40 protein-coding genes and 1 tRNA gene (1 of these 41 only partly in view) are annotated in these 57,671 nt (G+C 47.9%); 16 read left to right on the top strand and 25 right to left on the bottom strand.

Annotation, left to right across the window (positions count from 1 at the left end):
• On the bottom strand, positions 1-391 hold the start of the coding sequence (locus NQ518_RS11800; RefSeq protein WP_374211120.1) for an aminopeptidase P family protein. The gene continues 1,403 nt to the left of window position 1, outside the view; only the first 391 of its 1,794 coding nucleotides appear in the window; the start codon lies at positions 389-391; its stop codon lies beyond the left edge, outside the window.
• 218 nt (positions 392-609) lie between these two features.
• Between NQ518_RS11800 and NQ518_RS11795 the strand changes: the two genes are divergently transcribed.
• From NQ518_RS11795 to NQ518_RS11785, 3 genes are all read left to right on the top strand, one after another.
• The gene (locus NQ518_RS11795; RefSeq protein ID WP_004350074.1) at positions 610-1,602 is read left to right on the top strand and encodes a malate dehydrogenase; all 993 of its coding nucleotides are present in this window, start codon (positions 610-612) and stop codon (positions 1,600-1,602) included.
• A 186-nt stretch (positions 1,603-1,788) separates the two neighbouring features.
• Positions 1,789-2,634, top strand: coding sequence for a DUF3737 family protein (locus tag NQ518_RS11790; protein ID WP_227961737.1), 846 nt, complete (start codon positions 1,789-1,791; stop codon positions 2,632-2,634).
• Positions 2,635-2,654: 20 nt separating this feature from the next.
• Positions 2,655-3,824, top strand: a complete 1,170-nt coding sequence (locus NQ518_RS11785; RefSeq protein WP_227961739.1) for a MalY/PatB family protein — start codon at positions 2,655-2,657, stop codon at positions 3,822-3,824.
• 119 nt (positions 3,825-3,943) lie between these two features.
• On the opposite strand, the gene NQ518_RS11780 is transcribed toward NQ518_RS11785, so the two are convergent.
• From NQ518_RS11780 to NQ518_RS11750, 7 genes are all read right to left on the bottom strand, one after another.
• Positions 3,944-4,573, bottom strand: a complete 630-nt coding sequence (locus NQ518_RS11780) for a porin family protein (RefSeq protein WP_227961741.1) — start codon at positions 4,571-4,573, stop codon at positions 3,944-3,946.
• A gap of 42 nt (positions 4,574-4,615) precedes the next feature.
• The gene (gene porN, locus NQ518_RS11775; protein ID WP_227961743.1) at positions 4,616-5,656 is read right to left on the bottom strand and encodes a type IX secretion system ring subunit PorN/GldN; all 1,041 of its coding nucleotides are present in this window, start codon (positions 5,654-5,656) and stop codon (positions 4,616-4,618) included.
• A gap of 44 nt (positions 5,657-5,700) precedes the next feature.
• Positions 5,701-7,251, bottom strand: coding sequence for a type IX secretion system motor protein PorM/GldM (gene porM, locus NQ518_RS11770; protein WP_227961744.1), 1,551 nt, complete (start codon positions 7,249-7,251; stop codon positions 5,701-5,703).
• Positions 7,252-7,341: 90 nt separating this feature from the next.
• A complete protein-coding gene (gene porL / locus NQ518_RS11765; protein ID WP_227961746.1) occupies positions 7,342-8,145 on the bottom strand; it encodes a type IX secretion system motor protein PorL/GldL in 804 nt (267 codons plus the stop codon).
• On the bottom strand, positions 8,142-9,590 hold the full coding sequence (gene porK, locus NQ518_RS11760; protein ID WP_227206804.1) for a T9SS ring complex lipoprotein PorK/GldK: 1,449 nt from the start codon (positions 9,588-9,590) through the stop codon (positions 8,142-8,144). The genes porL and porK overlap by 4 nt, the downstream gene beginning before the upstream one ends.
• 31 nt (positions 9,591-9,621) lie before the next feature.
• Positions 9,622-10,638: a PorP/SprF family type IX secretion system membrane protein gene (locus NQ518_RS11755; protein WP_227206806.1), complete on the bottom strand. Its 1,017-nt coding sequence runs from the start codon at positions 10,636-10,638 to the stop codon at positions 9,622-9,624.
• A 71-nt stretch (positions 10,639-10,709) separates the two neighbouring features.
• Positions 10,710-10,784, bottom strand: a tRNA-Val gene (locus NQ518_RS11750).
• Positions 10,785-11,284: 500 nt separating this feature from the next.
• Here NQ518_RS11750 and NQ518_RS11745 point away from each other — a divergent pair.
• A complete protein-coding gene (locus NQ518_RS11745) occupies positions 11,285-11,590 on the top strand; it encodes a hypothetical protein (RefSeq protein WP_227206808.1) in 306 nt (101 codons plus the stop codon).
• 7 nt (positions 11,591-11,597) lie between these two features.
• Here the strand turns inward: NQ518_RS11745 and NQ518_RS11740 are convergent, their stop codons facing one another.
• The 5 genes from NQ518_RS11740 to NQ518_RS11720 form a co-directional block, all read right to left on the bottom strand.
• Positions 11,598-12,131 carry an LOG family protein gene (locus NQ518_RS11740; RefSeq protein WP_227206810.1) on the bottom strand — a complete coding sequence of 178 codons (534 nt, stop codon included), beginning with the start codon at positions 12,129-12,131 and terminating at the stop codon, positions 11,598-11,600.
• Between the two features lie 82 nt (positions 12,132-12,213).
• Positions 12,214-12,612: an HIT family protein gene (locus NQ518_RS11735; protein ID WP_227206813.1), complete on the bottom strand. Its 399-nt coding sequence runs from the start codon at positions 12,610-12,612 to the stop codon at positions 12,214-12,216.
• 14 nt (positions 12,613-12,626) lie between these two features.
• On the bottom strand, positions 12,627-13,094 hold the full coding sequence (greA, locus tag NQ518_RS11730) for a transcription elongation factor GreA (protein ID WP_227206815.1): 468 nt from the start codon (positions 13,092-13,094) through the stop codon (positions 12,627-12,629).
• Positions 13,095-13,557: 463 nt separating this feature from the next.
• Complete coding sequence (locus NQ518_RS11725; RefSeq protein WP_227206817.1) at positions 13,558-14,130, bottom strand: porin family protein; 573 nt, start codon at positions 14,128-14,130, stop codon at positions 13,558-13,560.
• A 136-nt stretch (positions 14,131-14,266) separates the two neighbouring features.
• Complete coding sequence (locus NQ518_RS11720; RefSeq protein ID WP_227206819.1) at positions 14,267-17,725, bottom strand: DEAD/DEAH box helicase; 3,459 nt, start codon at positions 17,723-17,725, stop codon at positions 14,267-14,269.
• Between the two features lie 145 nt (positions 17,726-17,870).
• Here NQ518_RS11720 and NQ518_RS11715 point away from each other — a divergent pair, with 145 nt between their 5' ends.
• On the top strand, positions 17,871-18,338 hold the full coding sequence (locus NQ518_RS11715) for a nucleoside deaminase (protein WP_004349617.1): 468 nt from the start codon (positions 17,871-17,873) through the stop codon (positions 18,336-18,338).
• Between the two features lie 76 nt (positions 18,339-18,414).
• Positions 18,415-18,726 (top strand): S8 family serine peptidase, encoded by a 312-nt coding sequence (locus tag NQ518_RS11710; RefSeq protein WP_227206821.1) that lies wholly within the window; start codon positions 18,415-18,417, stop codon positions 18,724-18,726.
• Between the two features lie 9 nt (positions 18,727-18,735).
• Here NQ518_RS11710 and NQ518_RS11705 read toward each other — a convergent pair whose 3' ends face one another.
• A complete protein-coding gene (locus NQ518_RS11705; RefSeq protein WP_227206823.1) occupies positions 18,736-19,731 on the bottom strand; it encodes a YqiA/YcfP family alpha/beta fold hydrolase in 996 nt (331 codons plus the stop codon).
• A gap of 17 nt (positions 19,732-19,748) precedes the next feature.
• Positions 19,749-20,570 (bottom strand): hypothetical protein, encoded by an 822-nt coding sequence (locus tag NQ518_RS11700; RefSeq protein WP_227206826.1) that lies wholly within the window; start codon positions 20,568-20,570, stop codon positions 19,749-19,751.
• Positions 20,571-21,256: 686 nt separating this feature from the next.
• Between NQ518_RS11700 and NQ518_RS11695 the strand changes: the two genes are divergently transcribed.
• Positions 21,257-24,427, top strand: a complete 3,171-nt coding sequence (locus NQ518_RS11695; protein WP_227206828.1) for a glycoside hydrolase family 2 TIM barrel-domain containing protein — start codon at positions 21,257-21,259, stop codon at positions 24,425-24,427.
• A 15-nt stretch (positions 24,428-24,442) separates the two neighbouring features.
• Here NQ518_RS11695 and NQ518_RS11690 read toward each other — a convergent pair whose 3' ends face one another.
• The 4 genes from NQ518_RS11690 to purL all read right to left on the bottom strand — a co-directional run bounded on the left by NQ518_RS11690 (position 24,443) and on the right by purL (position 30,570).
• Positions 24,443-25,360, bottom strand: a complete 918-nt coding sequence (locus NQ518_RS11690) for a DMT family transporter (RefSeq protein WP_227206830.1) — start codon at positions 25,358-25,360, stop codon at positions 24,443-24,445.
• A 246-nt stretch (positions 25,361-25,606) separates the two neighbouring features.
• Positions 25,607-26,182: a chromate transporter gene (locus NQ518_RS11685; RefSeq protein WP_004349625.1), complete on the bottom strand. Its 576-nt coding sequence runs from the start codon at positions 26,180-26,182 to the stop codon at positions 25,607-25,609.
• A gap of 1 nt (position 26,183) precedes the next feature.
• On the bottom strand, positions 26,184-26,747 hold the full coding sequence (locus NQ518_RS11680; protein ID WP_227206838.1) for a chromate transporter: 564 nt from the start codon (positions 26,745-26,747) through the stop codon (positions 26,184-26,186).
• Between the two features lie 118 nt (positions 26,748-26,865).
• Complete coding sequence (gene purL / locus NQ518_RS11675; RefSeq protein ID WP_227206832.1) at positions 26,866-30,570, bottom strand: phosphoribosylformylglycinamidine synthase; 3,705 nt, start codon at positions 30,568-30,570, stop codon at positions 26,866-26,868.
• A 546-nt stretch (positions 30,571-31,116) separates the two neighbouring features.
• Here purL and NQ518_RS11670 point away from each other — a divergent pair.
• A complete protein-coding gene (locus tag NQ518_RS11670) occupies positions 31,117-32,616 on the top strand; it encodes a chitobiase/beta-hexosaminidase C-terminal domain-containing protein (RefSeq protein WP_227206834.1) in 1,500 nt (499 codons plus the stop codon).
• A 604-nt stretch (positions 32,617-33,220) separates the two neighbouring features.
• On the opposite strand, the gene NQ518_RS11665 is transcribed toward NQ518_RS11670, so the two are convergent.
• Complete coding sequence (locus NQ518_RS11665; RefSeq protein ID WP_227206836.1) at positions 33,221-33,556, bottom strand: hypothetical protein; 336 nt, start codon at positions 33,554-33,556, stop codon at positions 33,221-33,223.
• A gap of 91 nt (positions 33,557-33,647) precedes the next feature.
• On the opposite strand from NQ518_RS11665, the gene NQ518_RS11660 reads away from it, so the two are divergent.
• Positions 33,648-35,204: an IS1634 family transposase gene (locus NQ518_RS11660; protein WP_227960864.1), complete on the top strand. Its 1,557-nt coding sequence runs from the start codon at positions 33,648-33,650 to the stop codon at positions 35,202-35,204.
• A 273-nt stretch (positions 35,205-35,477) separates the two neighbouring features.
• Here NQ518_RS11660 and NQ518_RS11655 read toward each other — a convergent pair whose 3' ends face one another.
• The 5 genes from NQ518_RS11655 to NQ518_RS11635 form a co-directional block, all read right to left on the bottom strand.
• Complete coding sequence (locus tag NQ518_RS11655; RefSeq protein ID WP_227206935.1) at positions 35,478-35,741, bottom strand: hypothetical protein; 264 nt, start codon at positions 35,739-35,741, stop codon at positions 35,478-35,480.
• A 368-nt stretch (positions 35,742-36,109) separates the two neighbouring features.
• Complete coding sequence (locus tag NQ518_RS11650) at positions 36,110-37,912, bottom strand: alpha-amylase family glycosyl hydrolase (protein WP_227961748.1); 1,803 nt, start codon at positions 37,910-37,912, stop codon at positions 36,110-36,112.
• A 107-nt stretch (positions 37,913-38,019) separates the two neighbouring features.
• Positions 38,020-39,624: a SusF/SusE family outer membrane protein gene (locus tag NQ518_RS11645; protein WP_227961750.1), complete on the bottom strand. Its 1,605-nt coding sequence runs from the start codon at positions 39,622-39,624 to the stop codon at positions 38,020-38,022.
• A 21-nt stretch (positions 39,625-39,645) separates the two neighbouring features.
• Positions 39,646-41,265, bottom strand: coding sequence for a RagB/SusD family nutrient uptake outer membrane protein (locus NQ518_RS11640; RefSeq protein ID WP_227961752.1), 1,620 nt, complete (start codon positions 41,263-41,265; stop codon positions 39,646-39,648).
• 13 nt (positions 41,266-41,278) lie between these two features.
• Positions 41,279-44,278 carry a SusC/RagA family TonB-linked outer membrane protein gene (locus NQ518_RS11635; RefSeq protein WP_227961754.1) on the bottom strand — a complete coding sequence of 1,000 codons (3,000 nt, stop codon included), beginning with the start codon at positions 44,276-44,278 and terminating at the stop codon, positions 41,279-41,281.
• Positions 44,279-44,641: 363 nt separating this feature from the next.
• On the opposite strand from NQ518_RS11635, the gene NQ518_RS11630 reads away from it, so the two are divergent.
• From NQ518_RS11630 to NQ518_RS11600, 7 genes are all read left to right on the top strand, one after another.
• Positions 44,642-45,643 (top strand): LacI family DNA-binding transcriptional regulator, encoded by a 1,002-nt coding sequence (locus NQ518_RS11630; protein WP_374211119.1) that lies wholly within the window; start codon positions 44,642-44,644, stop codon positions 45,641-45,643.
• Between the two features lie 157 nt (positions 45,644-45,800).
• On the top strand, positions 45,801-46,172 hold the full coding sequence (locus NQ518_RS11625) for a four helix bundle protein (RefSeq protein WP_227961756.1): 372 nt from the start codon (positions 45,801-45,803) through the stop codon (positions 46,170-46,172).
• Between the two features lie 139 nt (positions 46,173-46,311).
• A complete protein-coding gene (locus NQ518_RS11620) occupies positions 46,312-47,631 on the top strand; it encodes an SLC45 family MFS transporter (RefSeq protein ID WP_227961758.1) in 1,320 nt (439 codons plus the stop codon).
• 680 nt (positions 47,632-48,311) lie between these two features.
• Positions 48,312-51,017: a 4-alpha-glucanotransferase gene (locus NQ518_RS11615; RefSeq protein WP_227961759.1), complete on the top strand. Its 2,706-nt coding sequence runs from the start codon at positions 48,312-48,314 to the stop codon at positions 51,015-51,017.
• A 70-nt stretch (positions 51,018-51,087) separates the two neighbouring features.
• Positions 51,088-53,220, top strand: a complete 2,133-nt coding sequence (locus tag NQ518_RS11610) for a glycoside hydrolase family 97 protein (RefSeq protein ID WP_227961761.1) — start codon at positions 51,088-51,090, stop codon at positions 53,218-53,220.
• Positions 53,221-53,252: 32 nt separating this feature from the next.
• Complete coding sequence (gene pulA / locus NQ518_RS11605) at positions 53,253-55,214, top strand: type I pullulanase (RefSeq protein ID WP_374211118.1); 1,962 nt, start codon at positions 53,253-53,255, stop codon at positions 55,212-55,214.
• Positions 55,215-55,226: 12 nt separating this feature from the next.
• Positions 55,227-57,146: a glycoside hydrolase family 13 protein gene (locus tag NQ518_RS11600; RefSeq protein WP_227961763.1), complete on the top strand. Its 1,920-nt coding sequence runs from the start codon at positions 55,227-55,229 to the stop codon at positions 57,144-57,146.
• Positions 57,147-57,671 lie beyond the last annotated feature (525 nt).

Raw genomic sequence — 57,671 nt, 5'->3', positions numbered from 1 at the left:
TCTGCATCACAAATTGGTGAGCGTTCACCTGACCATCCATACCGATTTCGGTACTGTCGCTTTGCTGGAGTTCGGCACCCAGCCAATCGGCTATGGTGGGCGTTTCGGGCAAGCCCTGCTTCATCAATTGGAACTCGGTTCCGGCCAGTTGGTTGGCCGCAGCGATGAAGTAGCGCGAGTCGGTCCACAGCGCAGCATGGTTCATTGTGACGACTGCCACGCCGGCCGAGCCATCAAAACCAGATATCCACTCGCGCCCTTTCCAATGGTCAGGCACATACTCGCTGTTATGGGGGTCGGTACTTGGAAAGATAAATGCGGCCAGTCGCTCACGTTTCATCACCTCTCGCAACGCTGAAAGTCGGTCTGCAATCTCTGTTTTCATAGTCATTCTGTTTTGTTTATTCTATCGCAAAGATAGTTTTTTGCTGGCACAGCGACAAATAAAATTCTTCAAATTGTCAAGCAAGGATGACAAACAAAGCCAGTTTTAGAATAAATAACAATTTAAAAGCAATTAAAGGCCAGTATGTCCCTAATATTTACTAACTTTGTGGTCACAAGCATTAGGATATATACAGTAACATTTATAAATATTCAAATTAAATTATGGCATTTTTGACAAACGAAAAATTGACCATCGTCGGCGCAGCCGGAATGATTGGTTCCAACATGGTTCAGACAGCATTGTCTATGGGTCTTACAAACAATATCTGTCTTTATGACGTATTCTCACCAGAGGGCGTGGCTGAGGAAATGCGCCAGAGCGGCTTCGATTCAGTGAACATCGTTGCGACAACAGACGTTAAAGAGGCTTTCACCGATGCCAAGTACATCATCTCTTCAGGTGGTGCTCCCCGCAAGGCAGGCATGACACGTGAGGATTTGCTCAAAGGTAACTGTGAGATTGCAGAGGGCTTGGGCAAGGACATCAAGAAGTACTGCCCTGATGTGAAGCATGTTGTGATTATCTTCAACCCGGCCGACCTCACCGGTTTGGTAACACTTCTTTATTCAGGTTTGAAACCTTCACAGGTTACAACCTTGGCAGCTCTTGACTCTACCCGCCTGCAGAGCGCACTGGCAAAGAAATTCAACGTGATGCAAACAGAGGTGAAGGGAGCCGCAACCTATGGTGGACACGGCGAGCAGATGGCCGTTTATGGCAGTCATGTTACCATTTCAGGCAAGCCCCTGACAGAGATTATCGGCACACCCGAGTTCACCAACGAGGAGTGGGAGCAGATGAAGAAGGACGTGACCAAAGGTGGTGCCAAGATTATTGAGCTTCGCGGACGCTCTTCTTTCCAGAGCCCAGCCTACCTGTCGGTAGAGATGATTCGCTCGGTGATGGGCGGTGAGCCGTTCCGTTTCCCCGTCGGCACCTATGTAAGCACTGACAAATATGACCATATCATGATGGCCATGAAGACAACGCTCGACAAGACGGGCGCACACTATGAGGTTCCACAGGGCACAGATGAGGAGAATGCCAAGCTGGATGCTAGCTATGAGCACCTGTGCAAGATGCGCGATGAGTTGGTAACACTGAACATCGTTCCGGCAATCTCAGAATGGTCGAGCATCAACCCAAATCTTTAAACGCTGTTGTCTGAACAGACAGACAAACGCTTATCACAGAAGGATGCAGCCCAGAAGATGCTGCATCCTTCTTTCTTTTTGTCCTTCACCAGACGGACACGCACGGGAAGAAAACGAAAGGTGTACTTGGGCTATTCGGCTTATTATTAGTACCTTTGCACTTGAAACTAAACATGATAAATGAAAATGGAATTGATAAAAGGTAAAGAGTTTGGAGGCGAGCGGCCGCTCTTCGGCATTCACGACACGCGACTGGAGGATGTTACGATTACAGAGGGCGAGTCGGGAATCAAGAAATGCCACAATATAGAGGCCGACCACTGTCGCTTCATCGGCAAATATCCATGGTGGCATGTGGACCACTCGGTGATTACCAACTGTTATTTTGAGACCGGATCGCGCTCGGCGATATGGTATTCCAACGATATGGTGATGAGTGACACCATCATTGATGCGCCCAAGCTGTTTCGTGAAATGAACGGACTGAAGCTGGTTAACGTGCAGATCAACGATGCCGACGAAACTTTCTGGAAGGTAGACCACCTTACCCTGCGCAACGTGAAGCTGCACGATGGCACCTATCCGTTCATGTTCTGCAACCATGTGGATGTGGACGGACTGGAAAGCGACAGCAAATACGTGTTTCAATATGTGAAGGACGCCGTGATACGCAACGCCAAAATCACCACCAAGGACTCGTTCTGGGAAACCGAGAACGTCACGGTGTACGATTCGGAGCTGAACGGTGAGTTCCTTGGATGGCATTCTAAAAATCTCAAACTGGTGAATTGTCACATCACGGGCGAGCAGCCTTTATGCTATTGTCAAGACCTCGTCTTGGAAAACTGTACGTTTGGGGCAGATTGCGACCGCATGTTTGAGGAGACGACCCTCGTGGCCGACATCCGCGGAGCGGTGACTAACATCAAGAATCCCACATCGGGACGCATCGTAGCCGATGCCATCGGCTCGGTGACCATCGACGAACATGTGCTGCAACCCAATAACTGCGAGATTATTGTACGCAACTAACCATCAAACAACAAATAAAGATGAAATACGATTTTGACGAGATTGTGAACCGCCGCGGCACCAACTCGGTGAAATGGGACGAGGCGAAAGAGGAAGGTGTCATCCCCATGTGGGTGGCCGACATGGACTTCAAGGCTGCGCCCTGCATCCTTGAGGCACTGAAAAAGCGTGTCGACCATGGCGTGTTTGGGTACACCATCGTGCCTGATAGCTATTATGAGAGCATCGTTTCGTGGTTCGAAAGGCGACACCAATGGCACATCAAGCGCGACTGGATTATTTATACATCTGGCGTGGTGCCAGCCATTTCGGCCATCATCAAGGCACTAACGGAGCCTGGAGACAAGGTACTGGTACAGACACCGGTGTACAATTGCTTCTTCTCGTCTATCCGCAACAATGGCTGCACCACCGCCGAAAATGCGCTGGTGCGTAAAGGAAACTCGTATGAAATCGACTTTGACGACTTTGAGAGACAGGCTGCGGACGAGAAAACAAAAGTGTTCTTGCTCTGCAATCCTCACAATCCAGCCGGACGAGTGTGGACACCAGAGGAGCTGAGCCGCATGAACGACATCTGTCTCAGGCATGGCGTGAAGGTGATTGCCGATGAAATTCATTGCGAACTCGTCATGCCAGGTCATGAATTCACACCCTTTGCCGCCGTTTCCAAAGCGTGTCAGGACAATTGCATCACAACCAATTCACCCACTAAATCGTTCAATATTGCCGGATTACAGATTGCCAACATCATCACCAGCAATGCGGAAGACCGGCAAAAGATTGACCGCGCCATCAACATCAATGAGGTATGCGACGTGAATCCGTTCGGCGTAATCGCCCTACAGGCGGCCTACAACGAGGGTGAGGATTGGATTGATCAACTCAACGTCTATCTCTGGGAGAACTACCAGGCACTGAAAACATTCTTCAAGGACAACCTCCCGCAACTCGAGGTCATCGACTTGGAAGGAACATACCTTGTCTGGGTGAATGTTCGGGCAACCGGCATGACTGGCAATGAACTGACAGACAAACTGCTGAAAGAAGGGAAAGTCTTTGTGAATCGCGGCACCATGTACGGTAAAACCACAGGCGAGGATTACATTCGCATCAACATTGCCATGCCTCGCAGCCTCATGCTTGAAGGATTGAAACGCATGAAGAGTGTGATAGACAAGATTGTTTGAGATGCTGAATCGTTGAGAGAAAACTACAATGAACGAACTCAAAAGGGGAAGTTGCCAAGCAGCAGCTTCCCCTTTTTGATTTAATTGTCATCAGCAATCCATGCTGATGCTTGATTTTCTTAGAAGAAATAGGCCACACCTACACGCCAAGAGTTGGCCTCGGTCTTGTGGTTCTCTACGCTTTCCTTCACACCTTTCCATGTAATGTCACCCGTCTTACCGACACCTACATTGTAGTTGGCTGTAACTTGGAAATGCGTGGCGATGGTCAAGCCAACACCAGCATTGACACTGAAGTTAGATGACTTCAATGTCCACTCAGCTGCTTGATCTTCAAAATCAGAGAGTTTCTTCACCTTATCACCAATATTGAAAGCAATCTGCGGACCTGCAAACACGAAAATATTGGCTGCGCTGCCCATCCCAATACTATATTTTACGTTCACAGGAACGATCAGTTGTTGCTGTTTCAAAACGGTATTGAACTTATTGTTGATGCCTTCAACCTTAGCTTCTTGCCTGTTGTACAATGCAGACAGATCCAAACCAAGGCCAGGAGCAGGCAAACCCATTTTTAAAGTCGGACCAATGAAGTAGCCAGCACGATTGGATGTGTTGAAAACATCTTTGTCTAACGACATCTGACTGAGGTTCATACCTCCCTTGATACCAAACTTTACTTGTGCACTGGCTGGTAATACTGTTACCATGGCCATAACCATGATGAGTGAGATAATACTTTTTTTCATTTCTTTGTGTATTTATTTAAGTAAGAAAAAATAATCAATCATTTAATGACGTTGTCGCCTAACGGTTACACGTGCAGGCGAATTGCTGGACGAAGAGGAAGTACGACGGCTTCTACTACTCTTGACTGTCGTCTTATTGCCGGCTGCTCTTCGGTTACGTTTCGCACGCTTCGACTTCACATCTTTAGGATTGAGCTTGGCTATGCTGTCCAAAGAGTCCTTGCGGGCCTGGTCTCCCCACATGTTTTTCTCAAAGAGTTTTATTTCTGCCTCAATGCGCTTCTGTGCGTTCGCCATAGCCGAATCAGTGGGATATTCTTGAGATAACGTTCGTCCCAACATGTTGTTGGTCTTGTAAATCTTGCCTTTATATAGGTTTTTCGTAAAATAGTCGTCCACACTCATCACGGCTGCATTGTTGAGGTTGCTCGTCATGATGGTTTGCTTGGACAAGAATGGAGCCAAATCTTCATACTTCACCCAGAACAAGGGATAGGATGTAGCACCATCACCGAAGTCGTCTACTCGTTTCATAATGGGACATAAGGCCAAGACTTTGGTGTGGAATGTTGCCGTAGCTTGATCATAATAAGCACTTTCCTTGATGTAATAAGCGGTCACCTCACGCGAAGGAATATCACTATCATCAATTCGAATGCCTCGGTCAGTGCGCTCATAGTAGACATGATAGTTATCTAAAAACGCCAAAGGTTTCACCCTGGCAGAATCTTCGAACGTTTCATTACCATCCAACCGATACTCATACGCACGAATATTGCCTGTCATCATCAACTTGAAAATGTAGCAAAACAGGTTCATCTGCGTACCCATAGGCTCCACAGGATAGTACAAACCCGCATTAGCATCTTGCGTCAAATCGAGCTCACGATAGATGTCGCGCCGCCATACCACATCCTCTGCCATCTTAGCTTCTGTGGGATATGACAGCTGTGCACGCAAGCTAATCGTATTGGCGTTTGACTGTTGTGCGCGTTGTTGCTGCGCTCTTCGAGCCGGTGGCTGTGCGATGGCGAACTGAACGACACACAAGAACAGGGATATGAATAATAGTTTCTTCTTCATTTTATTTCTGATTATACAGCTTGTCGAGGTGATGTCACCCATATTTATTTGACGATAATTTCCATAGACGCAGGCAGTCGACGGGTTAACCCATCCGGACCTACTGCCGTGACATGTGATATATAGAACCGACGATTACGAGAAAGCTTACGGAATTCATTACGTTGCCGCGCCGAGAAGCGCGCTCCATCGGAAGTCATCGGAACGGCATTACCCATGTTGTCAAAGAAAACGGTTTCAAAACTAACTACCTTGAACTGGATATCCAACAAACCATCGTCGATGGCAGCATTGATACCGGTGGCTCCCATCAAGGAGGCTTTGGCTAAACCACCACCCTTAAACCGATCGGTTCCCATGGCAATGTATGCAATCGGATCAGGCAATTTGCGCACATGAAACGTAAATTTGCCCACTTGTCGTGACACACCATTATAATTGGACGACACCTGGATGGTGACATCTTTACCAACAGCTGTCGGACGAGCGAGGTACTTACCTGCTCCTACAGACCTAAATCCTCCACCTGTCATCGATGCTGAAACGGATGTTAACGGCACACCAGGGATGCTGATGCTGATGGGATTCTCGTAACCAGCGTACAACACGTTCATCAAGTCGGCCGACACGGTTGCGCTGGGCGCCACCACAGAATACTTTTGCGTGAAATCACGCCGTATCACGTCGCCGCTTCCATTTCGCATTGTGATGTAACCACTGAACGAATGTTCGCCAACACCACCGGCAGTAAACTGGTATGTGTTGTTTCGTAAGTTTACTTTCCTTCCACCTATATATATTTCGGGTTGGCGAGTGGTATCCACTGCCGCCATGACAATCTGTGCAGAGAACCGATCACCACTGACAACGGTACGTGACTCGGGGATGACAAAGGCGCTCAACTTATTGACACGAATGTCCTTGACGTCGACATTGGCCACAAGTGCATGCAGCACTTCTCCCTCGGCATAGCGCACATCACTTTGCAATTTGGACAACATCGTGACGGCAGCCGACACAGGCATGTCTTCAAACATATATTCCTGCCAATTCTTCCCCATCGCCTTGGCGCGTTTGGACAGTTGCGTTGTGAGGTTGCTCTCTATCGTCTTGCGCTGGTGTTCATCGGTTATCATCTTCAAAATTTGCTCCCGATAATGATTCACGCGTTCATAAAGCAGCTTTCCTTTGCCTGTTCCGGGAGCCAACATGACGTGCGAGGCAGCCTCAAGGTCATCCTTGTGTTTGATGTCGAACACGTTTCCGTCGGGACCGTCAGCCTCTTTGACGATGTTTTCCTTGAGCTGTTGCGCAAAATCATACAGCGAGTCACTCATACGTTTCACCGTCGTAGCCTTCTCAAACCACGCTTGCACCTTCTCTGGATTTGACTTGAACTGCTCTGAGAGCTGACGATAGATAGACACATTCTCCCTTGATGAGTTGTCCGTTGTACGGTTCAGGCTCTCCTCTACCACGGCGAATCCTTCTAAGACTTCGGTGGAAACGTTCAGAGCCAGCATTGCCATCAAGACGACATACATGAGGTTAATCATCTTTTGGCGCGGAGATAACGGTCTTTTCTTTATTGCCATGGTGAGTTGGTGAGTTCTTGAGTTCTTGAGTTTATAAGTTGGTGACTTCTTGAGTTGATAAGTTCATGAGTCTGTGAGTTGATGAGTTGTTTACTCTTGTGACGGCTCTAACCCAGGATTGGCTGCGCGCATGTTCACGGTCATGGCCTCAATCATGCGAGCATATATCTTGTTGAGCTGCTCAATCTGTTGTGCCATCTTCCGGGTCTGGTCATTGATTTGGTCAATGGTGCCTATCTGCTGACTGGCTCCCTTCAACTGCATTTCGTAAACTTTGGATATACCCGTCAACGTACGGTTCAGGTTTTCCATTTCCTCACTATCCCGGGTCAGTCTTACACTCTGCTCTGATACCTTTCCTAACGTCTCCGTCAGTCGTTTCAGCGCATCAACATAGTTGCTTTGTGCATCGGCCAAGGTCTGCAATTGCTGTTCATTCTCAACCTGTTGAACTTGACTTCCCAAGGGAACCTCTGCAGATACTTCCCCTACGGTCTGCTCTGCAGCAGACGAGTGTCCTACAACAGCGTGACGCGGGGCTGATGCAACAGGCCTTGATGTATTAACAGCTTGTGCGGGAGTCGTATCATAGTCATACGTTACCTGACCTGTTTCCAAATACTCTTCCGTCACACGCGTCGGGATATCACGACCGTCTGCCGTCTTGTCAAACGGACGGTCAAAAGCCGAGAGGAAGAACACGAAGACCTCTGTGCCCATGCCTATGAACAACATGAGGTTGCCACCGGACAAGTGAGTAAGTTTGAACAAAGCTCCCAGGATGACCAATGAGGCACCCCAACTGTAAGCATAGTTCAAGAACGTCTGCCCCGGAACACTGTCCATCCACTTTTGCAGACGATAAATGATATTGAATTTGCTGTATCCACTCATTTTCTTTTGCCTTTCTTCTGTTTAGTACTGGTTGTGTTTGCCAAACTGCGTACACATCTGAACCCGATGTACGAGCGAGGTTGGTTTTGGTATTCCCACGTACGCCAAGCGCTTCTGATGTACGATTCTGGGTCTTTCCACGATCCACCGCGTACACTTTTTTTCTTCAATTTGTACGGATCTTCCAACGCCGCCTTATATTCCAACTGCGGATTTAAATCGTTCATCGCATCGACACCGGCCTCGTTATAAATGGTACTTGTCCATTCTGCCACATTACCCGCCATGTCGTACAAACCGTTGGAGTTAGCACCGTAGATGCCAACCTTACTGGTAATGAGGTTACCGTCCTTGGTATAGTTGCCACGGTCGGGCTTGAAATTGGCATAGAAACAACCCTCACCCGTGGCTACTGCCTCATTTTCCCACGGGAACTCCGTGCCGTCTTTACCACGAGCGGCATATTCCCACTCTGCTTCTGTTGGCAGGCGATATCTTTGTATGTAACGAGCCTCGCCACCCAATCCTTTTAACAGATAATCGGTTCGCCACGCGCAGAAGGCATTGGCCTGCTCCCAAGTAACGCCCACGACAGGATAATCGTTGTACGCCGGATTGCTGAAATAGTTACGAAGATAAGTCTCGTTGTCCGAATTTTGGAAATCATTCACCCAACAGGTGGTGTCTGGATACACGTTAACGATATAGGTATTGAGGAAATCCCATGGACCCGAGCGTGGTCGGTTGATGGTTTCGCTCACAATCTGTCCGTTGTCATCAACGTAAGCGGTGTCCTTCGAAATCATCACCACTTCGTCAGGATCAACGGTCAGGTCGGTATTCAGATTACGTTCTTGAGGCAACATTCTGTTTTTTCTCAAGGCAGCGGTTGTGTAGTCGTACACCTCGTAGCGATAGTTCAGCTGACGATAGTCGAGCAACTTCTCGCCCGTCACCGGGTTGGTGACATACATACTCTCCAAGGCACGCTGCTCATCCTCATTCATCTTACGAGGAAGTGCTTTTTTCCAGTTCAGATGAGGCTTAACAGGGTCACCGTTTTTGTCCTCGGTAATGAGATAAGTCTCGTCACCCGCATAGGCCGGATCGGCCAAACGAGTACGCAAGATGCTGTCGCGAACCCAGGAGACAAACTGTTTGTATTCAGAGTTTGTCACCTCTGTTTCATCCATCCAGAACCCGTCCACAGAGATATCTTTCTGCGACAACTGCTTGCCCCAAAGGCTATCCTGCTTTTCAAGCCCCATCTTCAAATAGCCACGGCTTACCCGTGTCATTCCGTATGGCGTGGGTTCGGTGAAGGCCTTTCCGCCAACACCCACTACTTCGCCGCCTTTACCCAAAGAAGCAGACTTGCTGCCGAAGCAACCTGTCAGCATCATCAAGCCTAACACGGCCAAGCCGAATATCATGTTTCTCTTCATATTCCTGAATTTCATTTTTCCACGATGGTCATTATAGAAGTCTTACACTTTTGTGTTTGTTTCTTCCTTTCTTAGCCAGATTTACATCCATCTGGTAACCAACAAACAGTTCGTGACTGCCGTTGCCCGGTTGGATGGCCGAGGTGTACAACTCATAACTATAACCCAGCACGATGCCATGAAAGCTACCGCCTACCAAGAACGTGACAGAGTTGGTGGGACTATAAGCTACACCCCCGTACATCATTTTCTTCTCATGCTGATACACCAGGCGGGTTGTAAGGTCGCCACGGTAGGCTACCCCGTCTGTACGAACCAGCACAGAAGGCTGTATTGTAAGAAACGGATTTCTCAAGTGTATATTGTATCCACCTGTTAAATAATATGTAGGATCGATTTGAAATTGATTTTTCTCATTAAACTCAATGAGTGGTGAAGTTAGATGCTGCGCCGACACGCCCACATACCATGACCGGTGCGAATAATACACGCCCACACCGAGATCGAGGGCATTTCCTTCGGCCTTTGTATTGATAAAGGCAGGGTCGTTGGCATCAGCCAAATTGAGCCTGGTGCCGTCAAACGCCTCACTCAACAAGCCCGCTTGTGCGCCAACCGCAAGTCGACCTCCGAACAATTTGAAGCGAAGGGCATACTGCAAAGCCAAACGTTGATGGGTAAAAAGACCAATCTGATCGTTCATCAGCTGCACACCACCCCCATGATATGCCTTGAGAAAATAAAAAGGCATATCAGCAGCAGCATACATCGTTCGTGGATTGTTCTTAAATCCAACGAAGCTCATGGCGTAAGCCGCATTGATGTTTAGTTTGTTCTGTTTGCCTACTGCAGCAGGGTTGAACGAAGGTTGCATGTCAAAATAATGGCTGAACGCCACATCGTATTGCGCCCTTGCCGTCCCAACCATCCACAACAGCAGACAGAGTAACGTGATTTTCTTGCATTGCACGTCTGCATAACGTACATTTTTACGTTTTATTGTCAAGACAGCGGGATGAAGTTGGAAGAAATGACAAACGTCTGACATACCATAACGTTCTACAGGTGGGTTTATAAAAAAGAGCCTCGTTATTACTCAGAACAACAAGACTCTCGGTGTGGGCGTTGACGGATTCGAACCGCCGACCCTCTGCTTGTAAGGCAGATGCTCTAAACCAGCTGAGCTAAACGCCCATTCTTTATCCAGAATGTGCGTGCAAAGGTAGTTTGTTTTTGTGAAAACGCCAAACTTTTTTCCATATTTTTATCCAATCCTGACGCTGTTCATTCGTTTGAAGGGGCACGTTGAGGAACAACAGATGATACAGAGGATGTAAACAAGACCATGAATGCCTGTGTTCATCGAGCCCTCCTGCGATTCGTTCCCTTCATGGGATTCAATGTAAAAACCATCACTCCACAGAACTTTCTCCAAATGGTTTCGCACCCATAAAATGTGCATTATTTTTATCAAATAATGCTTCAAAAACGGCACTTGAAAACTTTCAAAATAGAAAAAATCAATAGGTCGGCAGGATGCAAACAAGAGTTGTTTTGAGAAGAATTATCGACTTTTAACTGAAAAGCAATGAGATTGACGCATTAAAAACATCATCTTGGCGGACAATCTACATGGTATTATGGTGCAAAAGCATGGAGATTACACCCTTAGAGCTATGCTTTTGATGCGAAAAATGAAGAAACAGAGAGTGAAAAGCTATAAAATTAACGTAACATCTTCAATCACAAAGAATTACAACACTCGCTCATTTTTAGCGTATTTGCAAGCAGAAGTAAGGTTGATGGATTTCAAGCCAAGGATAAGAACGATGATTGTCAAGAAAATTCATCATCAACGTTGTGGCGTAGGGGGTGCGGATGTTGCACACACTACGCTTCTTCAGCGATACTATCAACATCGCCTGTTCACGATTGTGCATTCGGGGTACGGCTCTACCCCATCGGGTTTCAGCCACTATTCACAATTGGGTAGTGGCTGAATGCTATTCATGACTCTACGAATTGCTTGAGTTCTTCCAACGAATGGGCCACCTTGATTTGCCGATGATAATCGCCCCTGATTACACCTTTGGCCGTTAGGTCGTCCAAAAGTGCCACCAGCGAATCCCAAAAGCCATTGATGTTGTAAAGAATTACTTGCTGTTGATGGTAGCCAATGCTGTGTGCGGCTACCACCGAAAATATCTCATCCAAGGTGCCAACACCACCCGGAAGAGCGATGGAAACATCACTTTGCGCCAACATCAGCTCTTTGCGGTCGCTCAGGTTGTCGCAAGGAATCTCCACATCAACATAGTCGGACACTCTTCCACGTTCCTCTATGATAGACGGCACCACGCCAATGGTTTGCCCACCAGCCTCATGTACGGCCTTTGCGACACACTCCATGAGGCCCAGGTTGCAACCGCCGAACACGAGTGAATGGCCCTGCTCGGCCATCCACTTACCCAGTTGTTCGGTCAATGTGAAATATTCGGGGGCGATAGTATCATTTGCTGAGCAAAAAACAGCAATTTTCATGATTGGTTAAATTGAATGGTGATTGGCGAATGGCTCGCCTTACATATTTTCTCTTGTAACTCGATTGCCTTAGAAAAATAAATTAAAGTTTTTGAAACTCGCTGTAGATGCGGTCTGCAATCGACTTGAATTCTTCTTCAGAAAGTTTCAAATGCTCTTTTCTAAAGTTCACATCGGCCTCGCTGTTCATAGGAATGAGGTGGATATGCGCATGCGGAACCTCCAATCCCAGTACCACTTGCGCCACCTTTTTGCACGGGAAGGCGCGCTTCAAGGCCACAGCTACCTTTTTAGCGAACACCTGATATTCGGCCAACTCATCATCTTCCATATCGAAAATGTAATCCACCTCGCGACGTGGAATAACCAACGTGTGTCCTTTTTGCAACGGACTGATGTCTAAAAAAGCATAAAACTTCTCGCTCTCTGCACACTTGTAGCTGGGAATTTCGCCAGCTGCGATTTTAGAAAAGATGTCCATGGTCTTAACGTTTTTTATTCAACTGATATCTTGTCAATGCGTAGTTTGATGGTGCCAGCCGGTATTTTGATATCCACCTCATCACCCTCTTTCTTATTCAGAAGCCCTTGTGCGATAGGCGTTTTGATGGATATCTTCCCTGCCTTGAGGTCAGCCTCGCTCTCACTGACGATGGTATACACCATTTTTGATTTCGTCTTCATGTTGGTCATCTCGACTTTGGACAAGATCTGCACTGTATCGGCACTGAGACGAGACACGTCTACAATCTTCGCCTCGGCGATAGTCAGTTTCATTTTATTGATTTTATCTTCGAGATGCGCCTGCGCTTCTTTGGCAGCGTCATATTCAGAGTTTTCACTCAAATCACCCTTATCACGCGCTTCTGCGATGGCAGCTGATGCCTTCGGGCGCTCAATAGATTCGAGCCGGGTAAGCTCGGCTACAAGATTGTCGTAGCCTTCTTGTGACATGTAAGCCATAACGTTATAAGTATTTTTGTTAATAATTGCTTTTGGTGAAGACGATAAAAGAAAGAATTCCGACATCTACCAAAGTGTCGGAATTCCTTTTCCTAAGTCCTCTTTTGTTGTTTACTCTTCGCAAAGTTAGACATTCTTTTCCAATAAACAAGTTTTTTCACATTATTTATTAAATGATTGGGACGTATTCTGATAACGGGTGATTCGCTTCCCAAATTGATTTACATCAAGAAACGAGCATTAAAACCAAATTGTTTGCGCAAACAGTTGCTAATATGCTTAGACGGCTGTATCTTTGCATCGTGTTTTTCATAGTATTAGATTTAAGGTTAACAAAGATTGGGACTCGGCGGAGCCCCTTTTTTATGTCCATACGTCAAGTGTGCTGGCATGCTGACAGACGAAAAGAGGCAACCATTGCTGGTTGCCTCAGTGTATAATTTAGCAGTTACTGCCGCCTATTTTAGAGGTCGAACTTGTAACCCAGTGTTACCTGGAACACGCTGTTCTTAGCATCGATATTATCGAAAACCTTGGTTACACCCCAATTGTAACGTCCGTCGATAACGACATTGGCGAACTCATAGGAGAGACCAACTGGGATAGCGAGGTCGAAGCTCTTAGCCTTGGTACCGTCTTTGTCCACTGCAAATGCTGGTTGAACACCCAATTTAACTGCCAATCCCGGCACAACGTATACGTTCGCCATGATAGGTACGTTGATGTAGGCCAGATTAGTCTTTGCATCCTTTACCTCAAATTTCATGTTTCCAATCTTGAAGTCAGCGCCAGTATCAAACTTCACACCTTCTTGTGCGTACATAACACCTCCAGAAAGGCTGAAAATGTCAGATACCTGATACTCCAGTTCGGCACCAGCTGTGAAGCCAACCTTCATCTTTGTCTTTTCAAACTCGGTCATGGTAGCACCCACAACACCTACCTGAGGCTTCAAAGAAACTGTTCCTACTGCGCGTTGCGCAAATGTTGCTACGGACGAAAGCAGTACAACTGCCGTTAAAATCATCTTTTTCATAAATCTTCTTGTTTTTGTAAATAAATCCTGATTTGTTAATCTTTTATTGAACTCGGTAGCAAATGTAAGTTGATTTTGGATAACTACCATACATTTGTCTTGTTTTTTTATTTAATTATGACTATATTCTAGTTTGTTAACACAGGCGTACCGGAATGTTATCTATTAATAATTTGAATAGCGGATTAGCCGACAGCACCGCCTCATTGCCCAACACAATTAGCTGTTTTCGGGCTCTTGTCAGGGCTACATTCAGCTTTCGGTCTATCCAAGCCTGCCCTTCCAGGAAGCTATTAGCCGTGAGAAAATCCAACTGGTAGCGGTTCTGCACGGTGAAAGAGTAAATGATGACGTCGCGCTGACTGCCCTGATAACGCTCCACGGTGTCGACATCCACGTGCATGAGTTGTGAGATTCCCGTCTTTTCTATCTCTTTTCTAACCATTGCAATCTGGTTGCGATAAGGCACAATCACGCCCACCGTCTTCTGTACGTCAAACTTTTCGTTCGCCAACCGATGGATGCGACGCAACAAGTCGGCCACCTTTCGGGCCTCGTCGGGATTCACTTTGTCAGAGAGTCGCACGCTCTGCGTGAAGTGAGAGGGATAGTAAAGCAGCCGATGGCTCACCAATAAGACATCCGTCCCATCCTGCGGCACGGCCGTATAACCGATATCTTCGCCCACCTGGTGTGGCAATGGAACGGGTTGCAGCTGCTCCTTGGCATAGAACATTTTGTTGGGAAAGGCGGCAATGGCAGGATGCATGCGACCTTGCTTGCGCAGCGTGTCCACGAAGTCGGTACGTCCCTGCCGCTCTTCCCATCGGATAAGTCGTTCGAAGAGTGAGTTTCGGCAGTCGGTCAGACAGATGTTTTGCAAGTCTGCATCGGTCACTTGCGATTCTGACGCGTCTTGTTGAACCACGGCGGGCAATTGTTTGTAGTCACCAATGAGGATGAACTTGTCGATATTGGGTTGATGATCAAGGGCCAAACCAGAACCTCCCGTCGTCGAAACATGGCTCGACAGAATGCCGACAAGGTTGGGTTCCAATATCTGACTGGCCTCATCAATGAGTGCCAGACTGAAATGTTTGATGGCAAAGATGAAGGGTTTGCTCATCATCATCGACGTAGTGCTCACAATGAGGCGCATGCCTGTGAACCGCTGTCGTAGGTCGTTCAGCTTGGGATGGTCATCAATGGCCTGTCCCAAGAGATGACTCTTGAATCGTGGGTCACAGCTATACTCATTGCCCAGGCGAATAAAATCGAGGCCTTCGTCGCACAACATGCCACAAATCTCATCCACAGCCCGGTTGGTATAGGCCATGAGAAGAATGTTGGCATCAGGGTTTTCCAACTCCTCCAGCACCATATAGCGCAGAGCCATCGACGTCTTGCCCGTGCCGGGAGGCCCTACCAACAGGAAATAGTCTTGTGCCTGTTTGGCTTTCAGCACCACATCGTCATAGTCAGGATGGTAGCTTCGGGACAGTGTGAGGGCGTGATTGGCGCGTGGTTCACGCTGTCCCAATAACAAGTCGCGTCGCTCTTTCGAGGTGGTCATCAACGTATGCAGGGCATGTATGGCTGACGCACCACCCGCATCTGACGCACTATGCTCCACAGCGTACACCAAAGGCGTGTGATGGGCATGCCGCTTTCCTTCTTCCACCGTATATAATAAGTCATCATTCTGCTGTGCATCCGTCAGATGAACGGCTATCTCATCGGTCTTGACGTACATGATGAAGCCCTTGAACAGGATGCTCCGACGTACGTCTGGCTCGCTGTCAGGATGATAGCCGTACAGATATACCATGTCGCCCCGCCTGAAATTGGGCAGGAAGTCTTCACCTTGGTCGGGAACAGCGAGCGTGATTTCATCAAATCCTCGGCTGCGGGTTCGTTTCTTCTGCGTGATGGTGAGGCCCGTATAGATATTTCCCATCTCCTTTTTCTCACTCAACGGCATGTTCCACAGGTCAGCACTGCTGCGCCCACTGCCATCAACAGCACCGGTTTTCGAAATGAGTTGTTCTTTCAGCACGAAGGTCATCATGCGACAGAAATATGCTTTCTCCAGCTTACTCATTTGCGCCAGTGGCACCGTGATGGCCTCTATCTGCGGCAGTAAGAAACGATTGTAGAAGTAAGTATTGGTCTTCTCCGTGTTCAGCGTTTGCGGATTGAGCTGCGGCAGCATGCTTTCAAATCCCTCGAGGGCACTTGTATAATCGGCAGCCACGATGAGATTGCGCAGCTTGAGGGATTCATGGATGAGCATGTCCAACCTACTGACGTCCATCAAGCCTGTCGGCAATGCGTATTTCGAATACAACAGAAAGATGCGGGTGGCCTTGTCGGACAGGCGGAAGTTGTATCTCAGCACGCCATAGTACAGCAGCGCCTGCACATAGTGCGCCTCAACATGCTGGTTGCCGTGTCGGTTGTGGCTGCCATATTCCAGATTCATGTTCTTTCCCGACTTCTGTTCGACCAGCAATCTGAAGTCGGTGGTCATCATGTCCACACGCCCTTGTATGCCCAACTGTTCACACACGAACGAAGGTTCCAGCAAGGCTCGCTCCCGATTGTAGGTCTTAAACAGTTCAGCAACGATTTGTTGCAGGTTCTGCACCTGTTTCATTGCCTCCACTTTAAACGCCACAGGGTCTAAATCGGTGCATGTACAGTATTCCAAAGCCTTCTCCCTGTAGTTGTCTTTCAGCGTTTCTGCCATGTCAAACGCACGTTCTCCACGCGCATGGATGATATCATCGAGCGCGCTACCGGCAAAGTTTCCCAAAATGGTATGCCGCGTATTGGGTTTATCCTTCATGCGGTTGATGGTAAAGAGGGCCGGATGATGACCATATTCCGTAAAACATGTCGCCAGTGAACTGATGTCCACTAAGTAGTCGGGGATGACGATGATGCGACGTGGCGTAACCAAATGATCCTTCACCTGACAGTCCAAGAGGTTCAACGGCATGCCCTTGCGCAAGATGTCATGAAGATACGAGAGGTCGGCAAACTGCTCCTCACTGGTATATTCTACTTGCAAAAGGCGTTCATCGGTTTCCCCATCGGGCATCACCCAGATGAAATGTTCGTCCCATTGCTTCACGATGCAACGGATATAGCGTTCGTCCAACCGCAATGTTTGTCGCGTTTGTTGAGCACGAGCGGGTATTTTGCCGACTAAAAAAGAGGGAACAGCTTCTCTGAACACTGCCGAGATGAAGACACAAAGCGCACGGACGTCGTAGGTAAGGTTTTCTGGTAAGATGGGCGATGACGAGTTAGAGTGACGCCGCATCTGGTGAATGGCGCGGGTATCGGCCATCGATAAGCCACGCTGGGTACACAGATGATCCACGCGAGCGTTGAGGTCACCAAAGCTATAGGAGGTGTTTCTCAAGCCGGCGGCACACGCCATCACCAACGTCTCGTGCAACATTTTGTTGACCAACGCACCCTCTTGAGAGCCAGCCTCAAGGATTTGGGCCGCCCGGTGGTAGAGTTCGTTGGCTGTAATGTAAGTTTGTGATTGCTGCATGTTGCGGTTCGAGGGTCGTCCTCGCATGTGGGTTAAAAAGTGTTTCGTTTGGGCATGGCCTGCACGCGTGTTGCAAAGATAATCAAAAATATGGTACTGCCCCTCCCCTTTTCATGGCATTTTGCGTATATTTGTCATCACAATAACATTCTTTATTCAAAACAAATCATTGATGAATCAACAAGATATCATGCGCAGGGCCATCGCCCTGTCTGAAAAAAGTGTACGCACGGGCGGCGGACCTTTTGGTGCCGTGATTGCCAAAGATGGAGAAATCATTGCCGAAGCATCCAATACCGTTACCTTAGACCACGACCCTACGGCGCACGCCGAGGTGAATGCCATCAGACAAGCGGCACACAAGCTGGGCACGTTCGACCTCACTGGTTGCGACATCTATACCTCCTGCGAGCCTTGTCCCATGTGTTTAGGTGCCATCTATTGGGCTCATCTGGACCGCATCTATTACGCCAACAATCGCAAGGATGCTGCACGCATAGGGTTTGACGACGACTTCATTTACCACGAGATAGCCCTCCAACCAGCCGATCGACATAAACAAATGCAGATTTTGCTGCCCGAAGAGGCACGAAAAGCGTTTGACATGTGGATGGAAAGTAAGGATAAGACAACTTATTAGGCAGCGGATGATGGCAAAAAAGATAAGTCATTCGGTGCGTCAAATGTACATTCTCCAACACTGCTTATCGTTTCTGATGATAGTATTGACCTGCTCTGGCTGTGCCGTGAATAGAGATTCGACTGACAAGGTGGTCACCGAACAGTCGGCTGGAACACGCTACAGCAAGAATACCTTGATGGTGTTCTACGACACACATATCGGCAAAGAACCACTATTGAACGCTTTCAAAAAGATGAATTGTAAAGTGTTGCACGAATACCGGTTATCATGCGGGTTCGCTATCAAGGTTCCTGATGGAAAGAGCTTGCGAAAAACAGCCAAACAATTGTCCAAGGTTCATGGCGTAACCTATGTGACACGCGACCAAATACAAAAGCTACAATAACAGAATTGGTTACTGCCCACCCAGGCGGTCGAAGTACACAATGAGTTCTTCCCACGTCTTAAACTCATCACTTCCATAAGCCAAACAAGTTCCCATAAAGCCTTTTTGCACCTCGGGGGTGATGAGATAGTCGCCATAGAGCAGCTGCGATTGATTGGTGAAGATTACCCGATTGTAGGCCGGAGCCGACAGATACTCCTCCACCCACGTCTGCACCTCGCCCATATAAGCATGGTTGTTAGTAGGCGAAGCGGCCACAACGTATACCTGGTACCGCTCGATGAGCATCTTATAGGCCTTGTGCATACTCGACGTGGCCTTGCCGTAACTGTCGTGCAGCGTCGCGTAGTCGATGTAAACGATGGGGCGTTCGCGTCCCTCTTGCTGGTCATCAATCCAGCGAATCACGGGAATGAGATAGTGGAAGGCCACCTTATCGGTGACTCGATGGGCACCATGGAAGCGGATGGCCTGTGGATAGTGTTCTCGAAAGAGGTCGAAGGTATGTACCAACGGGTCCTTGTCGCCAAAGAGTCCGTACACCCGTCTTTGCTCCTCGGGCGTAACGTTGGCGAAACACTGTCCGGTGATATCCTTGTACTCGTTGACCAACGACTTAGTAACGATTACCTCAGTCTCGCCATCCTTGCGGGGATTATGGAAAGACTGCTTGCCCGTCAAGCCGTGGTCGTGCATGGTCAGGCCCATCTGGAAGGCCGGATTCACCAGAATGCGGTCGTAACCCGTGAGCATCTCGGTATACATGCCGCCCATGGAGGTACCTATGATGAGGTCGGGCTGATGGCTTTGGCACAGCTGCTTCAGCAGGTCTATCGCCTCGGCGGGATGCACTGGCAGGTCTTCGGCCACGACGTTCGCCTGGGGCAACAGCTCCCTGAGCATAGCTACCGTGCCAGATTGGCCCGACGACATAAAGCCGTGGACGTACATAAGGGTCTTGCCCTTCATTAAATCGGGATATTGTTTCTTAGTTGGATTTTCCATTTCTACTCCTTTTTTCTTTACCACTGAACAGATTTGTCGGATGCGTCTTCGCATTTGGCAAAAGCCTTCTTGAGATACGACAGGCGCATCTTGCGATTATCCACAAAGGACACGAAGGCACGCGAGGTTCCATCCGGGCCCTCAACCCTTATGCCCGTACATATCGTCAACGCCCCACTGGTCCATTCGTACAAAGGTTCCACCACGCCACTCTCACCGAACAACGGAGTGAAGCATGGCTTGTAGAGCCGCTGCGAAAAGGCTTTACTTGGCTTACCGTACTTCTTTGTCAGGCTCACCACAATAGAATCAACGGTTTGCCTCAACGCCCGATAAGGTTCATCGGCCTTCAGACGGTCTATGGAGAGGCCATATTCACCTTCGTAATTGAGCGTCTGGGTGGTGACGGAAACAATGAAAAAAGAAACCAGAGAGTCGTTGAGGAAGTTTACGGCTGGTGCAGAAGAGATCACCTCATCTTTATATTGTGCCGCATCCTCCAGCTGATTCTCCATGATATTGTTGCAGCAAATGGTAGAAAACAAGGGATATCCATTGTAAAAAACAAACGGAATATTGTCTATTTTGAAGCATCTCCCCTCACTCAAATCGCTCTTCGTGTAGTTGGTGCACTTATCTTTATTGAACTGCTCCACAGCTTGGATGAAGCTGCCGTACTGTTCCATGCCAAGCGAAAAATATCCCAAGATTTCTTTTCCCTCGCTCCTGTTTCCCGATGAGGGTGCCGACTGTTGTACCAGAGGCATCACCTTATTAGATAACGCACAGGCAGAACTGGCAAATAAGCACGACAGAAAAACGATGAACAACTTTTTCATGATGTCTCATTTGGATGGTTTGTTGATGCAAATATAGGGATTTAGCGGCGAATCAACAAGTTTTTCCACAACAAAAGCCAAAGACTCCCAACATAAAAATAGGAAACAAGGCGAAGGGCAGCAGGCAGGTCAGAATGACGGATAGTGATGATTTTTCTTGACAAACAAGTCTTTCATGCTTCGCGTATTTTCAAACAGAAGAGCACTCGTTCGCAAATACGCTAAAAATGAGCGAAATTTGTATCGAACTAACACTCAAACATTTACAAACGTAGGCCTTCCTATTCTATCTTTTCCTCAACGTTTTCCCGGCCAAAAGCATTGCTTTTGTGCGGCAATCTGCATGCTTTTGCGGGGAAAGAGCATGCAGATTGATGGGTTAAATGATGTCTTTTAGTCCAAAAACGCCTTGTTTTTGTGTAAAAATACGATTTATCCGCTGCCATAAACCCTATCTTGCATCCTCCCTGCCTATTGATTTTTTCTATTTTGAAAGTTTGTACGTGCCGTTTTAAGGGCTTTTTTCAGGCAAAAAATTGAACAAAAGCAAGGATAGGAAAGAAAATGAATGTGCCAACGAATGACACAGAAAATTTGCAGAATAGCCAAAAACACACTATCTTTGTGACATACAACCAGAACCAAACAATCGCCCACAGGGGCAGCTAACCCAAAAATCCAAATTGATGAAAAAAACGTTGATCGCGGCCTCTTTGGCCATTTTGTCCGCACTACCAGCCAGTGCCGACCTTACGCCTGTTATCCAAAAAGACATGCCTACCGATACAGAGTGGCACGACTTGCAGGTGAACGAGGTGAACAGACTGAAGCTGCACACCAATTATTTCGCCTACGAGTCGGCCGAGAAGGCTCTTGCCGGCGACCGGAAGGCATCGGCCAACTATCTCTCGCTGAACGGAACGTGGAAGTTTCATTTTGCCGAAGCTCCCGACAAGCGGCCTTCAGGCTTCTTCGAAACCAGCTATGACGACGCGGCATGGAAGACCATCAGCGTGCCGGGAATATGGGAACTCAACGGTTATGACGACCCGGTATACGTGAACATCGGCTTCGCCTGGCGCGGACATTTCAAGAACAATCCGCCCCAAGTGCCGCTGAAAGACAACCATGTGGGCAGCTACCGCCGCATCATCAACATCCCCAACAGCTGGGACGGCAAACAGATTATTGCCCACTTTGGCAGCGTGACATCCAACATCTACCTGTATGTCAACGGCATGTATGTGGGCTATGCTGAGGATTCGAAGGTGGCCGCCGAGTTCGACATCACGCCCTATGTGAAGAAAGGCGACAACCTGATTGCCTTCCAGACCTTCCGTTGGTGCGACGGCTCGTACAGTGAGGACCAGGACTTCTGGCGGCTGAGCGGCGTGGCGCGCGATAGCTATCTTTATGCCCGCAACGAAAAGGTGCAGGTGAGCAACATCAAGCTGACGGCTGACCTGGTGAACAACTACCAAGACGGTGCGCTGTCGGTAGACTTGGACGTGAAGGGAAGTCCCACGGTAGACTTCGACCTGCTGAACGCTAACGGCATCTCCGTGAGCAAGCACAGCGTGGAATTCAAGGGGCAGAGCCACGGCAACGTGGCTTTCAACATCAAGAACGTGAAGCCATGGACCGCCGAGACACCTTATCTGTTCACCCTGGTCACCACAGTGAAGAAGGGCGGAAAGGTCATTGAGGTGATTCCGCAGAAGGTGGGGTTCAGGAAAGTGGAGATTAAGAACTGTCAGTTGCTGGTTAACGGGCAACCTATTTATATCAAAGGTGCCAACAGGCACGAGATGGATCCAGACGGTGGCTACATCGTGAGTCGTGAGCGGATGATACAGGACATCAAGATTATGAAGCAATTCAACATCAATGCCGTGCGTACCTGTCACTATCCCGACGACCCACAGTGGTATGAGCTGTGCGACGAGTATGGACTTTATGTGGTGGCCGAGGCCAACCAGGAGGGGCATGGCTTTGGCTACGAGGACGACGCGCCCACCAAAAAAACCTTGTTTGCTAAGCAAATTCTGGAACGCAACCAGCACAATGTGGAAATGTTTTACAACCATCCCAGTATCATCATTTGGTCATTGGGCAACGAGACGGCCGATGGCCCCAATTTCACGGCGGCATTCAATTGGATTAAGAGTGTGGACTCCTCACGCCCGATACACTGGGAACGGGCAATCAAGGGACCGAACACTGAATTGTACTGCCCCATGTACCTCCCTCAAAAAGCATGCGAGGAATACGCACTGTCATCAGCTCCCGAGGACCAGAAGCCGCTCATACAATGTGAGTACAACCATGCCATGGGCAATTCGGGCGGTGGTTTGAAGGAGTACTGGGACTTGGTGCGCAAATATCCCAAGTTTCAAGGTGGCTTTGTGTGGGACTTTGTGGACCAAGCTTTGCGTGACACAAAGCGCGGAATCTATACCTATGGCGGCGATTACAACAAGTATGATCCCAGCGACAACAACTTCAACTGCAACGGACTCATCAGTCCCGACCGCGTACCTAACCCTCACATGTATGAGGTGGGCTATGAGTACCAGAACATATGGGTACAACCCGTTGACTTGAAGGCGGGGAAAATAAAGGTGAGGAATGAGTATTTCTTCCGTGACCTGGGCAACTATGCCCTGCAATGGAAGATTCTCGTCAATGGCAAGGAGGCGCAGAAGGGCACCGTAAGCAACCTACAGGTGCAGCCACAGCAGACGGCTTACTTGACGCTACCATACAATCTTGGGCAGTTGTTGGCCGATCCGCAAAGCAGGGACGTGCAGCTTAACATAGACTTTGCGCTGAAGCAGCCGGAACCTCTCATGCAAAAGGGGCAGGTGGTGGCCTACCAACAGCTTCCTATAAAAGACTATTATTTAGAAAAAAGCACGAACCCAGAACCCGAGATGGAAACACTTGCATGGTACGGAAAATTGAAGAATACCAGCAAGAAGAAAGACAAACAGGTGACGATAGAAAACCAACAGGTGTCTATCTCGTTCAACAAGCAAACGGGTTTGATGACGAAATATGTCGTGGGTGATGTGTCTTATCTGGCTGACGGCGGCGTCTTGAAGCCTTGTTTCTGGCGTGCCGTGACGGATAATGACATGGGAGCGGGCATCAACAAGAAGTACAGCATATGGCGCAACCCTGCCATGACGGTGAAAAACATCAACGTGCAGAAGGTCAAACGGCTGGGCAACAACTCCATGTTAGTGACGGTGTACTATGACATGCCGGATGTAAAGTCACAGATGACCATTGAATATCTCATCACAACGTCCGGGAAAGTAGAGATTACGCAGACGCTTGTTCCCGATGCTGGTGCCAAGGTTCCCGGTATGTTGCGCTATGGCATGGTGATGCAGCTACCCTACAACATGGACAAGAGTGAGTATTTCGGCCGCGGACCCATTGAGAATTATGCCGACCGGAAGTTCTCTCAGTGCTTCGGCATCTACCAACAGACGGCTGACGAGCAGTTCTATCCATACATACGCCCACAAGAAACGGGTACCAAGAGCGATATGCGCTGGTGGAAACAAACTGGAGAAAAAGGTATGGGGCTGCTGGTTCGTTCGGACAAGCCGTTCTCTGCATCGGCATTGCATTATACGGTTGAGGCCTTGGACGATGGTGACGAGAAGGAGCAACGCCACATACAGGAGGTTCCGAAGTCCAAGTTTACGAACCTACACATCGACGGTGAAATGGCTGGCGTTGGCGGTATTGACACATGGAGCGGCCATGCTGAGGCACTGGAGGAATACCGTGTGCCGTTTGGACACAAGAGGCTCCAGTTTACGCTGACACCTATAGGAAGATAAGTCGGTACGCCCGACTTATTTCCTTTCGTGCTGTTGAACGGGTCCGGTAGGGACTTCGGCCGGCGATTTCTTCAGGACGAGCAGCACAACGGCAATCAAAATTAACACAAAACCGATGCCAATGCTCGTGGTAAACGGCTCACCAAAGACGGTAATTCCGATGCACATGGCCGTTAGTGGCTCGAAAGCGCCGAGGATGGCCACCAGGGTGCTGCCGATATTCTTCAGTGCCAAGATGAGGGTGATGTTGCTTACTACAGTTGGAAGCAAACCCAACAGGAAGAGATTGAGTAGGGTCATACCCGTATGAATGGCTGGCAACCCACCAGATGTGAATATGGCGTATAGCATGAGCAGCAGCATCGTGAAGAAGAATATATAAAAGTTAACTTTTATGGTGGGTATGGTGCGTATGTTCATTGTAGGATAGGCAACCATATAAATAGCGTATGACAGTCCTGACAAAAGCTCTAAGCAGATGCCCAAAACAGAGATGTTGCCTACACCGTTCTCAATTCCTGATAAGAAACATACACCTGCCACGGCCAGTCCAATGGCTGAAAAGGTTGTAACCGAAGCCTTTTCACCCCTAAAAATCATCATTAAGAGAGCGGTCCACGCAGGATACGAAAACATAATGACGGTTGCGATGCCGCTGGACAGATAACGATAGCCCTCAATAAGGAAAACTGCCGACCCCGTGTAGACGACGGATAGCAGCATGAGACGGAGCGATTCGCCAAAATGAAGGTGTAGACTTTGCCGTTGATACATCAGCACAATAAGCATAATGAGACAGGCAAAAGCGAAGCGATACACCAACACTGCGGTAGAGGGCATGCCTGTTGCTAATACTGGAAGACTAAAGAGTGGTATAAGCCCAAAGGCTGTTGCAGATGTTATGGCACCTACAAAACCATGTAGTTTGTTCATTGGATATTCTTTTTTAGTTGACGAGTAGACGAGTTTACAAGTAGACGAGGTGATAGTTGGTTTAGTTGACGAGTAGTCAAGTGACAGGTTGTCGAGCTGAAAGTCTTGAGCTTACAAGTTTTGAGTTTAAAAGTTTGCGAGTGATGTCTATCACCTTGTCAACTCGTAAACTTGTCAACTCGTCAACTAAATAATGCTATCAACTCGTCAACTTGTAAACTTGTAAACTCGTCAACTCATAAACGATTAATACAGTAGCATGAGTCCTGCGAATGCTGCGTAGCATATCATCCGGATAGGATTAATCTTCATATATTTTGTTCCGATGAAGGTGGCGCAAAAGAGAGCCACACTGATCCAGAATTGCCATGGGTTTTCAATCATAGAGCCAAAGTTCTCCTCGTTCATGAGCAGCAGGGTGGCAGCGCCAAGCAACCCCACTACGGCAGGTCGCAGTCCGCTGAAAACATTCTGTACAGGCTCGGTGTTCATGTATTTCATGAACATTTTACTGATAAGAATCATGAGGATGAGGGATGGAAGCACCAAGGCGAAGGTGGCTGTGGCAGACCCCAGAATGGCCATGGGCATGCCGTAGCCCGCATTGTGCACAGCCGCGTAGCCGCAATAGGTGGCAGAGTTGATGCCAATGGGGCCGGGTGTCATCTGACTGATGGCCACAATGTTGGTGAACTCGGCACTGCTGAGCCAGTGATGATGTATCACCGTCTCTGTCTGAATGAGCGAAAGCATGCCGTAACCGCCACCGAAACCAAACAAACCTATCTGAAAAAACGTAAGGAAAAGATAGAGATAAATCATGCTACTCAGTGGGTTTGATGAATTGTCCGTATATGTATCCACCGGCACCTGCGGCAATAATGATGAAAATAGGGTTCACCCCGATAGCCCATATCAGCAGGGCAGAGATGATGGGTATCCAACAATTGACCAATGAAATGCCAGCACTCTTGGCCAAGTTGAACGTGGGAACAGCAATCAATGCCACTACTGCCGGACGAATGCCATTGAACATGGCGGCAATCCATGGCACTTCCATGAAACTATGGAAGAACATAGCGATCAACAGGATGATGAGAAACGAGGGCAACGACGCACCCATGGCGGTGCAGATGGCTCCCCACGTTCCTCGCAGCTTATAGCCTATGAAGATGCTGATGTTGACAGCGAAGACGCCAGGACAGCTCTGTGCGATGGCAATGAGGTCGAGAAACTCGTCCTTGTCAATCCACTTGTGCCGGTCAACCACCTCTGCTTCAATGATTGGTATCATGGCATAGCCGCCGCCAAGGGTAAACGCTCCTATCTTGACAAATGTCTTAAAGAGCGTGGACCAACGGTAGTTGTCCTGCGAGGTCTCTGCCATGTCGGGTATTTTGATTTGATTGCCCATGCGCTGTAAATGGTGATTGTTTTCTTTCGAATGAATACCTTTTATTATTATGTAGCCGACTCGTCAACTCGTGAACTTGTCTACTCGTCTACTACACCTGTTTTTCCACCCATTCTCTCGCATTCACAAACGCCTCTATCCATGGCGTTACCTCGTCCATGTGTCGCTTGTAGGGGTAATAAGCGTTCTGCCATGGGAAGATGGAGCGTTCCAGATGGGGCATCATGGCTAAGTGTCGTCCGTCCTTGGAGCAGATACCAGCCACGCTGTAGTCGCTTCCATTTGGATTTCCGGGATAGCTGTTGTAACTGTATTTGGCAACGATGTGGTAGTTCTCCTCCCCTTCGGGCAAGCTGAACTTACCTTCTCCGTGGGCAACCCAAATGCCGAGCTTACTGCCAGAGAGGCTTCCAAGCATCACACTGTTGTTCTCTGGGATGGTCAACCCAAGGAACGCGCTCTCGAACTTGTGCGAGTCGTTGTGCAACATGCGGGTTCTTTGCTGATGTTCGGGATTGATCAAGTTGAGTTCAACCATGAGCTGACAGCCGTTGCAGATGCCCAATGACAGCGTATCTTTGCGTGCATAGAACCTGTCGAGGGCTTCCTTGGCCTTGGGGTTGTATAGGAATGCGCCTGCCCATCCTTTGGCCGAACCGAGCACGTCACTGTTGGAGAATCCGCCACAGAACACAATCAGGTTGATGTCTTCCAGTGTCTCGCGGCCACTGATCAAGTCGGTCATCATCACATCCTTCACGTCAAAGCCCGCCAGATACAAGGCGTAAGCCATCTCTCGCTCGCCGTTGGTGCCTTTCTCCCGGATGATAGCCGCCCTGATGCCTGAAGGTGTGCGGCGGTCAGCATTGAGCTGGTATTGTGATAGCTTGCCCGTGAAGGCATCGTTGAACCGCAGTTGCAGCGGCTGCGCTTTGTAGTTGCGGTGCCGCTGGTCGGCCATTCCGTTCATACTCTGCCGCTTGTCCAGCTCGTATGATGTCTGATACCATGCCTCTCGCAAGGCGTCAATGTCGAACTCGTGCTGCCATTCATTCTTCTTCACGACGATTTTGCGCTCCTTCGGTGTGGGGTAGCCAATCTTGGCATAGCCGATACCCTCGCTTTCTAAGTATTCACGCAGCGCATGCTTGTGCAGGTCGGACACCTGAATCACCACTCCGGGGTTCTCGGCAAACAGGTTTTTCACCACGTCCTCACCGCTCATATCGTACAAGTTCACATGGATACCGCCCTGTTGGTTGGCAAACGTCATCTCCAACAGCGTGGTTATCAAGCCACCGGCACTGATGTCATGACCTGCCATCACCCACCCTTTGTTGATGAGTGTCTGTATTGCCTCGAAACAGTCGGCAAAGTATTCAGGGTTTTTCACTGTCGGAACATCGCTGCCCACCTTGCCTAAGCTCTGCGCAAAGGCACTGCCGCCGATGCGTTGGTCATCAAACGAGAAGTCGATGTAATAGAGTGACGAGTTCTTGTTGTTCACCAAGACTGGCGAAACCACATTCCTGACATCCTTCACCTCGCTCCCCGCACTGACAATGACGGTTCCGGGAGAGATGATTTTCTCGCCATTTGGATATTTCTGGGTAAGCGACAGCGAGTCTTTTCCCGTGGGTACGTTGATGTGAAGCGAGCAACAGAAGTCGCTCAAGGCCTCCACTGCGGCATACAGGCGAGCGTCTTCGCCCTTTTGCGCACGGCATGGCCACATCCAGTTGGCTGACAATGAGACGCCTTCCAGCCCATCTTCGAGCGGCGCCCATACGATATTGGTGAGCGATTCGGCCACACTCAGCACGCTACCGGCCTCTGGCGACGCCAATCCGGCTTGTGGAGCATGTCCCAAGGCGGTGGCGATACCCCGCTTGCCGCGGTAATCCAAAGCCACTACGCCACAGTCGGAGAGCGGCAATTGTATTTCGCCTTGGCACTGCTGGCGTGCTATCTTGCCCGTTACCGAGCGGTCTACCTTGTTGGTGAGCCAGTCTTTGCACGCCACGGCCTCCAGCTGCAACACCTTATTTATATAGCTGTCTATCTGGTCGGTGCTATAAGTCACATCTTCATAGTGGCGCGTCACGGTCTCATCGGTCATGATGGTCTTGGGCGAATGTCCGAACATCTGTGCCACATCCAGGTCGAAAGGCTTCACGCCATCGGCCTGTACGAATGAGAAGTGTGCATCGCCGGTAGTCTCACCCACCACATACAGCGGTGCGCGCTCACGCTCGGCGATGGCCTTGACGTGATCCAGATGCCGCTCGTCGATGAGCAGTCCCATGCGCTCCTGGCTCTCGTTGGCAATGATTTCCTTGGCGCTGAGCGTCTTGTCGCCGATAGGCAACTTGGTCATATTAATCTCTCCGCCGCATTCTTCCACGAGTTCTGACAGACAGTTCAAGTGACCGGCACTGCCATGGTCATGGATGGATACCACCGGATTTTCCTTTTCCTCCACCAAGGCACGCACCAAGTTGTAGGCGCGCTTCTGCATCTCGGGGTTCGCACGCTGTATAGCGTTCAGCTCAATGCCGCTGGTGTAGCGCCCTGTGTCAACGGACGACACGCTTCCGCCACCCAGTCCGATGCGGTAGTTGTCGCCTCCAACCACCACGACCTTGTTTCCTTTCTGTGGTTCTTTCTTCAAACAGTCACGTTTTTTGCCGTAACCAACGCCCCCAGCCAGCATGATAACCTTGTCGTAGGCCAGCTTCTGATCGTCTTCCTGATGTTCGAACGTCAGCACCGAACCGCAGATGAGCGGTTGACCGAACTTGTTTCCGAAGTCGCTGGCACCGTTCGAGGCCTTGATGAGTATTTGTTCGGGAGTCTGATACAACCACTTCCGCACGGGCAGGATGTCCTCCCACGTGCGAGAATCGCCTTCCAAACGCGGATAAGCGGTCATGTACACCGCCGTTCCGGCCAACGGCCACGACCCTACGCCACCACCCATGCGGTCGCGAATCTCGCCTCCCGTACCCGTTGCGGCACCGTTGAACGGCTCCACGGTGGTGGGGAAGTTGTGGGTTTCGGCTTTCAGTGAAATCACGCTCTCAATGTCCTCCACCTGGAAATAGTCGCTGGTCGACTGATCAGCGGGTGCGAACTGCTCGATAACAGGGCCTTGTGCGAAGGCTACGTTATCCTTGTAGGCAGACAAAATCTTGCCGGGATTCTCCTGTGTAGTGCGTTTGATCATCGCAAAGAGCGACGACTCTTTCTCCTCCCCGTCGATGATGAACGTGCCGCTGAATATCTTGTGTCGGCAATGCTCCGAGTTAATCTGTGCGAATCCGAATATCTCGCTGTCGGTGAGCGGCCGTCCGTTCTGCTTTTCTATGGTGTGCAGGTACGCCATCTCCTCAGGTGAAAGAGCCAATCCCTCGTCCTCATTATACTGCTCCAGGTTCTCCACCAGCTTGATGGGCTCCGGCTCATGGTTCACGGTGAACAAGCTCTGGTCCAATTTCTCGTACATACGCTGCAACATCGGGTCGTGCGTGGCCTCCTTGGAGCTTACCGGGAAGTATTCCTCGATACGCGTGATACCGCTCAGATTCATGTTCTCGGTAATCTCTACGGCATTCGTACTCCACGGTGTCACCATCTCACGGCGAGGCCCCACATAGATTCCATCAAGCTGTTGTGTATCTATACATTCTGCTCCACCGAAGAGCCAGCACAGTTTGCTGGTTTCTTCCTGTGAGGGTTGATGGTCCATCTCGGTGGCAATAATGGTTTCTTGCGGGGTTTTAAAGAAGAGAATCATATATCTTTATTATTAGTTTGGCGAATGTTAGTTATTGCAAAAAGAGTGCAAGCCGAAGCCAAAGAAAGTTTACTTGCTTTGCTGAGGCGCAACCTCTTTTATGCAAAGATAGCGCAAACCGAACGCAATCAAGCTTGTTTGTAATTGCTGAGGTGCCGCCTATTTTATGCAAAGATACTGCAAACTAAGCTCGTAACAAAATAAAATGGTTGGAAAATTTCCGGAGTAGCAGAAACAACTCAATGATTAGAAAGTTTCAACGATTCAAGTACACCCACATCATCGCCAAAATAGAAATTACCACAAAAGGAAACAATAACCGCATAAATACAAACTTTTTATCACAAAAACATAGATTTTCATTTACAAATGCCCAAAAAGAAACCTTATTTAATTAATTTTTCATATCTTTGCAAACACTTCGTATAACATGGTTAGCCGCTAACCAAGAAGCTTGTATAAACCTCTAACGGTCATCCGAGGGACCTATGTTTCAAGTAGTAGAAATATCATTGTCAAATCAATAAAATACAAAAAGAGAAAAAAATGAAAAGTATCAAGAAAGTGTTGCTGCTTCTGTTGCTGGCGACAGTATCGTCCGTGGCATTCGCACAAGAAAGTACATGGAGTTTTACTTGGGATAAGAGTAAGACAAGTGGAGGGCAGGGATTTTACAATTTCGGCTCTAATCACCTAAATCAGGATAGTATTACTACCGAGCTGAATGGACTGAACTGGACTGTTACCTCGCCAGAAACCAACTATTATACATTTGTACCCAAATCGGGACAAGCCATAGGCAAGCCAACAAAGCCAGCCAGTCATGCAACAATGTTTACGACAGACTTGATAGGAAAGGTAACAAAAATCAAAGTAACAGCCAGAAAGTTGAAAGATGAAACGGCCGCAGATATGTCGGCTTCGGTCAATGGTGTGGCTTATGGTTCTAAGGTTTCCCTGACAAACGATTTAAAGGAATATGAATTCATGGTTCCCGATGCACCACAGGAAGGAAAGATAGAGATTGTCATCAACCAGACTTCAAAAGTGAAGAGCACGCTGTATATTAAGTCGCTAGCCATTACCTACAAAGAGGATAAGGGTGCTGCTGGGCTGGTTGCACCAACATTCTCATTGGCCGGCGGGAGATACGACGAAGCACAAGAAAATACAATTACCGTCGACGGAATGGAAGCAGGCACATACAAGGTGCTGTATACTTTGGATGGCAGCAACCCTAAGCTGGAAGGATCAAAACGAATGACCTACACATCCACCATCAAGGTGGACAAGAGTATGACCATCAAGGCCGTCACAAGCAAGGAAGGCAAGTATAGTGAGGTGACAGAAGCCAGATATGTGGTGCGGCAAGATGCAGGCTTCCACTTCGTTGCTGATACCTATACTATCGAAAGTCCGGATAATGGACATGGTTTGGAACTTAAAAATCCAAATGGTGTGAAACCCATCAAATATGCCAGTTCGGATGAGAGCGTTTGCGTTGTCGATCAGTATGGCGACCTGTATTCAGTAAAGCCAGGTGTCGCCACGATTACGGCCAGCTACCTGGGCGACGCAGTTTACAGGCCAACCATCGCAAGCTATGTGCTCACCGTCAAAGCCAAAAAGCCTTTGAAGGCCCCGAGAGTATCTCCAATGGGAGGAACATTCAACGGACCGGTTGAGGTGTTGGTCGACGCCGACGATGAAAGAGCGGTTTCCATCTGGCTGTCCACGACAGCCAAGGATTCGACAGAACTGGTTGAGAACCCGGAAATTTTGCCATCAAAGGCTGCAAAAATCATCGTCCAGGAGAGCTGCAGATTGCTTATTATCGCCGCTGGCTACAATGTGTTCAGTCCGGTTGTAGAGGCCAACTTCGTAATCAACACAACTGGCATCGAGGCTCTTGAGCAGAAAGTCAGCGAGAAAAAGACCGAAATATACACCCTAGATGGCAAGAAAGTTACCAACATCACCCAGCCAGGCATCTATATCGTCAACGGCAAAAAAATGATGTTGCAAAAGGCAACCGGCATCAATTAGTGGCCGCAAACAGAAAACTGAGCAGATAAAAACATAGCGGTTAACATACGAAATATGTTGACAACTGTGTCAAACACTCGCATATTTGCAACCAAACAGGTCATTGGGCGCAAATATGCGATTTTTCTTTGTGTCTGTTTTTCAACAACTTACACTCAATAGATAAATCTGTGTACAGGCAAAAGCAATGCTTTAAGACTAAAAAAGCATACAGATTGGAGTGCCAAAGCATTGAGTTTTGGGGACAAACTGCATGCTATAGAAAGGCAAACTGCATGCTATTGCATCAAAACAGACCGACGGTTGTGCAAAAAGGTGCTAAAAACTATCCAAAAAGAGCATCATTTTTCTAGAATGAACATTTTGAAAATACCAAAAATATGAACAATTCTTGAAAAACCGGGATTATTGCATGGAGGATAAAGCCGGAAGCATAAACACCGACAAAGCTAGTCGATTCTCATGTTGAATCATCAATCTTTAACCCAAATCGGTCATTAGAAGTGGGGCAAAGAAAAACCAAGAGCGCAAAAATCATTTAAGTTATTATAAATCAATGATTTGTTGAATTTACTAAGCGGAGAGAGGGGGATTCTTTCATAAATTAGTCTATGTACCGTATCCAGCGATTGGCATTTTCAAGTCCCCATTGAACATGCCATTTACGTCCATTAGTTTTATCGATTAGAATGAATTGATACATATTACTTGTCGGGTACAACTCAAAACTGCCAGAACCATAACCTGTCCCCCATGATAAATCTACATTGTTAATTATGACAGTGCATTCGTTCTTCGCATCCAAAGACCATTGCACTTGCTTTATCTTTCCTGTTTTCGTGTCTAACTCCAAGAAGTTGTAATTGTTTTCTGTTTTATAGAGTTTGAATCTCCCTTTTAAGGAAGAATCTATTTCTATTTGCTCTCCTGACTTCGTCACTCAAAAAACATGTATTTTATAACTGGTTGATAAACACTATTTTGTATCTTTGTGTCATCTAATATTGGGTGACACGAAAGATATTTTAACTATGTTTGTCCGCAAAAAGAAATATCCATCTGGCAATATCGGAGTTATCGTTGTTGAGAAAATTGGAGGCAAAATGAAGGAACTTGCCACAATTGGAGTAGCCTATAATGAAGGTGAGGTTGAAAATCTTGTCATTGAAGCAAAAGAATGGATTTCCAGAGAGAATTCACGCCGCCAGCCCCAGCTTGATCTATTCGGCGAGGAACGTGAGGCCTGTGACCATGAGCGTGAAGAAGTCCGCCGTGTCCTGTCCAATGTCAGCAATATCTTTCTCAACGGATGCGACTTGATATTAGACCGCACGTTTGACAGGATTGGTTTCAATCGGATTGACGATGATGTATTCCGCAAGCTTGTTAAGGCTCGTTTGGCATATCCAACAAGCAAAGCTGCCACGGTGGAATACCTTAAAAACCACTTTGACGAAGATATGGATCTCTCAAAAATCTATCGCTATCTTGACAAGCTTAGCGACCATCAGCACGAAATCGTACAGGACATAAGCGTGCAACATACAGCTAAACTGTTCGGTGGAAATATCGGTGTGTTATTCTATGATGTTACCACACTTTACTTTGAAGCGGATTATGAGGACGAATTACGCAAGACAGGTTTCTCGAAAGAGGGACGTCACAGTAATCCTCAAATCATACTTGGACTGCTTGTCAGCCTTGGTGGCTATCCGCTTGCCTATTGCATCCATGAAGGCAACAAATATGAGGGTCATACGATGCTGCCGACGATAAACGAGTTTGTAAGCAAATACGGATTGGAAAACTTCGTTGTAGTGGCAGATTCTGGTCTGATGAACAATGCCAACATAGCGGAACTTGAATCGCACGGCTACAAGTATATAATAGGTGCGAAGATAAAGAATGAAAGTCAAGAGGTCAAGAACTGGATACTGGAACAGCCCAAGCGCGACTGCCAGATGGTTGAATATGACAAAGGAGGCGGACGTCGTCTCTTGGTCGGCTATACAGATGACCGTGCTAAGAAAGATGCCTATAACCGGGAAAAGGGAATACGCAGGTTGGAAAAGGCTTACAAGCATGGTGCGCTCACGAAAGGCAACATCAACAAGAGAGGTTACAATAAGTTCTTATCCATGGATGGTGAAGTGAAAGTCGCCATCAATTATGACCGTGTTGCCGACGACTCCAAATGGGACGGCCTAAAGGGATATCTCACCAATACGGATATACCAATACAGGACATATACACGGCATATCACAACCTTTGGCATGTGGAACGAGCCTTCCGCATAGCCAAATCAAAGATAGAGATACGTCCCATGTTTCACTTTACGCGCAAACGAATCGAGGCTCATATATGCATCTGCTTCGTGGCTTTGAAAGTATACAAGGAATTGGAGCGTATGTTGAAAGTCTCAGAGATTAAGATGAGCATAGACAAGGTGCTTGCATTGGCAAAGACCATTACAACGATACAAATCAAGCTACCTCTGAACAAGGAGGTTTATACGCAGACTATGCTGATGGCAAGACATCAGAGAATAGCTAAACTCTTTGACGAAGATTTTTGGGTGACACGATGACGAAGTCAGGAAGAAGTTGTAATTGTTTTCTGTTTTATAGAGTTTGAATCTCCCTTTTAAGGAAGAATCTATTTCTATTTGCTCTAACAACATATTATTTATGGTTAGCAACGTATCAATCTTTGAAAGCAAAGCGGATATATTCTTGCCTTGGCTGCCTGTTGTACTTTCTTGTTTTTTACCAACTGTCTGTGCCATTCCCAAAAAAGGAATCGATAGAATAAGTAAAAAGAATAAAAACTTTTTCATAGGTTATTGACTATTTAAGTAATATTACAAATACCAGTTCTCTAAATTCTTCTTCATCAAAGCGTTTGCATACTCTTTCGCTTCTTTCAGTGGAATTTCCTTGCGCTCATCATATCCCCAGTCATTTCCAAATTCCATGTTCACGACAAACTCAGCTTCCTCTTTTTGGAAATTCTTAGCCCACTTATTGAACTCTGCAGAATCTTCTGCTTCAAATCCGTGAATGGAGTCGGTTATGTAATTTACAAGCCATTCTTGTAACTCTTTGTTGTTTTTAATGAAATCCATAGTTTCTTTATTTTAGTAATTGCTATTTTCCTATATGCACAACCATAAATATATGATAGCTTAACAAAAGATATGGCAAAGATAAAAAAACTTTGAGTAAAGAGTTATTTCGGAGGTTATTAGTTTTTTATCTAAAATCGTTCATTAGAAAAAGCTTCTTGTCATTTTCTAATGACCGATTTGGGTTAAAGGATTTTTCTTTGCCGTACGACGCAGAGAAATCCTAATGACCGATTTGGGATTAATGTTGTACGATGGGGGGCAAGGATTGGTGCAGATGGTTGACACCCATGAACAAACGATATGAATGAACAATGCCCCCTGGAATGTTTTCTCACATTCCAGGGGGCATTGCTTTGGTTAGTGCCTTATCGAACGAGCAGCTTGCGGCGGTTCACCACATAAACGCCTTTTTGTAATCCTTGCAGACTCTTGTCCTCGCTCACTTGCGAGCGAACAAGGCGTCCGTCCATTGTGTATACGTTCACCTTGCGCTGGCCATTCTGCGCCGAGAGCAACTTGTTGATGCCCGTCACCACACCTAAGTTTACACCAGTGGGATTGAAATATGCGCCATTTTGAAACTTCAAGTCGCTGGTTTGTTTGCCACCCGAAGTACTGAAGATAATGCCAGTTGGCACTTGTCCTTCGGCAGAGCCATTGGTGAAGTTGCCATTCCATGTCCACTTCCACACCTCGTTGCCATTGTCAGTCACACCTACCTTGGTGCATGCCACGCCAGGCCACGTACCACCCGTAAAGTTGCCAGCAGCGTTCCATGCCCAACACTTGATGTCAGAACTCCAGTCTTTTGGCTTTTCAAAGAAAGCACAGGTCTCGCCATCGTTCACCACGCAAAACGAAGGCGCATGGAATGTAGCTTGCTCTTCCTTGATGCTTGTTACCTCATCAATGTTGACGGCATTGCTAACATACATTTTATAGTTATCGCCCGATGTCGCTAACTTCATACCTTGCGTATCGGCGTCTGTCGTTTTTCCCAATATCAACAGCAAATCACCTTGACTGCCTTTTACTTTCAGCACGAAGCCATCGTTTTTGGCATCGGCATGCACGATGTCGCTGGTGTTGCTGATGCCCACGGCACGGCGTGTGGCAATCATCCGCTTGATGGCGGTTTTGTATTGAAGCCAATGTGGCAGGAACACGCAAGGCGTGCCTGGCATGCCGAGGATATAAGCATTGGCAGCCTCGATGTTGGCAAACAGTGGACTGCGACCGTGTCCATCGGTGCGACCTGTATCATGATTGTCGACAAACGTTACGGCATATTGCTTGTAATATGAATCGCTGGCCAAACACTCGCTGTTGAGTTTTGACCAGTCGCCATTAGAACTAAAGGCATCATAAATACGATACTTCATGTCGAAATCGAAAGCGGCAGAGGTAGGAACACCATCTACCTTGGTGCCGTTAATCCAGTTCTTGATGTTGCCTGTGTTGTCCCAATACTCGCCAACCGAGTACACGGGTTTGGCAGAAGTGTTGTACATGCCAATATATTTGGCTGCAAAGCCTTTGACCATATCGTAACGGAAACCAGTGTACCCCATATCATTCAACAAGAAATCAAGATATGCCTTGATGTTCTTTTGGGCATTCACAGAAGTGTGGTCGATGTCGCGTGCGCCTTTGAAGTCGTCGCCCGTATCGCTATTGCCTTTCAATGCATAGCCATTTCGCTCTGTTTCTCCTTGATCGTCACCTTTACAAATATCGGCAAGCGACCATGTGAAGGTTTGCCCATTCCACGTTTCCGGGGGGAAATTGCACCAGTCGGTGTCGCCGTTGCGGTGGTTGATGACCACATCTTCGATGATGCCCGTGCCTTTTTCTTTGAAGGTCTTAATCATCTTGCGCAATTGCTGTTCGCTGCCAAAGGCGCTGTCGTGTTTGAACCACCATATAGGCGCATAGCCCATTTGGTTTTTCAGCGTGTTGCAATTGCCCGACTGTGGCACCCAAATGAGTGAGAAGTATTTGGACAGTTCGTCAGCCTGGCTCTCTAAATGGCTCCATTGCGTGTCTTGATAGCTGTCCCAATAAAAGCCTTGCAGCATCACGCCCTTGTAATCCTTTGGCCACCCCTGCGCGTGAACGTTGCCAGCGAGTGCCAGCATCAGTAATAATAAGGTGTATATATGTTTCATTGCCATTACTTGTTAGTAGTGATAAATATGTAATTTTGTAAAAAAAGGCGCACTATCCACATGTGAGAGTGCGCCTTTTATATTCAATATTCTACTCTCGTAACGAATTATTGCTCTGTTACGGTAGCAGTTTTGGCTTCGGGGTCAAGCTCGATGAGGTAGGTACCTGCACCAATCTTGATGTTGTCGCCACCATCGGTAAGACCTGATAGGGCACCACCGAGATTCTTTTCCCATGAGGCATCCCAACGGAACTTAAATTCACCGTCCACCATTGTTATGGTGATAGACCACTTCTTGGTCTCGGGGTTGTAGGTCATCATTTGGTCCTTGTCCCATCCTCCGGGTGTGGCATCGCCAACAATTCCCCATCCAGTCTTGGCAACGGAGGCAAGCATCTTCTTAGTGTTGGCTGTGATGCGATACCAGCCACCTTCGGTGAACTTGATGTTGTCTCCTTTGTCTCCTTCGCCAAGGTCAAACTCAGCCTTAGTCTTGTCCTCGTTCCATTTCACTTCGCCTCTGCTACCCAGCCATTTACCGTCGTCATAGAGTTTGAACTCGGTATTGGCAGGATAATAGTAGATGCCTGTATATTGGAAGTCGCGGCTCTTTGACTCGAGTCGGTAAGCGCTTTTTGCTGTCGGATTCCAACCCTGATAAGAGCCAGGCACTGAAAGCTCGGTACTCGACACTTCGATGTTGGTCTCTTCCATGGTGTAGGTGTACTTGCCAGCAGTAGTCAAGTTAAGCTTCACGATGTATGCGTGTGTCTTAGCCACCTTGAGGTTTTCGCCACCTTGCGCCAAAACACTTGGATTGTTTTTGTCGCTACCATAGTTGATTTTCCAAGCCTTATTGGCAATGAATTTGAAGTATTTATCTGTCAACGGTGTGATTGCCGTCCACATACGGGTTTCTTTATCGTACTCCATCTTGACAGGTTCTTTTTCATTCCATCCAACAGATGTAGCATCTCCAACCATACCCCACTCGCAGGACTCTCCGATAGTCACATTGCCGTCGGGTGTGAGTGTCACCTCGACAAATCCCTTCTTAGCAGCATCAACCTTCAAGTCTTTGGCGAGTACCTTGGTAACGTCTTTGCCATCCACGACAGCAAATGTACATTCTTCGTCAAACTGCACCCAACCTTGGTAAGTGCCGTCACCATCGGGGTCGCCAAGGAGATAAGCCTTAGAATAATCCCACTCGGGATAACCCACAGCCACATAGGCATAGTTCCAATCAATGTTCACAGTGTTGGGGTCGTAAGGTGTAGCCTTGAAGTTGACCGTGTTCTGCGCATCGTTGATCAGCGTCTTGAATGCAGAAGACTTAAGAGATACGGTGAAGTCATAGGTATGACCAGGATAGGCACCTATCTTTGCCAACAGCGAGTTCATCTCCTCATTGGTAAACGTGAGTTTGTTATCCTCGGTGCTACCTGCCTCAATGCTCTTTTTGTTCTCATTATTGGTAATGGTAACAGTGTATTCAACCACTGCACCCTTGCCGTAATTTGCTTTTTCCCAACTGATTTGTGGAAAAGCCTCAGCACTGTTTGCCTTTGTGAAAGTTATCGTGGCTGGATTGACAGCGTTGAGCTTCGCAGCTTGTTGCAAGCTGAGCACTGGCGTGGTGATGTCATCCGAACATGATGCCATAGCCAAGAAACCAGCTGCAAGGAATAATATATTTTTAAGTTTCATGATCAGTTTTGTTTTAATCCATTAATAATCATCATTCTGTTTCAAGTTCTGGTTCGAGCCAATGTCGTCAGAAGGCAATGGGAATATCTTGTACTTGTCGTCCACAGCTTTACCTTCCGCAACGCCACCCTTCCAAGGCCATACATAATCGGCGGAGGTGTACTTGCCAAAGCGCACGAGATCGGTGCGGCGTTGTGCCTCGAAGAAGAGCTCACGTCCACGCTCGTCGAGCAAGAACTTCAACGTAAAGTTGTTGTCATCGATAGGTGCCACGGTCTTTTCTTTATAGGCACGCTTACGCAATTCGTTCAGATAGTTCATGGCTTCGTTCTTGGTAGCACCTGTTCCGCCACGGAGAACAGCCTCTGCCAAGTTCAGGTAGATCTCGCCCAAGCGGAACAATGGGAAGTCAACGTAAGCTTCGCTTGATTCGGGTTTGCTACCATCCTTATTTATGTTGTAGAACTTGGTCACGGGAATACCATTGTCCTTGAAGTCGCCCTCCTTGACAATTTCCACGTTCTTGGTTCCATCCAAGCGCAGCATGGCGAATCGAGTGTCTTCCTCATGCTTTTTCTCGTTGGTAAACAACTTGAGCAGTGATGACTTGGCACGTACTCCTTGCCAAGCTCCCTTGGCATTCGTCTCTTCTTGGAATTGTGCAGAACCCCAACACAACAGAGCTGTCATACCTCCCCAAGTCATGGTTTCAGCACCTTCGTAGCGAAGTGGGAAAATCATTTCCTTGGAGTGATCGTTGTCCGCCTTGAACATGTCGCCATAGTTGGGTTCCAGCTCATAACCTGCTGCAATGATTTTCTTGCTATAAGTGATGCACTCGGTGTACTTCTTCTGCCCCACGTAAGTCTCTGCATTGAGGTACAAACGCGACAGAGCAGCCCATGCGGCAGCCTTGTTAGCGTTGCCATAATTCTTGTTCCAGCCTACAACAGGAGCAGCAAGATCCTTCTCGCATTCCAGTAATTCTTTCTCCACATATTTATAAAGGTCGTCCTTCATAATTTGTTGTGGACGCTCGCTACCTATTGTACTATTCTCATCAAAGAACGGATAGTTGCGATACAGGTCAAGGGCGTACATGTAAGTGAGCGCACGCAGGAATCGAGCCTCAGCTCTATACGTCTTTACCGTCTGCTTAACTTGCTCGTTACAACCGCGGCTACTCAGCTTGTCGTCAGTGGTCTCACGAAGGAAAGCATTCGCCAAGTTGATTTGGTACGCCAATCGGTAATACGAACCCTTGATCCATGGACTTGATGAATCCCAAGAAAGATGGTTGAAGCCAGGGATTCCTGGGTCGTTCCATGCACAGTGAGCCATGTCGGATGCCAGTTCCTGCATGTTCCACAACACACGTATGAAAGAAGCCTGCGAGCCTCCGTCGATTCCTTTGACGTCTTGCTCAGCGTCTCCACCTTTGTTTCCACCTATCACCATGCCTGCATAAATCTTGGCGAGGCTCTCGGTGTAGGCGTTGATGTCGTTTTTGAACACTACATTAGACACTAATTCATCCTTGTCCAACGGTTCGGTATCCAAGTCTCCTACACAGGAGGTCATTCCTAACAATGCTCCTGACAAGAGCAAGAATAATGACTTTTTAATATGATATCTTTTCATTTTGAGTTGCTATTTAGAATTTGAAATTGAAACCAAACATAAACGAAATAGGTCTCGGATAAATCTTGTTGTCTATACCCTCGCCGCTGATTTCAGGGTCAATACCGCTATAGTTGGTAATGACAAACGGATTTTGCACGGTGAAATACAGACGAGCGGACTGTTTATCATTGAACAGCTTATTGAATGTGTAGCCGAGCGAGATGTTGTCCATGCGAACAAAGTCAGCTTTCTGCACGTAGTAGCTGCTGCGGTACTGTCCCGTATGGAAGTTCTTGTTGGCGGCAGAGTTTAGACGATTCTTCAAGAAGCCTGTCTGGTCGTACATCTGTGAACCGTCCCATGCCTCACGGTTAGACTGTGTGTTGTTGTACACATAGTTGCCAATGCTCGAGCGGAGTGCGAACGACATATCCCAGTTCTTGTAATTCAGCTGCGATGTCAAACCCATGTAAACATCAGGAGCCGATTTCTTGTAAGGAATAAGGTCGCCTTCATCAATCTTATTGTCGTTGTTCTGGTCTACATAAGCTCCTTCAATAGGAGTTCCGTTCTCATCATACATCTGTTCAAACACATAAAACGAGTTGTATGGCTTGTCAACAGCATTAATTTGAATGTTGTAACCTGTGGCACCATCGATACCACCATGTATCACGCCCTTATATTTGGGGTCGTCGTTGAACGTCAGTTTGGTGATGGTGTTCTTGTTGTACGACACGTTGTAACCCAGTGTCCACTGGAAATCCTTAGTTGTAATAGGATGTGCAGTCAACGATAGTTCCACACCTTTGTTTTCCAATGTGCCGACATTGGTAAGTAACTCATTGCTGAAGTTGGTGCCAGCTGGTGCCGTAACAGTGTTCAACAAGTTGTTGGTCTGTCGATAATAGAAATCCAGCGTACCCGAGAGCATGCCTTTGAAGAAGCCAAAGTCGAGACCAGCGTTATAGGTCGTGGTTTCCTCCCACTTCAAGTTTTCATCATAAGCCAATGGTGCAATGAGCTGTATACGCTTGTCACCAAAATAGTAATTGGCACCTGGTTGTGAATAAGCGTAGCGTGCCATGTAGGGGTAATCACCGCTACCAAGGTTCTGCTGACCGGTCACACCGTAACCCAAACGCAGTTTCAAATCATCAAGCCAGCGTGCGTCTTTCAAGAAAGCCTCCTCGTTGATACGCCAAGCCAATGCTGCCGATGGGAATATACCCCAGCGATTGTCTTTGTTGAAGCGTGAAGAACCGTCATTACGCAAAGTGAATGTCAAGAGATAACGATCTAATAAGGTGTAGTTCACACGTCCGAAGAACGAAACGAGGTAGTTCTCGGTGCTGAAATCATCCTCGCCCTTGTAGAATTCTTTGCCATATTCCTTAGTCTTGGCCGCTGAATAGGGGTACTTGGTCCATTCCGAACGATAGAAGTGCTGCCACGAATAACCTGCCATGGCATCAATGAAGTGTGCGCCAAAGGTCTTGTTGTAGTTCATGTAGAACTCCAACAACGTATTCCGCTTGAGCTGCCAGAAGCTGCTGTTCTCACCAAATCCTTTCTTGAAGTTGCCCCACGTCCACGACATAGGAGAGTTGTCTACGGTTATCACGTCGCCCGTTCCCTTGGAAACATCATATCCTAAATTGAGGTTTGCACGCAAGTCGGGCAAGAAATGGAATTTATAGTCGAACTGTGCGTTACCGATGCTGCGGTACACTTTTGTCTTGTCGCTCTTGTCCGTGAGGATGGATACAGGGTTAGCCAAAGCAATGTCGATGGGTTTTCCCTTGTCGTTGAGATACATGAAGTAGCCGTTGCCATATTCAGACCCTTTCATATAGATGGGCTGTGTGGGGTCGTACTGTGTTGCCATGCCCAAAGAACCAAGGTCTGCAAAACGGTTGGTGTTGTAAATACCCTTGAGGTTCAACTGAACAGAGAGATGCTTGTCAAAGAATTGCGGACTCAAGTTGATGGCACCCGTATAACGTTCCATGTTGGATGTCTTCACGATACCGTTCTCATTCGTATAACCTACCGACACACGGTAAGGCAAGTTAGCCACCGCACCCGACACGTTAATGTTGTGGTCGGTGCTAACAGATGTGCGCAGCACCTCCTTCTGCCAGTCGGTGTCGCTCGTGCCAAGAGCCTTGGCTTGCATGCTTTGTTCACCAAATTTGGAGATTACAAAGTTCTTGAAGTCGTTTGCCGACATCACATCCACGTCCTTGACACTGGTGCTCACCTTCACAGAACCGCTGTATCCAACTTGAATACCACCAGCTTTTCCTTTCTTGGTGGTGATAAGAATCACACCATTCGATGCACGCGAACCATAGATAGCTGTTGCTGACGCATCCTTCAACACCGTCATAGTAGCGATATCATCGGGGTGAACGGTACTCAAAGGATTGGCCATACCGTTGATGCCACCATCGTCTACGGGTACACCATCGATTACCACCAACGGGTTATTGGATGCCGACATAGACGAACCACCACGAATACGTATCGTCGCACCAGCACCTGGAGCGCCACCGTCAGTGATAACGCTCACACCAGCAGCCTTACCTACCAACATATCGGTGGCAGAGGTAACGGCTCCCTTTACCATTTTCTCTGCATTCAAGGCAGTAACACTACCCGTCAAGTCGTTTTTCTTCACTCGTCCGTAGCCAATCACCACCACTTCGTTGATCGACTCGCCTTTAGCTTCTTTCAGAGTAATGGTCATCTTGGCGGTTGCTGGTGCCTCAAAGACATCGTAACCAATGTAACTAACGGAGATTTTGTCGCCCGTATTGGCGTTGATGGTGAAATTTCCATCAAAGTCTGTCACCGTACCTCCCGTCTGTCCCACTACTCTAATAGTAGCGCCAATAATGGGTTCGCCGGTTTCATCCTTCACATGGCCGTTCACGGCAATTTGTTGCGCGAAGGCACTGACTGATAATACCAACACACACAACAGCGTTAGCATTCTCAGCGGCAATGTAAAATTTACCTGCTTCATCTTTCTTGTTTTTAGTTAATATAAATATAATAAATTTAGTGTATCGCTTAGGTCGTGTTCCCTGATGTTCATGGCCTGTCGTGACTCATGCGTTTGTGCCTTCCATATTAAGGCCAGGGAAATGCAATGAGGAGGCTTGATTGTTTCTCTTGTATGTCTGGTTAGTAGCTCCTCTGCGTGCAAAGTTAGTATTGTTTAACCTTTAACATACGATTTTTCCTATAAATTCGTTGTTTTAGTAGTGCAAACGTTTGCATGAAAGATTTGGTTAGAAATCAACGACTTGCTTTCCTGCATTCTCAGGTTTTGCATACATTTGTATCACTAATAACAACCTAAATGGATATTTTGTCACCGCTCACAATGAAAGACATTGCAAAGGAACTGGGTGTTTCTATTGCAACGGTCTCGCGTGCGTTGAAAGACAACCCGAGCATCAGCAAAGAACAACGGGAAAAGATACAGGCCTACGCGCGCGAACATAATTTCTATCCCAACGTCATCGCAGAGTCGCTGCGCAACAGCAAGGTGAAACCACTGAGAGTCATTGGCGTCATTGTTCCTCAGCTGTCACATTTCTATTTCTCCAGCATCCTCTCCGGCATCGAAGAGGAAGCCAGTGCCCGCGGCTATCGCATCATGGTGGCGCAGAGCAACGAGAAATACGATCGTGAAGTGCGCATCTGCCAGGATTATTTTGAGAACAAGGTGTGCGGCGTCATCGTTTCACAAGCCAAGGATACCATACGCTATGAGCATTTCCAGAAACTGATAAACCACGGCATGCCACTTGTGTTTTACGACCGTATTTGTACGGGCGTGGAATGTAGTCGAGTGGTGGTGGACGACTATATGGGTGCCTTCAATGCTGTCACCCACTTGATACAGACTGGCTGTCGGCGCATTGCTTACTACGGCACGCTGATGACCATGGAGATTTCCAAAAACCGTTACAACGGCTACCGCGATGCTATTACCAAGTACGGACTGAAGGCTGACGACCGTTTTTTCCGAATCTGCGACAATCGCGCCGACGCAGAGCTAATCACCCCCGAGCTGCTGAGTCAGGAGGAAGCCCCCGATGCTTTCTTCGCCGTGAACGATGATACGGCCGTGGGCATTCTCTACGCTGCCAAGCGCATGGGGTATCGGGTACCCGAGGATATCTCTATCTGTGGCTTTACCAATGGTGACCGTGCCAAGGCCTGCGACCCCATGCTCACCACCGTAGAGCAGCGTGGCGTGCGGGTAGGCGAAGAAGCGGCTAACATCCTCATTTCTCGTGTGGAGGGTTTCATCCCACCTGACAAGATTGAAAAGAGAATCGTGAGAACAAAACTTATTATTAGGGGAACAACGAGGTAATTCATAATTAAGAATTCATAATTCATAATTTTATTTGCTGACAGTATTTTGTTATGGAATATGAAGAAATCATGTTGAAATGAATACCTTTGTAATAGGTATCTATATAATACATATAATACATATATTTTCACTTGAACCTAAACTCCAGCTATCAATGAAAGATATAGACAACAATGTAATCGTCCAAAAGAGTTTTTCTTTTGCTATTCGCTGTGTAAATCTCTGTAAATATCTGAGAGAAGAGAAAAAAGAATACGAAATGAGCAAACAGCTTATACGAAGCGGAACGAGTATTGGCGCAAACGTAAAAGAAGCACTAAGAGCTCAATCAAAAGCAGATTTTAAATCAAAACTCAACATCGCACTGAAAGAAGCGAGTGAAACAGAATACTGGATAGAACTTTTATGGCGCACTCAATATATTAACGAAACGGCAGCAAAAAGCCTCCAAGCAGATTGCGTTGAATTGATTAAACTACTAACATCCATCATCAAGCACATTACCAAGGAACAACAAAAACAATAATTAACCGTTTTGCATGAAACATAATGAATCAAAAAAAACCTCAACGTATATTCAACCAAAAGTATGAATAACGAATTATGAATTATGAATTGCAAAAAAACTTCATCGTATACTCAACCAAAAGTATGAATTAAGAATTATGAATTATGAATTAAAAAAGAAGCCCGACATGAGCTTTTGGAAACTTTGGAATTTAAGTTTCGGATTTTTCGGTGTACAGATTGCGTACGCGCTACAAAGTGCAAACATCTCGCGTATCTTCGCCACACTGGGCGCAGACCCACACAACTTGAGTTATTTCTGGATTCTGCCACCCTTGATGGGCATTGTGGTGCAACCCATTATCGGTACACTTTCAGATCGAACATGGACACGCTATGGTCGTCGCATCCCTTACTTATTCATCGGAGCGGCAGCAGCTGTACTGGTCATGTGCCTGTTACCCCATTCCGGCTCGTTTGGCATGTCGGCATCAGAAGCTATGATTTTCGGACTTGTCATGCTCATGTTCCTCGACACCTCTATTAATATGGCCATGCAACCGTTTAAGATGCTCGTGGGTGATATGGTTAACGAAAAACAGAAAGCCAAGGCCTACTCCATCCAGAGCTTGCTGTGCAATGCAGGTTCGTTAGTGGGTTATCTGTTTCCATTCTTCTTCGCGTTGTTGGGCATCGCCAACACGGCACCCAAGGGTGTCATCCCCGACTCGGTGATCTACAGCTTTATCGTGGGTGCGGGCATCCTTATTCTCTGCGTCAACTACACCATCTCCAAGGTACGGGAGTGGCCACCGCAGGAGTACGAGCAGTACAACGGCAGTCTGAAGTCTGATACAGAGAAGAAAGAAAACTGGATAACCCTACTCAAGCATGCACCCTCCACTTTCTGGAAGGTAGGCATCGTGCAGTTCTTCAGTTGGATAGCCTTCATGTACATGTGGACCTATACGCACGGCACCGTAGCCGCCAACGTTTGGGGCACCACCGACATGGCCAGCGAGGGAGCACAAGAGGCTGGCAACTGGGTGGGCGTATTGTTCGCCGTGCAGGCCATTGGCTCTGTGCTATGGGCACCATTGCTGCCCAAACTCGGTAGTAGGAAGACCGCCTACGCTCTTAGTCTGGCATTGGGTGCCATAGGTTTTGCAGCCTGTACCGTGGTGCACGACCAGTACTTGTTGTTCATTCCGTTCCTCCTCATAGGCTGTGCGTGGGCCGCCATCCTGGCCATGCCGTTTACTTTTGTTACCAACGCCCTGCAAGGTTATGGCCACATGGGTGCTTACCTCGGCCTGTTCAATGGCACCATCTGCATTCCGCAAATCGTGGCTGCGTTAATAGGAGGCACACTCCTCAGTCTTGTAGGCTCGATTCAGAGCCACATGATGTTCGTTGCGGGCATCTCACTGTTACTGGGTGCCGCCGCTGTATCGCTGATCAAAGATGTTAAGGAGTGACATCGGTTAGGAAGTATTTGTTGCAGAATTAGCTGTTGGCAGTTAACACTCGACCACAGTGGTAACGACCGCCTTCGAGAACAAATTTTTGCAGCAAGTTTATATCCGCTCCGTGGAATGTCATTTTTCTCCTTAAACGCAGGTGTCAAACGCCACAAAACAGAGGTGTAAAAGTGTCAAAAATATTGACATGCACCCTCAATACTCGCGTATTTGCAAGCAATCGACAGATTGACGGCAAATACGCGATTTTTGTATATCGCTCATTATCAAACTATTGTATATGACGAGTATTTTCGGTCGGCAGCAAACTCCATGCTATTGACTGCCAAAAGCATAGAGTTTGCAGGTCAACCACCATCACTTTTCTCTTCAAAAACATTGTTCTGTGCAAACAAACTCTATGCTTTTGGCTCGTCAAGGTGTAAAAACCGACCTTCAAAGGGTTAAAATCACCTTCTCGAGAAGCTAGAATGAAGATTTTGAAATGACCAAATAATCGGACAAAACTCATCCCCACGGCACCTACAATCGGGAGGGAAAAGCAACGCATGTGCAAACGATTGCATAATATTTTTTCGACAATTAGCGTTCCAAAGCAACATCACCTTATTTATTATTTATACATTTGCATAAATAAGAACCAAACCTAAAGTAAACCAACTACTACTCCTTAGTTTATGAATCTATTATTTAACATTGAATACAAAACAGTTTTTGGGGAAGACCTCATCTTGAATGTAGTGAATGAAGGTCAGCCTGCAGATGGGCTTTATACCCCTTATAGAATGTACACCACCGACGGACTGCACTGGCAGTGCGACCTCAAGCTGCCTGCCTCCGCAGACCATGCTTCCCTTTGCTACTACTACTCGGTAGAATGTGACGGAAAGGTGACGCGCAAGGAGTGGACCACTCTTACCCACCAGCTTGACCTCACGGCAGCCAAAGCGAAGCAATACCATGTGTACGACCACTGGATGCAGATACCAGAAGACTTGTATCTGTACTCTTCGGCTTTCACCGACTGCCTTCACCGCAGCACGTTGCAAGCCCTGCAGCCCACGACTTACGACAAGACGGTGCGCATCATTGTACGTTCTCCACAACTCAAACCCGATCAATATTTAGTACTGTCGGGCGACACCGAGGCATTTGGCGAGTGGAACATCAGCAAGGCACTGCCCATGACCCAGCACCAGCACAACGAATGGGTGGTGGACGTGGACGCTGAAACACTGAGCGAGCAGCACATAGAACTAAAGTTTGCTGCCCTGTCGTATGCTAATCCCTCCAAGGAGCCTATGTGGGAACCGTGCTTCAACCGCACCATTGACGTACCCAAGCTCAACCGTGGCGACGTAGTGGTGTACCACCTGGATCAGGCTTTCATGCCCATGCCCAACACAAAGGTGGCTGGAACGTTAGTACCCGTATTCTCACTACGCAGCAAAGGCAGCTTTGGCGTGGGCGACTTTGGCGACCTCAAGGCAATGATTGACTTTGTGGAAGCCACGGGACAGCATGTTCTTCAGTTGTTGCCCATCAACGACACCACAGCCACTTATACTTACACCGACTCTTACCCATATAGCTGCATCAGCGTGTTTGCGTTGCATCCGCTCTATTGCGACTTGCGCCAATTGCCCAAACTCAACGACAAGGAACAGCAAGCGCAATTTGACGCTTTGCAAGAAGAGCTGAACTGCCTGCCACAGATAGACTATGTGCGCGTGATGAAAAGCAAGATAGATTTCTTACAGCTGCTCTTCAAACAAGAGGGCAAACGCACCTTGGGCACCAAGGCATACAAGGCGTTCTTCGAAAAGAGCGCTCGCTGGCTGGTGCCTTACGCACAGTTCTGCTACCTGCGCGACCAATACGGAACGGCAGACGCTACACAATGGAACGACCACCACACATGGAACGAGGCTGACCGCAAGGCGTTGAGCACCCCAAGCAACAAGGCATATCAACAAGTAGCGTTCTACTACTTCGTGCAGTTTGTGCTATACACCCAAATGAAGGAGGCGCACGCCTACGCACAAAGCAAGCGCATCGTACTCAAAGGCGATGTGCCGATTGGAGTGAGTCGTCACGGTTGTGACGTTTGGGTAGAACCCAAATACTTCAACATGGACGGACAGGCAGGTGCGCCACCCGATGATTTCTCTGTAAACGGACAGAATTGGGGGTTCCCCACCTACAACTGGGACGAGATGTTGAAAGACGGATGCGCCTGGTGGGAACGCCGTTTCAAGAACATGGCAGAGTTCTTCGACGCTTATCGCATCGACCATGTATTGGGATTCTTCCGCATTTGGGAAATACCTATCAGCTGTGTCAACGGCTTGTGCGGTCAGTTTTCGCCCTCGCTGGGCATGTCGCGCGAGGAGATAGCATCCTACGGACTCAACTTCCAAGAAGATTTGTTTACCAAGCCTTACGTCCGCAACTGGGTCATCGACAGGGTATTTGGCGAACATCGTGAAGAGGTCATCGCCAAATACCTCAACCATATTCACGACGACGTGTTTGAGCTGAACGAGCATTTCAACACCGAGCGCAAGATTGAAGCAGCCTTCGAGGGGCAAGAAATGGACGAGAAGAACACATGGATACGCGACGGACTGTATGCACTTGCCAACGATGTGTTGTTTGTTCGTGACAAGAAGAACCCACATCTGTTCCACCCACGCATCACGGCACAATTCAACTTCATCTACGAAAGTCTGTGGGATGTGGACAAACAGGCGTTCAACCGTTTGTACAACGAGTACTACTATCGCCGCAACAACCAGTTCTGGTATCACGAGGCGATGAAGAAATTGCCTAAATTGGTACAGGCTACCCGCATGTTGGTGTGTGCCGAAGACTTGGGAATGGTACCCGATTGCGTGGCATGGGTGATGAATGAGCTGCGCATCCTCAGCCTCGAGGTGCAGTCTATGCCCAAAGACCCAAAGGTAACCTTTGGTTATTTGCCTGGCAACCCCTACAGAAGTGTGGCTACCATATCCTCGCACGACATGCCAACGCTGCGCCAATGGTGGGACGAAGACTACCCACGCACACAGCATTATTACAACACCATGCTTGGAAAGGAAGGACCTGCCCCTCACCCACTGCCAGGTTGGTTGGCTCGCGACATCATTTGGCAACACTTGGCATCACCCTCCATGCTCTGCATCTTGTCCATACAAGACTGGTTATCCATGGACGAACGGCTCCGATTGGACGATGCCAATGCCGAACGCATCAACATTCCTGCCAATCCCAAGCACTATTGGCGTTATCGGATGCACCTGAACATAGAAGACATGCTGACCGACAACAGCTTGGTGAGCAATCTATGTGAACTGAACTCACAATCGGGAAGGGGCTAACACCCTACCCCCTCACACCCATAGCCACAAGGGTTTGCGCCCTTGTGGCATACCTTTCAACCACAACATCATGAAGAAAATCAATCTTATCCTTTTGTTTTTTATGCTGCCAATGGCAATGTTGGCACAAGTAGTCAAATCGCCCAATGGCAATGTATGCGTCAACTTCAGTCTGCAAGGCAATGGCGTACCCACCTATTCCATGACCTACAAAGGCAAAGCTGTGGTGAAACCGTCGCGCTTAGGCTTGGAACTCATGAAGGACAAGCACGCCTCCAAGGGGCTTCGGGAAACCGACTTAATGAATGGATTTACGGTTAAAGACACGCATACATCCACCTTTGACGAGACATGGAAGCCTGTTTGGGGGGAGACCGCAACCATCAGAAACCATTATAACGAACTGGCGGTAACGTTGCATCAAGCCGCTTCGCAACGCAACATCATTGTTCGGTTTCGTGTTTACGACGAGGGAATGGGGTTGCGCTATGAATTTCCGCAGCAAGACAGCTTGACCTATTTCCTCATTAAGGAAGAACATACGCAGTTTGTCATGGCTGGCGACCATACGGCATGGTGGATTCCGGGCGACTATGATACGCAAGAGCAAAAGACACAGCAAAGCAAACTCTCCGAAATCAGGGGGCGTTTCCATGATGCAGTGAACTGGGGAAACTCGTCGGTGGCGGTATTCTCGCCAACAGGCGTGCAGACCTCGCTACAAATGAAAAGCCAAGATGGACTGTACATCAACATCCACGAGGCAGCTTGTGTGGACTATTCTACCATGCACCTCAACTTAGACGATAAGACCATGACCTTTGAAAGCTGGCTCACCCCAGACGCATACGGTGCCAAGGGGTGCATGCAAACCCCTTGTAAGAGTCCGTGGAGAACGGTAATGGTGAGCGATGACGCACGCGATATGTTGTCGAGCAACCTCATACTGAACCTCAACGAGCCGTGTAAGATAGAAGACACGAGTTGGATTCATCCCACAAAATACTGCGGTGTGTGGTGGGAAATGATTGTTGGCAAAAGCGCATGGAACTACACCGATGAGTTCCCGTCTATCAAACTCGACCAAATAGACTGGAGCAAAGCAAAGCCAAACGGACGCCATGCGGCTAACACAGACAAGGTGAAGCGATACATCGACTTCGCTGCCAAGAACGGATTAGACCAAGTATTGGTGGAGGGATGGAACGTAGGTTGGGAAGATTGGGCGAACCATTGGAAGCAAGACGTGTTCGACTTCGTTACGCCTTATCCCGATTTCGACCTGAAAGGACTCAACGAGTATGCTCAGTCAAAGGGTGTAAAACTCTTAATGCACCACGAGACATCATCCAGTGCGGTGAATTATGAACGACATTTGAAAAAAGCTTTCAATCTCATGAACCAATATGGATATGATGCCGTGAAGACAGGATACGTAGGTGACATCATTCCTCGTGGCGACCACCACTTCTCTCAATCCATGAACGACCATTATATGTATGTGGTGAAGCAAGCCGCCAAGCACCATATCATGGTGAATGCCCACGAAGCGACACGCCCAACGGGCTTATGCCGAACATGGCCTAACATGGTTGGCAACGAAAGTGCGAGGGGTGGAGAGTACGAAGCCTTTGGAGGAAACAATCCAGACCATACCACTATCTTGCCCTTTACTCGCTTACAGGGCGGTCCGATGGACTACACACCGGGTATTTTTGTAACGAAACTATCAGAATGGAGCGACAATACCAGCTTTGTACACTCCACCTTAGCAGGACAGTTGGCACTCTATGTCACCATGTACAGTCCGCTGCAAATGGCTGCCGACTTGCCCGAACACTACGAGAAGTACGATGATGCGTTCCAATTCATACGGGATGTGGCTGTTGACTGGGACGACAGCAAGTATTTGGAGGCTGAACCCGGCGACTATATCACCGTGGCTCGCAAGGCAAAAGGCACGGACAACTGGTTTATCGGGGGCAAATGCGACGAGAACGGACACAAGAGTGTCATCAAACTCGACTTTCTCGACAAGGGTAAGAAGTACAGATGCACGATTTATGCCGATGCTAAAAATGCCCATTACAACCACAATCCACAAGCTTATGTCATCACGCACAAAACCGTGAAGCGTGGAGACGTGTTGAAAATCAATCAAGCCAGCGGTGGCGGATTTGCCGTTTCGCTCATGGCGCAATAATAAACATCTGAAAACCTAAATGCCTGAAGAAAATGAAATTGAAAGTACTGTTTCTAACATTCTTCCTTTTAATCATGTGCGCATGGATGCGCGCGCAGTCACTCGATACAATGGCCATAGATTACACCAGCCACGTTGACTACACGTCATCAGAGACTACCTTTTTCCTGTGTGCCCCCGACAATGCACGGCATCGGCCTCTCATCAGACTCTATCGTGAGGGATTGGGCGGCAAGCCGGTGAAGACCACCAAGATGAAGCGAGAAGAGAATTTCGGGTGGATAGCAGATGTGAAGGGTGATTTGAAAGGCATGTTCTATACCTTCGACGTGGTGGGAACAAAGAAGCAACCCGTGGAAATGCCGGGGATGTTTGCCCGTGCCGTAGGCGTGAACGGCAAACGGGGAGCTATCATAGACATGAAGACCACCAATCCCGTGGGCTGGGAACACGATGTCAGGCCAGCATTGGCGTCGCCTGCAGACCTCGTCATCTATGAAATGCACCACAGGGACTTTTCCATTGATGCGTCGTCCGGACTAAAACATAAGGGAAAATACTTGGCACTCACCGAGCCTAAAGCCATCGAACACTTGGTGTCGCTGGGTGTCAACGCCGTACACATCCTCCCCTCCTACGATTATGCCTCGGTGGATGAGACAAAACTCGACCAGCCTCAGTACAATTGGGGCTACGACCCACTGAACTACAATGTGCCCGAAGGCTCGTATGCCACGGATCCCTACAAGCCCGAAGTGCGCATCAGGGAATTCAAGCAGATGGTGCAAGCACTGCACAAGGCGGGCATCCGCGTCATTCTCGACGTGGTGTATAACCATACGTTCGACATCGACGGCAGCAATTTCCAACGCACCTTTCCCGATTATTTCTATCGCAAGAATGCCGACGGCACCTATTCTGACGGTTCTGGCTGCGGCAACGAGACTGCCTCGGAAAAGCCGTTGATGCGCGAATTCATGATTGAAAGCATGAAATACTGGGCTACGGAATATCACATTGATGGCTTCCGCGTGGATTTGATGGGTGTGCACGACATAGAAACGATGAACCTCATACGCGAGGAAATGGACAGGATAGATCCATCAATATATATCTATGGTGAGGGATGGAGTGCAGGAACGTGTGCCTATCCTACGGAAAAGTTGGCACTCAAGGCCAACGTTAAACAGATGCCACGCATCGGTGCTTTCAGCGATGAACTGCGCGATGCACTCCGCGGCCCGTTCTCGGACGACAGCAAGGGGGCGTTTCTCGCCGGCATCGCAGGGCTGGAAGAAAGCATTAAGTTTGGCATCGCCGGCGCAATAGCACACCCACAGGTAGACATGACCAAGGTGAACTATGCCCAAGAGGCGTGGGCCACAGAGCCGACACAGATGATCAGCTATGTGAGCTGCCACGACGACATGTGTCTGAACGACCGCCTGAAAGCCAGCATACCCAACCTCACAGTGGAGGAGCAGATACGCCTGAACCTCTTGGCGCAGACTGCGGTCTTCACATCGCAGGGCGTGCCTTTCATGCTCAGCGGCGAGGAGATGTTCAGAGATAAGAAAGGTGTGCACAACAGCTACAAGTCACCTGACAGTATCAATCGGTTGGATTGGGAAAATTTGCAGCGTTACCCGCAAGTGTTCAGCTATTACAAGGGACTCATTGCACTGCGAAAGCAATACCAGGCATTCCGCTTGGGCAATGCCGAGGCCGTTCGACAGTATCTCACCTTCCTCCCAACAGAACCTTGCTTGGTGGGTTATCGCTTGTTTGATGCCCCCACCAACAGTGATATCTACGTGCTGCTCAATGCCAACAAAACCGAGAAGCAGGTATCCTTACCCGCTGGAGCGTACAACGTACTGTGCTACGATGGGGTCATTGATGTCAACGGAACAGAGAAATTGATGCTCGACGAACATGCCGACAAGGCCATTGTCCCTGCCCAATCAGCCATGATTCTAAGAAAACAGCAGTAAAAAGAAAATAAGATGAAGAAGTTATTATTTGTCATTTCCCTTTTGACACAGACTTTTGCGACGTATGCCCAAATACAAATAAACCGCATTGACCCAACCAATTGGTTTGTTGGGATGAAGGATGCGAGTTTACAACTCATGGTGTACGGCAACGACTTGCACGGCACTCAAGTAACCACCCGTGACGCTGGCGTGCAAATAGACAGTGTGGTACAGATGCCCAACGCACATTATTTGTTGGCTTACCTCAACCTGAAGGACGCCAAGCCAGGCATCATCACGCTGTCGTTCACAAAGGGAAAGAAAACAAAAAAAGTGAAATACGAGCTGAAGCAGCGTGAGATGAGTGGCGACAAGCGCATGGGATTCACCAATGCCGACGTGCTGTACATGCTCATGCCCGACCGATTCGCCAACGGAGACACCAAGAACGACCAGATAAAAGGCATGAACAAATATGTTTGCGACCGCACGAAACCCAGTCTGAGACATGGGGGCGATTTGGAGGGCATTCGCAAAAACCTCGATTATTTCACGAATTTAGGGGTGACCGCTCTATGGTTCACGCCTGTACTGGAAAACAATTCGCCCGACACCAACGGCTTTAGTACCTATCATGGCTATGCCACGACAGATTATTATAAGGTAGACCCACGCTTTGGCACTAACGAGGAATATCGACAGCTCATTGACGAAGCTCACCAAAAAGGACTTAAAGTGGTGATGGACATGATTTTCAACCATTGCGGATTTGAACACCCATGGCTCAAAGAATTGCCCTCTGACGATTGGTTGAACGTGCCTGAATGGCTCGAGGAAGGCAAGAATACTGGCAAAGACGAGAAGACAGGCATGACAAATGGTACAAAAACCAACTCCAAGTATTTGCAGACCAGCTATAAACTCACGCCGGTACTCGACCCATACGCTTCGGAAATAGACCAGAAAGAAACCGTTGACGGATGGTTTGTACCCTCCATGCCCGACTTGAACCAACGCAATACGCACGTCATCAAGTACCTCATCCAAAACAGTATATGGTGGATTGAGACCGTAGGCATCGATGGCATCCGCATGGACACCTATCCTTATGCCGATCGTAAAGCCATGGCACTGTGGATGAAGACGCTCAACGAGGAGTATCCCAACTTCAATGTGGTGGGCGAAACATGGAATACAGAACCCGCTTATACTGCGGCTTGGCAAAAAGACTGTAAGCTGTCGGACATCAACAGCAACTTGAAAAGCGTCATGGATTTTAGTTTCTTTGAGAAAATCAACAAGGCGAAGAATGAAGAGACCGATGGCTGGTGGAATGGACTGAACAGGGTTTACAACTCACTGGTGTACGATTACCTATACGAAAATCCAAAAGATGTGATGGCTTTCATCGAGAATCACGACACCGACCGATTCTTAGGTAATGGACAAGATGTCGCCGCACTCAAACAAGCCTTAGCCCTTTTGCTCACCATGAATCGCACTCCGCAGCTATATTACGGCACCGAAGTGCTGATGAATGGCACCAAAGAGGTGACCGATGGGCATGTACGTCAGGATTTCCCTGGTGGTTTCCCGGGCGATGCACACACGGCATTCACGGCAGAAGGAAGGTCAAAGGCACAAAACGAAATGTTCAACTGGCTCAGCAAGCTGCTGCATTGGCGACAAGGCAATGAAGTAATTACCCAAGGCAAGCAGATTCAGTTCATTCCCCACCAAGGGGTGTACGTCTTAGCACGCCAATATCAAGGTAAAACAGTGCTGACTGTACTTAACGGAACATCGAAAGAAGCCCAGTTGGACGTGAAGCGATATGCCGAAGTCATCGGCAAATCAACTGCTGCTCATGACGTCATTACCGGTGAGAACGTGGACGTGAGCAAAGACATCAAGTTGTCTCCACGCCAAACGCTTGTCACTGAATTATAGGTAGAAAGGGAGTTAACAGGAGGTAACAGGGAGTTAAAAAGGAGTTAGCGGACATTAGTTCGACTGAGCATTATAAACGAATGCTTTTGAAGTCAAACAAAAAAACTATTGTCCGCCAACTCCTTTCTAACTCCTCGCCAACTTCTTCTTTAACTCCCCGCTAACTCCTGTTTACTCCCTGTTTACTCCCGACAACTCCCATCAACCTTCCGTCGCCCCCACCCTATGCTCTCGGAGCAAGATATCAAGAAGAAGCTTCCATAGGTTAAGCCGAGATATTTTTCTTTACAAACATACCTTTCATAATTTCATTATTTGACAACAGCAGATTGTTTGGCTTCAAATACACCAAGAATAAGACACATTTATATCTCATTATCACACAACTCGTTATAGCATTTCGGCTATAAATAGCAATCCTCTCATCAGTCTTGTTTTCTCAAAAGCATTGCTTTTACACGCTAATAGACATGCCTTTGCCATGCAATAGCATACGTATAGGGGTGATAAATGACGTCTTTTGGA

It is taken from the genome of Hoylesella buccalis ATCC 35310, from assembly GCF_025151385.1.
GTDB lineage: Bacteria > Bacteroidota > Bacteroidia > Bacteroidales > Bacteroidaceae > Prevotella > Prevotella buccalis.
This window is presented reverse-complemented; position numbering and strand designations above follow the sequence as displayed.

Excerpts from the sequence above, each read along its gene's own strand:
- NQ518_RS11795 (WP_004350074.1), top strand. The coding sequence starts at position 610 with ATGGCATTTTTGACAAACGAAAAATTGACCATCGTCGGCGCAGCCGGA.
- NQ518_RS11790 (WP_227961737.1), top strand. The coding sequence starts at position 1,789 with ATGGAATTGATAAAAGGTAAAGAGTTTGGAGGCGAGCGGCCGCTCTTC.
- NQ518_RS11785 (WP_227961739.1), top strand. The coding sequence starts at position 2,655 with ATGAAATACGATTTTGACGAGATTGTGAACCGCCGCGGCACCAACTCG.
- NQ518_RS11780 (WP_227961741.1), bottom strand. The coding sequence starts at position 4,573 with ATGAAAAAAAGTATTATCTCACTCATCATGGTTATGGCCATGGTAACA.
- porN (WP_227961743.1), bottom strand. The coding sequence starts at position 5,656 with ATGAAGAAGAAACTATTATTCATATCCCTGTTCTTGTGTGTCGTTCAG.
- porM (WP_227961744.1), bottom strand. The coding sequence starts at position 7,251 with ATGGCAATAAAGAAAAGACCGTTATCTCCGCGCCAAAAGATGATTAAC.
- porL (WP_227961746.1), bottom strand. The coding sequence starts at position 8,145 with ATGAGTGGATACAGCAAATTCAATATCATTTATCGTCTGCAAAAGTGG.
- porK (WP_227206804.1), bottom strand. The coding sequence starts at position 9,590 with ATGAAGAGAAACATGATATTCGGCTTGGCCGTGTTAGGCTTGATGATG.
- NQ518_RS11755 (WP_227206806.1), bottom strand. The coding sequence starts at position 10,638 with ATGTCAGACGTTTGTCATTTCTTCCAACTTCATCCCGCTGTCTTGACA.
- NQ518_RS11745 (WP_227206808.1), top strand. The coding sequence starts at position 11,285 with ATGAAGAAACAGAGAGTGAAAAGCTATAAAATTAACGTAACATCTTCA.
- NQ518_RS11740 (WP_227206810.1), bottom strand. The coding sequence starts at position 12,131 with ATGAAAATTGCTGTTTTTTGCTCAGCAAATGATACTATCGCCCCCGAA.
- NQ518_RS11735 (WP_227206813.1), bottom strand. The coding sequence starts at position 12,612 with ATGGACATCTTTTCTAAAATCGCAGCTGGCGAAATTCCCAGCTACAAG.
- greA (WP_227206815.1), bottom strand. The coding sequence starts at position 13,094 with ATGGCTTACATGTCACAAGAAGGCTACGACAATCTTGTAGCCGAGCTT.
- NQ518_RS11725 (WP_227206817.1), bottom strand. The coding sequence starts at position 14,130 with ATGAAAAAGATGATTTTAACGGCAGTTGTACTGCTTTCGTCCGTAGCA.
- NQ518_RS11720 (WP_227206819.1), bottom strand. The coding sequence starts at position 17,725 with ATGCGAGGACGACCCTCGAACCGCAACATGCAGCAATCACAAACTTAC.
- NQ518_RS11715 (WP_004349617.1), top strand. The coding sequence starts at position 17,871 with ATGAATCAACAAGATATCATGCGCAGGGCCATCGCCCTGTCTGAAAAA.
- NQ518_RS11710 (WP_227206821.1), top strand. The coding sequence starts at position 18,415 with ATGATAGTATTGACCTGCTCTGGCTGTGCCGTGAATAGAGATTCGACT.
- NQ518_RS11705 (WP_227206823.1), bottom strand. The coding sequence starts at position 19,731 with ATGGAAAATCCAACTAAGAAACAATATCCCGATTTAATGAAGGGCAAG.
- NQ518_RS11700 (WP_227206826.1), bottom strand. The coding sequence starts at position 20,570 with ATGAAAAAGTTGTTCATCGTTTTTCTGTCGTGCTTATTTGCCAGTTCT.
- NQ518_RS11695 (WP_227206828.1), top strand. The coding sequence starts at position 21,257 with ATGAAAAAAACGTTGATCGCGGCCTCTTTGGCCATTTTGTCCGCACTA.
- NQ518_RS11690 (WP_227206830.1), bottom strand. The coding sequence starts at position 25,360 with ATGAACAAACTACATGGTTTTGTAGGTGCCATAACATCTGCAACAGCC.
- NQ518_RS11685 (WP_004349625.1), bottom strand. The coding sequence starts at position 26,182 with ATGATTTATCTCTATCTTTTCCTTACGTTTTTTCAGATAGGTTTGTTT.
- NQ518_RS11680 (WP_227206838.1), bottom strand. The coding sequence starts at position 26,747 with ATGGCAGAGACCTCGCAGGACAACTACCGTTGGTCCACGCTCTTTAAG.
- purL (WP_227206832.1), bottom strand. The coding sequence starts at position 30,570 with ATGATTCTCTTCTTTAAAACCCCGCAAGAAACCATTATTGCCACCGAG.
- NQ518_RS11670 (WP_227206834.1), top strand. The coding sequence starts at position 31,117 with ATGAAAAGTATCAAGAAAGTGTTGCTGCTTCTGTTGCTGGCGACAGTA.
- NQ518_RS11660 (WP_227960864.1), top strand. The coding sequence starts at position 33,648 with ATGTTTGTCCGCAAAAAGAAATATCCATCTGGCAATATCGGAGTTATC.
- NQ518_RS11655 (WP_227206935.1), bottom strand. The coding sequence starts at position 35,741 with ATGGATTTCATTAAAAACAACAAAGAGTTACAAGAATGGCTTGTAAAT.
- NQ518_RS11650 (WP_227961748.1), bottom strand. The coding sequence starts at position 37,912 with ATGAAACATATATACACCTTATTATTACTGATGCTGGCACTCGCTGGC.
- NQ518_RS11645 (WP_227961750.1), bottom strand. The coding sequence starts at position 39,624 with ATGAAACTTAAAAATATATTATTCCTTGCAGCTGGTTTCTTGGCTATG.
- NQ518_RS11640 (WP_227961752.1), bottom strand. The coding sequence starts at position 41,265 with ATGAAAAGATATCATATTAAAAAGTCATTATTCTTGCTCTTGTCAGGA.
- NQ518_RS11635 (WP_227961754.1), bottom strand. The coding sequence starts at position 44,278 with ATGAAGCAGGTAAATTTTACATTGCCGCTGAGAATGCTAACGCTGTTG.
- NQ518_RS11630 (WP_374211119.1), top strand. The coding sequence starts at position 44,642 with ATGAAAGACATTGCAAAGGAACTGGGTGTTTCTATTGCAACGGTCTCG.
- NQ518_RS11625 (WP_227961756.1), top strand. The coding sequence starts at position 45,801 with ATGAAAGATATAGACAACAATGTAATCGTCCAAAAGAGTTTTTCTTTT.
- NQ518_RS11620 (WP_227961758.1), top strand. The coding sequence starts at position 46,312 with ATGAATTATGAATTAAAAAAGAAGCCCGACATGAGCTTTTGGAAACTT.
- NQ518_RS11615 (WP_227961759.1), top strand. The coding sequence starts at position 48,312 with ATGAATCTATTATTTAACATTGAATACAAAACAGTTTTTGGGGAAGAC.
- NQ518_RS11610 (WP_227961761.1), top strand. The coding sequence starts at position 51,088 with ATGAAGAAAATCAATCTTATCCTTTTGTTTTTTATGCTGCCAATGGCA.
- pulA (WP_374211118.1), top strand. The coding sequence starts at position 53,253 with ATGAAATTGAAAGTACTGTTTCTAACATTCTTCCTTTTAATCATGTGC.
- NQ518_RS11600 (WP_227961763.1), top strand. The coding sequence starts at position 55,227 with ATGAAGAAGTTATTATTTGTCATTTCCCTTTTGACACAGACTTTTGCG.